Raw genomic sequence first — 55244 nt, 5'->3', positions numbered from 1 at the left:
TGGCCCTCGGCATCGTGCCGCTCGTCAACCGCGATCACTTCGCCCGGCTCGGCCTCGGCCAGCAGGTGGGCAAAGCGCGGGTTGGCAAAGGTCATCACCGGGCGGGCATCGCCGCAGATCCAGGCAATCTCTCCCGGGGCGAGGCGCCAGTTCAGGAGCACCGCGATCGCCCCAATCCGCGCTGCGGCGAGCAGCCCGGTGAGGAACGGCGCTCCATCGGTGAGCAGCAGCGCCACCCGATCGCCGGGGCTTATCCCTCGCGCGAGCAGCCAGCGGGCAAGGCTGGCAACGCGCGCGTCAAGCTCGGCATAGGTCAGGCGTTGGGATCCGTCGACGCTGGCAAGGCGGTGCCCGTGGCGCTGGGCGCAATTGGCAAGCAGGGTGTCGAGGCTGAAGTCACGCGGATGCATGGGCGCAAGGCTAATGCGCGCAAGGCCCTTGCTCCATCAGCGATTTTGGGGAGCGGGCGCGTCAAGATCGCTGCCGCAGCGTGTGCAGCGCCGGTTGGGCCAGGGCACCACCAGCACGCCGCGGAAGAAGGCGTTCTTGCCGCAGGTGGGGCAGTTGAAGCCAAGCATCGGCGCATTGGCGATGAGCAGCATCAGGATCGCCGCGGCAAAGGCGAGGGTGGAATGGCCGGCGAGCCGATCAACCAGCACCACCAGCACCACGCCGGCGGCGAGCACGCCCATCATCCGCCAGGCATGGCGCCGTGCGCGGGCGTAAAGGCTCATGGCAGGCGGGCGAGCAGCGCTTGGGCAAACTGCGTCAGCGTGTCATCGCGCGCGCCCATCACCACGATCCTGTCTCCCGGGCGCGCCAACGCGACGATCCTATCGGCGCAGGCGTTGCGCTCGGGGATGTGCTCGGCATGGCGGCCCGCGGCGGTGATCAGATCGACGATCCGCTCCGTGCCCTCGCTGCGATCAACCGTGCCGCCGAAATAGACCGGATCGCACATGATGGTGATGTCATCCGGCCCCAGCTCTCGCGCGAAGGTGGCGGCAAGTTCGTGCCCCATCTGGCGCAGCGGGCCATAGCCATGGGGCTGGAAGAAGGCGATCACCCGGCCTTCGCTGGCCTTGAGCGTGCGCAGCGTGGCGGCGCATTTTTCCGGGTTGTGGCCAAAATCATCGATCACCGTGATCCCCTGAGGCGAGGTGCCGATCACGTCGAACCGGCGCGCAAGGCCGGCAAAGCTGCGCAGGGCATAGACCGCCCGGTCGATCCCGATGCCCGCAGCGCTCGCCGCCGCGATCGCCGCCAGCGCATTGGCAAGGTTGTGCAGCCCCGGCATCGGCAGGATCAGCGGGAACACTTCGCGCCGGCGGTTGTCGAGCACCGCGGCGCGGATGCCGAGCGGGCTCTGGTCGATCGAATCCGGCTCCACCGCGATGTCGGCCTTCACCGCCCTGATCCCGAAGGTCACCTTGCGCCGCGCCTGGTTGGCGAGATGGGCCGCCTCCTCGCTGTCGAGATTGATCACCGCGGTCTGGCTTGCCGCCACAAAATTGCCAAACAGAACACGCAGTTCCTCGATGCTCTTGTGATCAAGACTGACATTGAGCAGCACCGCGATACTGGGCCGGTAAAGCGCGATCGAGCCGTCGCTTTCATCCACCTCGCTGACGAACAGGCCCGGCGCGCCGATCCGCGCGCTGGCATAGGGATTGTCCGGAGTGACGAAGTTCTTCATCACCGCCCCGTTCATCACCGTGGGATCAAGCCCGCTTTCCTTGAGGATCCAGGCGATCATCCCGGTCACGGTGGATTTGCCCGAGGTGCCGCCCACCGCGATGCGATGATCGGCGGCGTTGAACAGGCTGGCGAGCAATTCGGCCCGGCTCAGGCGCAGGCAGCCCAGGGCCTTGGCGCGGGCGACTTCGGGCACGCTCTCCTCGATCGCGGCCGAGGCGATCAGCACCTGCTCGGGCGAGGTGATCCCGCTGCCGTCCTGGGGATGGAGCGCAAAGCCATGGGCTTCGAGCCAGGCGAACTTGTCGGGCGTGCGCCCCTGGTCGCGGCTGCGATCGGACCCGGCCACGGGATGGCCGAGCCCGCGCGCGATCTGTGCCAGCGGCAGCATCCCCGATCCGCCGATACCGCAGAAAAACAGGGGCCGACCCGCAAGCGACCCGGCGGTGATCCCTTCGTCCATGCGCGCGATCCATATGGGCTTGCACCGGCACTGACAAGCGCCCTAGGCTTGAACCCATGACCAATATCGCAGTCTGCGCCCCTGCCACGCCGATCACGCCCGCCCACCGCGATGCATTGCTGGCGCTGGTCGCGGCCGAGTTTCCGGGGCTCACGGTGGCATTTCACGAGCAGTGCTTTGCCCGCGCCGGGCACTTTGCCGGGGACGACCTCTTGCGCCTCTCGGCGCTGCTCGACTGCGCCAATGATCCTGCCTTCGATGTCGTGTGGTTTGCCAAGGGCGGCTATGGCTCGAACCGCATTGCCGAGGCCGCAGTGGCGCAGATGAACGCAGCCGCGCGGGCCAAGACCTATGTCGGCTTTTCCGATTGCGGCTACCTGTTGGCCGCGCTCTATCGCGCCGGGATCGGCCAGAGCGTGCATGGCCACATGCCGGTAAGCGCCCTGTCCGAAGGCGGGCGCGAGGCGATCCGGCGCGTGCTGCGCTGGCTTGAAGGAGATACCAGCGGGGTCGAGCCGAGCCTCGATGGCACCACGCCCGCGGCGGCCTTCAACCTCATCACCCTCGCCATGCTCACCGGCACGCCGCTGATGCCCGATCTGGCCGGCCATGTGCTGATGGTCGAGGAGGTTTCCGAACACCTCTATGCGATCGATCGTCTGTTCTTCCACCTGGCCGCAACGCTCCCGCGGCTTGCTGGCCTCAGGCTCGGTGCGATCACCGATGTGCCTGAAAATTATGTGGAGTTTGGGCAGAGCGAGGAGGAGATCGCGCGCTTCTGGTGCGCCCGGGCGGGCATTGCCTATCTCGGCCGCGCGCTGATCGGGCACAATGCGGCCAATCACGTGGTGCCCTTCGGGCTTGCCAGCCCGCCCGTGCAGGCCTAACGGCGCGCGCCAAAATCACCTAAGCACGGGATCGGCACATGCGCGCGTTTCTCTTTCCGGGGCAGGGCAGCCAGAAGGTCGGCATGGGGGCGGAACTTGCCGCGGCGAGCCTCGCCGCGCGCGAGGTCTTCGAGGAGGTGGACGAGGCCCTCAAGCAAAAGCTTTCACAGCTGATGCGCGAAGGGCCGGAGGACGTGCTCACCCTCACCGCCAATGCCCAGCCGGCGATCATGGCCAATGCCATTGCCACGCTGCGGGTGCTCGAGCGCGATTTCGGCATTGCCCTTGCCGAGCACGGCGCTTGTGTCGCCGGCCATTCGCTCGGTGAATATGCGGCGCTCTGCGCGGTCGGGGCCTTCAGCCTTGCCGATACCGCGCGGCTGCTGCGCCTGCGCGGCGAGGCGATGCAGGAGGCCGTGCCGGTGGGCGAGGGGGCGATGGCGGTGCTGCTCGGCGCCGGTCTTGCCGAGGCCGAGGCGCTGGCCCAGGCCGCAGCCGAGGGCGAGGTGTGCGAGGTTGCCAATGACAATGATCCCACCCAGGTGGTGATCTCGGGCCACAAGGGCGCGATCGAGCGCGCGGTGGCGCTGGCCAAGGAGCACGGGATCAGGCGCGCGATGATGCTCAATGTCTCAGCGCCGTTCCATTGCTCGCTGATGGCCCCGGCGGCAGCGCGCATGGCCGAGGCGCTCGCTGCGACGCCGCCCGGAGCCTTCACCTTGCCGCTCTATGCCAATGTCACCGCTGCCGCGGTGAGCGATCCCGAGACCGAGGCGGGACTGCTGGTCACGCAGGTGACAGGCCGCGTGCGCTGGCGCGAAAGCGTGCTTGCCATGCGCGCCGATGGGGTGGAAAGCTTTGTCGAGCTGGGGGCAAAGGTGCTGGGGCCGATGGTCAGCCGGATCGATGGTGAGGCCGAAGTCAGAAGCCTTGTCACCATGGCCGACCTTGAGGCCTTTGCCAGGGAGATCGCCTGATGTTTTCATTGAAGGGCATGAACGCGCTGGTCACCGGCGCGAGCGGGGGCATCGGCTCGGCCATCGCCCATGCGCTCGCAGCGCAAGGGGCGCGCCTTGCGCTGTCCGGCTCGAACGCGGCCAAGCTGCGCGCCTTTCGCGACGAGCTCAACGAGGCCTATCCCCACCATGACCACGATGGCCATGTCGAGATCACCTGCGATCTTGGCGATCCCCAGCAGGTCGAGGAACTGGTGCCGGCCACGCTCGACACGCTGGGGTCGATCGAGATCCTCGTCAACAATGCCGGGATCACCCGCGACAACCTTGCCCTGAGGATGAAGGACGAGGAATGGGATCAGGTGATCCGCATCAATCTCGAAGCTGCCTTTCGGCTGATGCGCGCGGCGGCAAAGCCGATGATGAAGGCGCGCTTCGGTCGGATCGTCAACATCACCTCGGTGGTGGGGGCCACCGGCAATCCCGGGCAGATGAACTATTGCGCCGCCAAGGCCGGGCTGACCGGCATGACCAAGGCCTTTGCCCAGGAAGTGGCCAGCCGCGGAATCACCGCCAACTGCGTCGCCCCCGGCTTCATCCGCACCGCGATGACCGCCGCGCTTGACGAGAAACAGCAGGCCGCGATCAATGCCCGCATCCCGATGGGCCGGATGGGCGAGGCGGCCGAGATCGGCGCGGCGGTGGCCTATCTTGCCAGCCGCGAAGCGGCCTATGTCACCGGCGAGACTTTGCACGTCAACGGCGGCATGGCGATGGTGGGGTAGGCCTTCGAGGTCGCAGCGCCCCCCCTTATCCCCAGCCCAGTCGCCGCTTGCACAGCCGCCAACTTGCCCCTGTTGCCACCGGCGCTAAGGTTTTGCGGACTTTCCGGCGCTTGGGGGCGATTCCTTTGCCGCCTTGGCGTCTTGAGGACCGATAGGGACAAGCGATGAAGGCCACGATCGAACGCGCGACGCTGCTGAGGTGTCTCTCCCATGTTCAATCCGTGGTCGAGCGGCGCAACACCATCCCCATCCTTTCCAACGTGCTGATCGATGCCGATGCCGGCGGCAGCGTGCGGGTGATGGCGACCGATCTTGATCTCCAGGTGGTCGAGACGATGACCGCCTCTGCGGTTGCTGCGCCCGGGGCGATCACGGTTTCGGCCCACCTCCTGTTCGACATCGCGCGCAAGCTGCCCGAAGGCAGCCAGGTGAGCCTTGCCACCGTCGACAACCGGCTCGAGGTCAAGGCAGGCCGTTCAAACTTCAAGCTGCCAACCTTGCCGCGCGATGATTTTCCGGTGATCGTCGAGGGCGATCTGCCGACCAGCTTCGAACTGCCCGCGCGGCTGCTTGCCGAACTCATCGATCGCACCCGCTTTGCCATCTCGACCGAGGAAACGCGCTACTACCTCAATGGCATCTTCCTCCATGTGAGCGATGAGGCGGAGCCTTTGCTCAAGGCCGCGGCCACCGATGGCCACCGCCTTGCGCGCTTCACCCTGCCGCGGCCCGAGGGCGCTGCCGGAATGCCCGATGTGATCGTGCCGCGAAAGGCGGTGGGTGAACTCAGGAAGCTGCTCGAGGAAGCGATGGACGGCAATGTGCTTGTCGACCTTTCGGCCAGCAAGATCCGCTTCACCCTCGGCGGCGAGGGCGGGGTGGTGCTCACCTCCAAGCTGATCGATGGCACCTTCCCCGATTACAGCCGGGTGATCCCTACCGCCAATGACAAGCTGCTCAAGGTCGATCCCAAGCTGCTCTATGCCGGGGTCGATCGCGTCGCCACCATTGCCACGGAAAAGACCCGCGCCGTCAAGATCGCGCTGGACAATGACCGGGTGACGCTCTCGGTCACCTCGCCCGACAATGGCACTGCGGCGGAGGAACTGGCCGCCGAATACCGCGCGAGCGCCATGGAGATCGGCTTTAATGCCAATTACCTCAAGGACATTCTCGCCCAGATCGATGGCGAGAGCGTGGAAATCCACCTCGCCGACGCCGGGGCGCCGACGCTGATCCGCGAGGACGATCAGGCCCGCGCCCTCTATGTGCTGATGCCGATGCGGGTGTGACGCGGCGCGGAGCGGCCTATTCGGCCGCCTCGGCCAGCTGTGCACGCTGTGGCCCGCGGATGAGCCCGCCCGGCGTTGCGCCCGTCCACTTGCCTTCGCGGAAGGTCACCACCCCGCTCTTGATCGTGGCGACATAGCCTTCGGCCTTCTGCAGCAACCGCTTGCCGCCGGCGGGCAGATCGAAGGCGAGCCAGGGCTTGCCGAGCTTGAGGCGTTCGAGGTCGATCACGTTGCAATCGGCAAGATATCCCGGCGCGATCACCCCGCGGTCCTCGAGGCCATAGAGCCGCGCGGTGTCATGGCACTGGCGCTTGATCGCATGTTCGAGCGCGATGCGTGCCCCGCGCCTGCGCCCCTTGACCCAGTGCTCGAGCATGAAGGTGGGCGAGGCGGCATCGCAGATCGTGCCGCAATGGGCCCCGCCGTCCGAAAGCGAATTGACTGTGTCCTCGGCGTGCTGGAGCGGCACCAGAAAATCGAGATTGCCATCGGCATAGTTGAGTATCGGCAGATAGATGAAGCCCCGGCCCTCGTCGCGGCACAGAAGGTCGTAGGCATATTCCTGCGGGGCCACGCCGGCGGCCGCAGCGCGGGCATTGATGCTTGCCTCCGGCCCCGGCTCGTAATCGAAATCGGGATCCATCTCGTATTGCAGGCTCCAGCCCATGGCGATGGCCATCACCACGCCGCCAATATCAGCCGGTGCGCTGCTGAAATCATTGGGTTCGGCCAGAAGTTGTGCCTTGAAGGCGGGATCGAGCAGGTGGGCCTTCTGTTCCTCCCACGACAGATCGGCGATTTTCTGCCAGCTCGGGCGGAAGCGGAAGGGGTGGACGGTGCCCTGCCAGGCCATGATGATGCCATTGCCGCGCAGTGCGATCTGGGCGACGATATTGGCGCCCTTGGCATTTTCGGCGCGCATCGCCGCGATCTGTTCATCGAGCGGCATTTCCTTGGCGATCGATTGCAGCGCCGCAAAGGTGACGGGAATGCGCGCCTCGCGGCTCAAGCGGCCCATCCAGGCAAACTCGTTCCATTCGCGCTTGAGGTCGCTTGCCATCTCGAACACTGCATGGCCGCCCGCGGCGACGGCGCGGCCCATGGCCCGGCCGATCGCCATCAGCTCCTCGGGGGTGGCGGTGGTGCCGGGCACCAGCTCGCCATCGACCGACTTGTGCAGCACCGTGCGCGAGGTGGAAAAGCCGAGCGCCCCGGCGCGCACGCCTTCCTCGACGATGCGGCTCATCTCGGCGATGTCTTCCGCGGTGGGCACCGCGCCTGGACGCTCCCGATCACCCAGCACATAGGCGCGCACCGCCCCATGGGGCACATGGGTGGCGACATCGACCGTACGGGGGAGCTTTTCCAGCGCGTCGAGATATTCGGGGAAGGTCTCCCAATCCCAGGTGATCCCTTCGGCAAGCGCGGTGCCGGGGATGTCCTCCACTCCCTCCATCAGGCTGATGAGCCATTCGTGGCGATCGGGCCTCGCCGGGGCGAAGCCGACCCCGCAATTTCCCATGATGACGGTGGTGACCCCGTGCCAGCTCGATGGGGCCATCTCCTGGTCCCAGGTCGCCTGACCGTCGTAATGGGTGTGGATATCGACAAAGCCGGGGGTGACGATCTTGCCGGTGGCGTCGATCTCCTCGCGCGCGCTGCCGGAGACCGCGCCGACCGCGGCGATCAGCCCGTCGCGGATCGCCACATCGCCAGTGAAGGCTGGAGCGCCCGTGCCATCGACAATCGTGCCGCCGCGGATGATGAGATCATATTGCGCCATCTTCTCTCTCCCTCTCGGGCGCGAGAATGTCGAAATCCCGCCGGCCTGTCCAGCGCTGCGCGTTTAGGCCGCGGCCATGCCCTTGGCGTCGCGCGCGCTCTCGGGCGCATCGAGAAAGGCGCGGATCGCGGCGATGCTCTCATCGGCATGGGTGAGCAGAAACAGGTGCCCGCCGCCGGCAAAGGTGACGAGCTCGGAGCGCGGGATCATCGCCTTCAGGATTTTGCCGTTGATGAGCGGCACGATCTGGTCGTCCTCGCCCATCATGATCAGCGTTTCCTTGGCGAGGAAGGGCAGGGCGGGCAGGCTGGTCCAGCCGAGCATGCACAGGAGCTGGTAGAAATAGCCGCGCGGGCTGGGCGGCTTGAGCCGGCCGATATGGCGGTCCTTCTGATGCTCGGCCCCGTCCTTGTCGAGCCCGCCATAAAGCGTGGCGAAATGCTCGTTCATGAACTCGGGATCGATATAGCGGCGCGGATTGGCCATCTTGGTGAAGGCGGCCGGGTTGCCCGGCACCATCAGCATCCCCGGGGTGGTGGCGGCGAGGATCAGCCGCCGGGTGCGCCCGGGGTGCTGGAGCGCGAAGTGCTGCGCCATCGCCCCGCCCCAGGACACGCCCATCACGTCGACTTCATCCAGCCCGTATTTCGCCAGCAGTTGGGCCGCGGTCCAGCACATGGTGAAAGGGTTGTAGGGGATCACCGGATCGGGCGATTCGCCGGTGCCGGGCATGTCGAACATGATGAAGCCGCGCTCGGGCAGGGCCGCGGCGAGCGGGGCAACCGCCTCGATATTGGCGCCGATACCGTTGAAGAACAGGATCGGCAGGTGATCGGAGGGCATGTCGAGCCGCCATGCCGCAGTCCGTAGCGTCCGCCCGCCCACCTGTTCCATGGTGACGAGCGCATCGTCCATCGCATCGGCCATGCAAATTCCGTCCTTTCTGCCGCGCACGAGGGCACGGGGGTTGGGCGCGCGGGCCGATCCCATAGCGCGCGCGCCCCCAAGCTCTTGCGCGCCTCGGCCCTATCCCTCGCAGGCGGCGCGCACCGACGCCATATCAGACTTCTTCGACGACGTAGAGTCCCGGCGCGGCCTCGAGCGGCGGATATTGCGCATTGCCGAGGCTCTGCGGCGCCGGCCGCTTGGCGCCCGAGCGCGCCTGCACCCATTCCATCCACAGCGGCCACCAGCTGCCCTTGACCTCCTCGGCCCCGGCCAGCCACTCGTCCGCGGTCGGCGGCAGCTTGCCCTTTTTCTTCTGGATGAAATACTTGGCCTTGGGATTGGTGGGTGGGTTGAGGATCGCCTGCATGTGCCCGCTCTGCGAGAGCACGTAGGTCACGTCCTTCGATCCGAACAGCTGGGTGGAGCGATAGGTCGCCTTCCACGGGGTGATGTGATCGGTCACCCCGCCGAGGATGAACAGGTCAGCGGTGACCTTGGAAAGGTCGATCCTGTGCCCGGCCATCTCGACCTCACCCTTCTTGGTGAAGGCAAGGGTTTCAAACAGCGTGAGGAAATCGCCCATCAGGCTCGCAGAAAGGTTGGTGGCATCGGCGTTCCAGAACAGGACGTCAAAGGCCGGCGGGTCTTGCCCGAGCAGGTAGTTGTTGATGACATAGTTCCAGATGAGATCGTTGGGCCTGAGCCAGGCAAAGCCCCGGGCAAGGTCGTCGGCCTTGATCACCCCCTGCTTCATTGCCCGCTGGCGGGCGAGCTTCATGCCGTTCTCGCTCACCAGCGAGGCCGCCTCGATATCGGTCGGCATCGGGTGGAGCACGCAGACCATCAGCGTCAGCGTGCCGAGCACGGGGTTGCCGGTGGCGGCGAGCTTGGAGGCGAGCACCGAGGCAGTCTGCCCGCCCGAACACCCGGCCGAGACATTGACCTTGTCCGAGCCGGTGATCGCCTGCACCACCTCCAGCGCCTTCTCGCAAGCTGCGACATAATCGGCCATGCCCCAATGGCCCTGCTCCTTGCGCGGATTGCGCCACGAGATCACGAAGGTCTGGATGCCGTTGTCGACCTGCCACTTGACCACAGACTTTTCAGGGCTGAGGTCGTTGATATACATCTTGTTGATCTGCGGCGGGATGGTGAGCTGAGGAATTTCATAAACTTCCTCGGTGCTCGGCGCATATTGGATGAGCTCCATGATCTCGTCGCGATAGACCACGTTGCCCTTCGAGGTGGCGATGTTCACCCCCAGCTTGAAGGGGCGCTTGTCCACTTGGCTGACCATGCCTTTGTTGTGGACAAGATCGTTGTAGGCGTTCTGCAACCCCTTGATGAGGCTGAGCCCGCCCGAATTGATGATCTGCTTTTGCGCGGTGGGATTGCCGGCAAGGGTGTTGGTGGGGGCAAGCGCATCGAGGATGATGTTGGCGATGAAGTTGGCGCGGTTGCGCTCCAGCTCATCCAGCTCCAGCTCCTCGAGCCAGCTGCGCATCCCCTTTTGCACCGCGAGGTAATACTGCACCCCGGCGCGGAAGAAGGGGTTGTATTGCCATGCCGGATCCATGAAGCGCTTGTCCTTGGGATCGGGCGCCAGTTCGCTCTTGCCGGTCATGATCTTGACCATGTCCTCGGCCATAGCGGTGGTGTGGCGCACCAGCCGCGCCGGATCGCTCGCGGTCTCGCGCAGCAGCAAGGCCACCGCGCCGACGAAATCCTCGCGCGCGACCCCGATCAGCGGCCCCAGCGCCAGGGTGGACTGGGCGGCCTCGTTCTCGAGCCTGATCTTGCTGTCTGCCATTACGATCCCCTCTTGTTTGGTCGAGCCCGGTGCCGGTGGGCCGCTGGGCACGAGAATGCAGCCTGCCCGATCAAGTTGCAAGCGCGCCGCGTTGGCCCCGAGACCCGGGCAAGGCGGTGTCCGGCGCGGCCATAATGATTCTCGCAAGGGTGCTGCGCCATAGCCCCGGGGATACCCGGGGAACCTGTCCGCAAATTGGTCTCAGACGCGCCGCGCCCGCTCGCGTCGGGGCGCGATCTGCGCTCGGTGGTCAAGGCCCGCGCGCCTGAGAGCGAACAGCGCAGCCGCGCCGAGCGCCGCGCGCCTGAGCGCCTGCGGGCCGGCGCGGGCGGCACGCCCGAGGCCGATCCGGTTGCCGATCTCAACCACTTCCTGCCCCGCCATGCCAGCATGATGGCGGCCTTCGTGGCGGTGGCCTTTGCCATCGCCGCTCTCGTCACCGAAGGCCTGCCTTCGCAGGGCACCGGCCTTGTGGGCCTTGCCGCGCTCGGGCTGTTCGCCGCCGGATCGCTCTTTGCCGCGCTCGAGCGCCGGGCCGAGACCGGGCGGGCGATGCGGCTTCTGGTCCTGCTGGTGGGCGTGGTGACCCCGATGGCGCTGGCGGGCGTGGCGCTTGCCGGGTGGGTGGGCGAGGGCCTGCCCTGGCAATGGGCGGTGGCAACGCTGCTGTGCATCAACGCCGCCACCGCGGCGCTGTTGGAGGTGCGGATCATCTCGCTGTTCTGCGCCAAGATCGCCGCATGGTCGGGCTTTGCCCTGATCGGTCCGGGAATGCTCACGCTGGTTTCGCTGGTAGGCGTGGCAATCACCCTGGCGCTGATCGCCCGGCTCGAATGGAAGGCCGCCGAACGTCGCCGCCTCGAACGCGAGGCCCGTGAGCGGGTGGCCGCGCGCGCGGAGGATATCCTGCGCAGCTTCGAGGAGACCGGGCAGGGCTGGTTCTGGGAGACCGACCGGCGCGGGCTGATCACCTGTATCTCCCCCAAGGCCGCGCTGGTGCTGGGCAAAAGCGTCGAGGAGGTCTGCGGACAGCCGCTGAGCACGATTGTCGATGCCGGCGCCGGCGCCGTCGAGGCCGAGCGCACGCTGTCTTTCCACCTCCCGGCCCGCTCGGCCTTCCACGATGTCGAGGTGCGCGCCGCCACAGGCGAGGAGGAGCGCTGGTGGGCGTTCACCGGCGGCCCGGTGTATGACAGCTAAAAGAACTTCTGCGGCTTTCGCGGCCACGGCACCGATCTCACCGAGATGCGCTGCAGCGAGCAGCAGGTCTCGCGCCTCGCGCTCTATGATTCGCTCACCGGCCTTGCCAACCGCCGCAAGCTGGGTCAGCGGCTCTCCGCCATGCTCGCCGCCTTCCGGGTGAGCCAGCGCTCCTGCGCGTTGATGATGCTCGATCTCGATCGCTTCAAGCATGTTAACGACACACTCGGCCACCCGGCGGGCGATGCGCTGCTCAAGCAGGTGGCGCAGCGGCTCGAGCGCGCGATCGGCACGGCCGGGCGCTGCGGGCGCCTCGGGGGCGACGAGTTCCAAGTGATCGTCCCAGGCCACCAGAAGCGCGAGGTGCTCGGCCATCTTGCGCAGGAGATCATCACCCAGCTTTCGCAGCCCTACCATCGAAGGGCAGAGCGTGATGATCGGCGCCTCGGTCGGGATCGCGCTGGCGCCCGAGCACGGCGCAGCGAGCGACGAGCTGATCCGCAATGTCGACCTGGCGCTCTATGCCGCCAAGGATGCCGGGCGCCGGGCCTATCGCTTCTATGCCGAGGATCTCCACGCCGCGGCCGAGGAGCGCGTCGAGCTGGAGCAGGACCTGCGCGAGGCGATCGCCCGCGACGAGCTTGAGCTTTACTACCAGCCGGTGGTCTATGCCGCCAACGAGAAGATCGTCGGCTTCGAGGCGCTGATGCACTGGAACCACCCGAGGCGCGGGTGGATCAGCCCGGCCAAGTTCGTGCCGATTGCCGAGGATGCCGGGCTCATCGACCGCATCGGCCAATGGGCGCCGCGCAAGGCCTGCGAGGACCTCGCCCGCAGGCCGCGCGCGATCCGCTGCGCGGTCAACGTCTCGGCGCTGCAATTTGCCAATCCTGATCTTCCCACCATCGTTGCCAATGCCCTCGCGCACAGCGGGGTGGCGCCCTCGCGGCTCGAGCTGGAGATCACCGAGAGCGTGCTCCTCAACGACAGTGCCGGCACCGAGGCGATGTTCAAGGCGTTGAAGCGGGTGGGGGTGCGGCTGGCGCTCGATGATTTCGGCACTGGGGATTCCTCATTGGGCTTTCTCAACAAGGCGCCCTTCGACAAGATCAAGATCGACCGCAGCTTCGTCCAGGGCGCGACCGAGGAGGGCAGCCGCAACGGCGCGATCATCGCCTCGATCACCTCGCTGGCCGAGGCGCTGAACATGGACACCACCGCCGAGGGGGTGGAGACGCTCGATGAGCTGGAACTGGTGCGCCTGCTCGGTTGCAGCCATGTGCAGGGCTATATCTACTTCAAGCCGATGAGCGCCGCCGATGCCACCGCGCCGGTGGCGGGCGATCTTGTCGCCGAGGCTAATGACCCGCAATCGGCCCGCGCCGCGCGCCAGAACCTGCTGTGCCGGGTGGTGGTGGTGCACAATGGCAACCGCCTCAACGCCACGCTGCGCAACATCTCGGAGAGCGGGGCGATGATCTAGGGGCTGTGGAACATGCCCGCAGGCAGCACCCTCAGGGTCGAGTGCAGCGCCGACAAGTCGGTCACCGGGCAGGTGCGCTGGTCGCGCGAGAACCGCGTCGGGATCGCGTTTCACATGCCCCTGAGGCGCCGCGCCGATGGCAGCTTCGCGGTGCTCAAGGGCCAGCCTTCCTCGGCCCGGGGGTGGTGGGCCTGCCGGCCTTGGCCCGCCCTTTAGCGGAATAATAACCATCAGGGCTTACCCCAAGCGCATGATGGCCGCGCCGCCGCTGCGCAGGGCGAAGACGGCCACGATCTGGAGGATCCGCGCGTCAGATGTCCCTCAAGGGTCTCTTGTCATCCCGGGGCGGCGGGGGCGCCCGCCGCGGTTCTGCCGCCGGCGTCTCGGCCCTGTCCGATGACGAGCGGCTGGCGATGCTCGATGCGCTCGAGCAATCGGGGCTGGGCTGGTTCTGGGCGAGCGATGCCCAGGGGATGCTCACCTATCTGTCGCCCGCGATGGCGGCGCGGATCGGGGTGCCGCTCGGCGACCTCATCGGCAAGCCGCTGGCCCAGCTCTTGATCGCCGTCGATCATGAAGGGCGCGGGCGTTCGCTGCCGCTGCTGCTGGCCGCGCACAAGCCCTTTGCCAACCTCGCGGTGCGCGCCGCGCAGCAGGGCGCGGGCGCGGTGCTGCGGCTCTCGGGCCAGCCGGTGCTCGGGGGCGGCGGCTTTGCCGGCTTCCGCGGCACCGCCACCGACATCACCGAGGAATATGTCCGCGAGGCCGAAACCGCCCGGCTGGCGCGCTATGATTCGCTCACCGGCCTGTCCAACCGCTATCGCATGGCGCACCAGCTCGAGACCACGCTCACCGCCTTTCAGGCGGCGCGGCGCAATTGCGCGGTGATGATGCTCGATCTCGATCGCTTCAAGCATGTCAACGACACGCTCGGCCATGCCGCGGGGGACGAGCTGCTCAAGCAGGTGGCCGAGCGGCTGCGCCGCGCGATCGACCGCGAGTGCGAGATCGGGCGCCTGGGCGGCGATGAATTCCAGGTGATGCTTCCCGACATTGCCGACCGCGGGGTGCTGGGCGAGCTGGCGCTCAAGATCATTGCCATGCTCGGCCAGCCTTATAGCCTTGCCGAGGGGCGCTGCGTGATCGGCGCCTCGGTGGGAATCGCCATCGCGCCCCATGACGGGGTGACGCGCGAGGAGGTGGTGCGCGCGGCTGACATTGCGCTCTATGCCGCCAAGAACGGCGGGCGCGGGCAATACCGCTTCTTCTCGGGTGAGCTTGAGAACGAGACGATCTTCCGCCGCCGGCTCGAACAGGAACTGGGCAGCGCGCTCGCGCGCGAGGAGCTGTTCCTGCGCTTCGAGCCGATCGTCGCGGTGGCGAGCGAGACGGTCTGCGCGCTCGAGGCCCATGTGTGCTGGCTCCACGAGACCCGTGGGATCATCGACGAGGAGGAGTTCGCCGCCATCCTTGAAGGCTCGGCGCTGGTGGGCGAGGTCGGGCGCTGGGCGATCGGCGCGGCCTGCGCGCGGGCCGGGCAATGGCCCGAGACCATCCGCGTGGCGGTCAATGTGCCGGTGGCGCTGTTCCTCGCCGAAGGCTTTGTCGAACTGGTGGAAGAGGCCATCACCCGCGCTGGTATTGCTCCGGGGCGGCTCGAGCTCGAGATCAGCGAGGCGGTGTTCTTCGGCGATGCCAGCACCGTCGATCGCACCTTGGCTGCGCTGTTCAAGCTCGGGGTGCGGCTCACGCTCGACGAGTTCGGCTCGGGTTATTCCTCGCTCGCCTATCTGCGCCGCGCGCCCTTTGACAGCCTCAAGATCGACCAGCGCCTGCTCGCCGAGGCCGAGCGCCACGAGGGCCGCGGGCTCGAGCTGGTGCGCGCGATCGTGGCATTGGCCGGGGCGCTGCAGATGGACACCATCGCCAACGGGATCGAGAGCCCGGGTCTGCTGGCCGCGCTCAAGGATTGCGGGGTGCGCTATCTTGAGGGGCCGATCTTCAGCGAGCCGGTGGACGAAGACACGCTGGCGCAGGAGCTGGCCGGGGGCAGCTGGAAGATCGCCCCCGGCACCGATCGCACCCGCCGCGCCCGGCGCCGCACCGTGTTCCGCAAGATCCAGGTGATCCACGATGACTATGCCTACGAGGTGACGCTGCGCAACCTCTCGCGCACCGGGGCGCTGATCCAGGGGCTGGTCGATGTGCCCAAGGGCACGCAGTTCGTGGTCGACCTTGGCGGCGGGCAGCTGGCGGTGGCGACCGTCACCCGCTCGAACGGCGATGTCCAGGGGCTTGAGTTCGAGCAGGAGCTGGTCGAGGACGGCTCGGGCGGGCTGTGCACCCGCAACCGCGTCTCCCCTTATGCGCTCGCCGCCGCAGGCGCGCCGCTCGCGGCGCTGGCGCCGGGCCGCTTCGTCGGGATCGGGCAGGGCGGCGCGGTGCCCAAGTTCGGCTATGCTGCAAGCCCGCGCGCCGAGCCGGGCTGAGGGGTGAGGGGGTGTTGCGTTTTTGGCGCATGACTTTGCCGCGCCCCGGCGCTAATCCGCCCGGGGTATGACCGACCTCTCCAAGATCCGCAATTTCTCGATCATCGCACATATCGACCATGGCAAGTCGACCCTGGCCGACCGGCTGATCCAGTTCACCGGCGGGCTGTCCGAGCGCGAGATGTCCGAGCAAGTGCTTGATAACATGGACATCGAGAAGGAGCGCGGGATCACCATCAAGGCCCAGACCGTGCGCCTTTCCTACACCGCGCGCGACGGGGAGACCTATCAGCTCAACCTGATGGACACCCCCGGCCATGTCGACTTTGCCTACGAGGTCTCGCGCAGCCTCGCCGCCTGCGAGGGCGCGCTGCTGGTGGTCGATGCCGCGCAAGGGGTCGAGGCGCAGACCCTCGCCAATGTCTACCAGTCGATCGAGCATGACCACGAGATCGTGCCCGTCATCAACAAGATCGACCTGCCCGCCGCCGATCCCGAGAAGGTCAGGGCCGAGATCGAGGAGATCATCGGCCTCGATGCCTCCGAGGCGGTGCTCACCAGCGCCAAGAGCGGCATCGGCATCGAGGAAGTGCTCGAGGCGGTGGTGCGCCGCATCCCCCCGCCCAAGGGCGATCCCGCGGCCCCGCTCAAGGCGAGCCTCGTCGATTCCTGGTACGATCCCTATCTCGGCGTGGTCATCCTCGTGCGGGTGATCGATGGCAAGCTCACCAAGGGGCTCAACATCCGCTTCATGCAGGGCGGCACCCAGCACCTCATCGACCGGGTCGGCTGCTTCACCCCCAAGCGCACCGACCTTGCCGAGCTTGGCCCGGGCGAGATCGGCTTCATCACCGCGCAGATCAAGGAGGTGGAGCAGGCCCGCGTGGGCGATACCATCACCACGGTCAAGAACGGCGCGGCCGAACCGCTGCCCGGCTATCGCCCGGTGCAGCCGGTGGTGTTCTGCGGGCTGTTCCCCGTCGATGCGGCCGATTTCGAGAAACTGCGCGAGAGCATCGCCAAGCTCAGGCTCAACGATGCGAGCTTCTCCTACGAGATGGAATCGAGCGCGGCGCTCGGCTTCGGCTTTCGCTGCGGCTTTCTGGGCCTGCTGCACCTCGAGATCATCCAGGAGCGGCTCGCGCGCGAATATGATCTCGATCTCATCACCACCGCGCCCTCGGTGGTCTATCGCATCCACCTGTCGCACTCGAAGCACGAGGACGCCAAGGTCATCGACATCCACAACCCGGCCGATTGGCCCGATGTCAACCGCATCGAGCGGATCGAGGAGCCGTGGATCAAGGCGGTGATCTACACCCCCGATGAATATTTGGGCGCGATCCTCAAGCTATGCCAGGACCGCCGCGGCATCCAGACCGACCTTACCTATGTCGGCACCCGCGCGCAGGTGACCTACGAGCTGCCCTTGAATGAGGTGGTGTTCGATTTCTACGATCGGCTGAAGTCGATCTCGCGCGGCTATGCCAGCTTCGACTATGAGCAGATCGGCACGCGTGAGGGCGATCTCGTCAAGATGAACATCCTCGTCAATGGCGAGCCGGTTGATGCGCTGTCGATGATCGTCCACCGCGCCAATGCCGAGGAGCGCGGGCGCGGGCTGTGCGAGCGGCTCAAGGACCTGATCCCGCGCCACCTGTTCAAGATCCCGATCCAGGCGGCGATCGGCGGCAAGATCATCGCCCGCGAGACCATCCCCGCGCTGAGGAAGGACGTGACCGCCAAGTGCTATGGCGGCGACATCACCCGCAAGAAGAAGCTGCTCGAAAAGCAGAAGAAGGGCAAGGCGCGGATGCGCGAATACGGGAATGTGTCGATCCCGCAGGAAGCGTTCATCGCGGCACTGAGGATGGGGGAAGAATAAGGCCCGCGAACACGCCGCAGGCGCGTCCGCGAGAGGCCGCATTCCGGCCGGTGGATGGCCGCAGGCCAACCCGTTCGACGCAAGCCGCGGCTTTGCCGCGGCTCGTCCGCAACTTTGCCGTCAACTGGACGCAAGACCGCCGCAAGTTGCGGTGGGGCGGATAACGCTGCTGTTAACCTGCAACGGGTTTGCGCCTGACGGTCGGGGCACCAGGAGGATCGCATTGCTTTCCGAAGGCTCACCCCACGGCTTCGCCTGAGGCCGCGGCGATGTGCTCGCTCTGGCGCGCCCAGCTTAGCTTTGAGGCCGGGCCATCTGTGCTGCCCAGCGCACCGGAACCAGAGCCGTCTGCCGCTTGACTTGCGTGGCGTCGCGCTCGATCACATCCGCATGGGCTTTGGCGTCTTCATGCACAAGGACGGGTCGATCTACGACGACATCCCGGAGGTCCATTACCAGTTTCCCAAAATCTACCTGTCCCGCGCCAGGCACATGATAGGCGACTGGATCGTTTACCGCGAGCCGGTGAAGGTTCCGAACTCAAAAGGCTTCTTTGCCGTTGCCAAGGTCGCCAAGATCATTCCCGATCCCGACCGGGTGGATCACTTTCGCGCCCTTATCGAACCGGGCAGCTATTTGCCGTTCAACCCCACCGTGCCCCATATTGTTGATGGCCAACCCGTCGAGCGCGATCTTGCCAATGCGCAGGCCGCGGTGCGCCCACTTTCGCCATCTGATTTCGCCCGAATTGTCTCTCTGGGTTTGCCTGATGATGAGATGTTGCCGCGCATTGGCGAGCCCGAGCCGCCCCACGTCTTTCGCGAAGAACAGACGCCATTTGAAGTCGAGCGCCCACTCGTCCAGTCCCTTCTCAGCCGCCCCTTTCGCGATCGCGCGTTCCGGCGCGCGGTGCTCCACGCCTATGACGGCCGCTGTGCGGTAACCGGATGGCGCCTTGTTAACGGGGGCGGTCGACTCGAAGCCGAAGCCGCGCATATTCGTCCTGTCGAACATGGTGGGCCAGATTCGATCAGGAACGGGCTTGCCTTGTCAGGCACGGCACATTGGATGTTTGATCGTGGCCTGATCGGCATTGCCGACAATTACGAAATCATGATCCACCGGAAGGTCAATGACCGGAGCGGTGTTGAGGCTATCATCAATCCCACCGGCAAACTCTTTTTGCCAGCCCGTGAAGCCGATCACCCCCACCCGCAATTCCTGTCATGGCATCGCAGCTTTCACGCCTTTTCGGCCTGAGGCTTCGCCCCCTCAAACCCTGCTGAGCAAAAAATCCAGCGATCCGACCACGCCCGCGCTCACCCCGCGCCGCGGCCCTCCGGCGCATCTGCCGCCCCCGCACCCGGCGCCGTCCCGCCCGCCGAAAAGGTCTCCGCACGGGCGTTCCATTCCACCGCGATCAGCTTGCGCCCTTCGGCGTTGGCCTTGATTGCGGCAAGATCGCGCTCGCGCAGCTCGACGAAGCGCGCCCAGGCGGTCTTGGTCTCATCGCTCATCTGCGCCCAGAGCGCGGCGCGCTCGGCCTCGACCTCCTTGCGGATCTGCGCGATCTTGCGCTCGATGCTGGCGCGGACCTCGGCCTGGGTCACCTTCGGCCGCTCGGCCTCCCATTCCTTGCGCCACTTCTCCTTGAGCTGTTCAAGCTGCATCCGGCCGATCGCGTTGAGCGCCTTGGAGCGCCCGTCGGCAAAGCGCTCGGGCGCGCGGTTCCTGAGGATGAACATCAGCAGCCGGTCGTTGTAGCGCCGGCGCGTACCGATCAGCTTGCCATAGGAATAGACCGGCTCCTCAACCCCGTTGAGCGCGCGGTCCATCACCACATCCTCGATCCGCGCCACGCCGAGCTGGAGCGCGGCCTCCCAGGCGGCGCGGAAGCTCTCGGCCCCACTCTGGCGGCGCAGGTGATAGGCGCCGCGCGCACTCATCCCCACCGCCCGGCTCGCCGCCTCGACCGAGCCGGTGTCGGCCAGCGCCTCGATGAAGGCGATCTGGCGCTCGGGCGTCCAGCCATCGTGGCGCGGCGATTGGCGCGGGACGGGGGTGAAGGGGGGGAGTTCCCCGGCGGGCACGGGGGGCTGGGCGGTGCGGGGCGGCTTGCGACGGGTCATGGCGGGCGAGGAAATCACAGGGCGCGCAAGTAGGAAACCGTGGGCCATGGGGATGGAGCTTGCAGCTTCACTTGGCGTTCAGCCCGGCGGCCGTTATAGAGCCGGGCCATGGCCAAGATCATCTCCCCCCGCCTTGCCCGCGCCGCGCTGCTTGCCGCGGCGGCCGCCAGCCTTTCCGCCTGCGCCGGCAACAAGGCCGGGCGCGATGTCGCCTATGTCGCGCGCGATGTCGAAACGCTCTATGCCGCCGCGCAGGAGCGGCTCGACAAGGGCAACACGCTCCAGGCCGCGGCGCTGTTCGATGAGGTCGAGCGCCAGCACCCCTATTCGCCCTGGGCCCGCCGCGCCCAGCTGATGAGCGCCTTCAGCTATTATGTCGCGCGCGATTACAACAAGGCAATCCAGAACGCCCAGCGCTTCCTCTCGATCCATCCGGGCAACAAGGATGCGCCCTATGCCTACTATCTGATCGCGCTCAGCTACTACGAGCAGATCAGCGATGTGAACCGCGACCAGAAGATCACCGAACAGGCGCAGACCGCGCTGCGCGAGGTCAACCGCCGTTTTCCCCAGAGCGAATATGCCGCCGATGCGCGGCTCAAGCTTGATCTCGTCGCCGATCACCTGGCCGGCAAGGAGATGGAGATCGGCCGCCACTACCAGCGCCGCGGGCTGTGGCTGGCCGCCGATTTGCGCTTTCGCAACGTGATCGACAAGTTCCAGACCACCAGCCACACGCCCGAGGCGCTCTACCGCCTGTGCGAGAGCAGCCTTGCCCTTGGCCTGCCGGCCGAGGCGGTGAAATATGCCGCGGTGCTGGGGGCCAATTACCCCGGCTCGAAGTGGTACGAACGCGCTTACCAACTGGTGCAGAAGCACGCCAGCGGCGTCACCCCGTCCTGACCGGGAGCGCGCCCCGCGAGCGGGGGCGGGGCAGGGGGCGCTCAGCCCACGGTGAAGCCGAACTTGCCGCGCACCAGCTTGCCATCGGCCCCGGCGGCCTGCCAGCGCACCTCATAGGTGCCCGCGGGCAGCGCCTGGCGCAGCCTGAGCTCGAGGGTTTTGCCATCCTTTGACCAGCTGGGGGTGAAATTGCGGATCGGCATTTCGCCGTGATTGGCCACGCCCGGCATCGCCGTCATCACGATCGCCGCGACGCTGCGCGCCGGATCGACCTTCTCGCTGAAAGCGAGCCGCACCACCCGGGGGGACTTGGCGCTGGCCTTGTCGGCCGGGGTGGAGGCAACGAGCTGAACCTCGGCGGCAAGCGGCGTGGGCACGGCAAGGCCAAGACCAAGGCCAAGGGCAAGGGCGGCAAGGGCAGGCGTCAAACGCATCGGGTGAACTCCTTGGGGCTTGCGATCAGAACCAGAAACGGATGCCGGCAACGAGGCTGGTGACGGAAGGGTCCTCGCCCCGGGCGCGGGCGAAATCGGCGCCGCGCCCGCCGCGCCAGGATTGCTCGATACCCACATAGGGGGCAAATTCGCGTGCGAATTCATAGCGCAGCCTTGCGCCGAGCGCGAGTTCATCGAGCCCCGCGCCAATGCCGAGCCGGGGGATGTCCTGTGCTGAAAGGTTGGCTTCCACGCGCGGCTGGAGGATCAGGCGCTGGGTGATGCGCTGGTCGATCTCGGCCTCGATCCGCGCGGTAACGTCGCCGCGGGTGCTCAGGAACAGCGCCGCATCGATCTCGAACATGTAGGGCGCAAGGCCCTGCACCCCGATCACCGCATGGGTGGTCTCCGGCCCGGCGAGATCCTGGCGCAGGCCGGCCTGCACGTCCCAGAAGGGGGCAATCGCCTCGGCATAGAGCGCCTGAAGCTCGGCCTCCTCCACCCCATCGCCCCAAGCGCCTTCGCCCTCGCTCTTGAACCACAGCCGCCGCGTCGGCCCGCCATAATAGCCCTGGATATCCCAGAGGAAGCCATCGGCCCCCTCGCGCAGCTGCGTCTCCAGCCGATCCCCCTGAAACCAGAACAGGGGAAAATCACCATGGCTGCGGCGCAGCGCCGCGCGCGCGGCGGCCATGGCCTTAGCGCCCCAGATCGCATCGGCGGCGCGCGGCGGGCCGCTGCCGGCCTCGGGCGGGGGCGGGGTCTCGAACGCGGGGCCGGGGGACAGCGAGTCACTCGCCGCTTCGTCCGGCGCCTCACCCGCTCCCGCATCCGCGCCCGCATGCCCGGCATGGGGATCGGGCGCCGGTGCCGGGTCTGGCGTGGGGGCTGGCGCGGGCGCTGGCGCGGGCGCGGGCATTTCTGCCCCGTGGTGATGGTGCTGCGCGGCGAGCGGCGCCGGCGCGGCGAGCCCCAGCAGCGCGGCAACAAGCGCGGCGCGCCTCACGCCGCCGGCCCCATCACCGTCACCGTCTGCATCATCCCTCCGTGCATGTGATAGAGCAGGTGGCAGTGAAACGCCCAGTCGCCCGGCTCGTTGGCGGTGAGATCGAACTGCGCGCTCGCCCCGGGCTGGACGATCACCACGTTCTTGCGCGGCTGGCGCGCCGGCTCCTTGCCGTTGACCAGCTCGAAGAACATGCCGTGCAGGTGAATGGGGTGGGCCATCATGGTGTTGTTGACGAGCTTGACCCGTACCCGCTCGTTGAAGGCGAAGCGGATCGGCTTGTCGGCAACGGCCGAATACATCTCGCCGTCGAACGACCACATGTAGCGCTCCATGTTGCCAGTGAGGTGCAGCTCGATGAGGCGCGAGGGTGGGCGGGTGTCGCGGTTGGGCTCGCGCGCTTCGAGCATCCGGTAGGTGAGCACCCGGTGCGGCACATCGCGAAGGCCGATCCCCGGATCGCCGAGCTTGTCCACCGGCGCCATCGATACCATGTCGATGCCCGGCCCCACCTTGACATCGGGCGGCAGCAGCAGCGTGTCGCGCATCTTCATGCCCGCCATGGAATGGCCCGCGTGGCCCTTGGCGCCGCTATCGCCATGGTTCATCTCGCCATGGTTCATGCCCATATCGCCCATGTCGAGCAGGGGTGCGGGGCGCAGCGGCGGCACTGGGGCGCGCGCGCCTTCGCGGCTTGCCAGCATCGCCAGCGCCATGCCGGAACGGTCCATGCTCTCGGCCACGATCGCATGGGCCTCGGCCGTGGGGGTGACGATCACGTCATAGGTCTCGGCGGTGCCGATCTGGAACTCATCGACTTCGACCGGCGCGACATTCTGCCCATCCGCGGCGATCACCGTCATCGGCAGGCCGGGGATGCGGACATTGAAGAAGGTCATGGCAGAGCCGTTGATGATCCTGAGGCGCACCCGCTCGCCGGGGGTGAAGCGGAAGCTGGGCGCTTCCTCTGGTCCCAGGCCATTGACGAGATAGGTATAGGTCGCGCCCGTCACATCGGCGATATCGGTGGGGGGCATGCGCATCTTGGCCCACATCCGCCGCTCCCGGCCCGAAAGCGGGTAGGCATCGCTCCAGCTGGTCTGCTGGTAGTTGAAATAGCCCTCGCCGGTGCGCAGGCGGGCCATGATCTGGTGCGGATCGCGCGGCGTGAACTCGCTCAAGAGGATGATGTAGTCGCGCTCGTATTCCGCCGGCTCGCTCCCGGCCGGATCGATCACCAGCGGGCCATAATGGCCCTGCTGTTCCTGCAGGCCCGAATGCGAATGATACCAGTAGGTGCCGGCCTGGCGCACGGGGAATTCATAGGTGAAGGTCTCGCCCGGCCTGATCCCGGGAAAGCTGATCCCCGGCACCCCGTCCATGTGGAAGGGGACGAGCAGGCCATGCCAGTGGATCGAGGTGTCCTCGGGCAGGTGGTTGGTGACGGCAAGGCGCACCTTCTGGCCTTCCCGCAGGCGGATGAGTGGCCCGGGTACCGAGCCATTGACCGCGATCCCGAGCCCGCGCCGCCCCTGCACCCGGCGCACGCCGGCGGCGACGCTCAGCGCGATCGCCTCGCCCGAGGCCATGTCGAACCCGGCGCGGATCGGGGCGCCGCCCTTCATCCGGTGGAGCGAATGGCCCTGCGCCCAGGCCGGCAAAGGCCCGAGCGCCGCGAGCGAGGCGGCAGAGCCAGACAGGAAGCGGCGGCGGGAGAGCGACATGGGCGGTCAAGAAAGGTCTTTGGTTGGGGCTGGCGGTCTTCTATATACCCCCCCACGGGTATGGCAAGGGCTTGGGGCAAGGAGGCGGCGATGAAGGAGAACACCAAGGCCAAGGTGCAGCGGCTCAACCGCATCGCCGGGCAGGTGCGCGGCGTTGCACAGATGATCGCCGATGAGCGCTACTGCATCGAGATTCTCCAGCAGATCGCCGCGATCCGCGCCGCGCTCGCCAAGGTCGAAAGCCAGGTGCTCAAATCATGTCGCCTGCTGCGTCAACGAGGCGATAGCGAGCGGCAGCGCCGAAGAACAAAGGGCCAAGTTCGAGGAGCTGGTCGATCTGATCGAGCGCGCCCGGCGCTGAGGCGTCATTGCCGCCGGCGCCCCGGCGCTGGGGATGGTGCTGCGATCGGCTGGTGACGCGCGCGGCTGCCTGCGCTATCGCTCGGCCCCGGCCATGCTCACCCGCCTTGCGATCCGCAACATCGTCCTCATCGAAGCGCTCGACCTTGCCTTTGCGCGCGGCCTCGGGGTGCTCACGGGGGAGACGGGGGCGGGCAAGTCGATCCTGCTCGATGCGCTCGGGCTGGTGCTGGGCGACCGGGCCGACAGCGCGCTGGTGCGCGCCGGCACCGAGCAGGCCAGCGTGACGGCGGCGTTTGAATTTGCCGCCCTGCCCGAGGGGGTTGCGGCGGCGCTCGATGAGGCGGGGATCGCGATCGATCCGGGCGAGCCGCTGCTGATCCGCCGCGTGCTGCGCGCCGATGGCGGCTCCAAGGCCTTTGTCAACGACCAGCCGGTGAGCGTGGCGCTGCTGCGCGCGCTCGCCCCGGCGCTGGTCGAGCTTCACGGCCAGCATGACGAGCGCGGGCTCGTCAACCCGCGCGGCCACCGCGCGCTGCTCGACCGCTTTGCCGGGGTCGATACCGCAGGGCTGGAGCGCGCCTGGGCCGAATGGGCGCGGGCCGAGGCGCAACTGGCCGAGGCGCGTGCCGCGGTCGAGGCGGCCAAGGCCGATCAGGAGCTGCTGATCGCGCACCTTGCCGAGCTTGCCGCGCTCGATCCGGTGGCGGGCGAGGAGGAGCGCCTCGCCCTTGCGCGCGCCGAGATGCAGAAGGGCGAGCGGCTGGCGGGCGATCTGGCGGCACTGAGGCACCTTTGGGAAGGCTCGGATTCGCCGCTTGCGGCGCTGCGGGTGGCGGCGCGCCGGCTCGATCGCATCGCCGGGGAACATCCGCTGCTGGGCGAGGCGCTCGCCGCGCTCGACCGGGCGGTGATCGAGGCGAGCGAGGCCGAGGAGCGGCTCGCCCGCGCGGCCGAGGCGCTGGCGCACGATCCGCTCGAGCTTGAACGGGCCGAGGCGCGGCTCTTCGATCTGCGCGCCGCCGCGCGCAAGCACCGCTGCGAGGTCGACGATCTGCCCGAACTCGCGCGCAGCCTGCGCGCGCGGCTCGATGCGATCGAGGGGGGCGAGGCGCGGCTCGATGCGCTCGAGGCCGCGGCGCGCGAGGCCCGCGCCGCCTATGTCGCCAGGGCCGAGGCGGCGCGCGCGGCGCGGCGCGCGGGCGCGGCGCGGCTCGATGCCGCGGTGGCAGGTGAGCTTGCGCCGCTCAAGCTCGATGCCGCGCGCTTCCGCACCGCGCTCAGCCCGTTGCCCGAGGACAAGTGGGGCCCGGCGGGGATGGACGCGGTAGAGTTCCTGATCGCCACCAATCCCGGCGCCGATTTTGCCCCGCTCGGCAAGATCGCGAGCGGCGGGGAGCTTTCGCGCTTCATCCTCGCATTGAAGGTGGCGCTGGCCGAGCAGGGCGGGGCGGCGACGATCATCTTCGACGAGATCGACCGCGGGGTGGGCGGCGCGGTCGCCTCGGCGATCGGCGAGCGGCTGGCGCGGCTGGCGGCGGGCGGGCAATTGCTCGCGGTCACCCACAGCCCCCAGGTGGCCGCGCGCGGCACCCGCCATTATCTCATCGCCAAGTCCTCGAGCGGCACGGTGACCAAGACCAGCGTGGTGCTGCTCGATGCCGAAGGGCGGCGGCAGGAGATCGCCCGGATGCTCTCGGGCGCCGAGGTCACGCCCGAGGCCCGCGCCCAGGCCGAGCGGCTGCTGGAGGGGGTGTGAGGCGCGCGCCCCTGGCCGCGGCCGTGCTGATTGCGGTCGCCTGCGCCCCGGCGATGTCCGCGCCCGAGGAGGCCCCGCCCGCCGTGCAGCCCAACCATGCCAGCTTCGGCACCGATGCCAACCTCGCCGCCTCGGCGCCGGATGCCATCTTGCGCTATGCCGATCACCCGCGCGGCTTTGCCGAGCTGCGCCTGCCGCAAGGGCAAGGCCCCTTTCCGCTCGCGGTGATCTTCCACGGCGGGTGCTGGAAGACCGGGATCGCAAGCCAGGCCTACATGGCGCCGCTTGCCACCCGCTGGCAGCAACTTGGCATCGCCACGCTCAATGTTGATTACCGTGAGGTCGGCGATGGCGGGGGCTGGCCGGGTTCGTTCGCGGATTGGGCCGCCGCGGCGAGGCTGATTGACGAGGTTGCGGCCAAGCACCCGATCGACACGGCGCGCATCACCCTGGTGGGCCATTCGGCGGGCGCGCTCCCGGCGATCTGGCTGGCCCGGGGCGATGGGGCAGACGGCCCGCTGGGGGCGCGCGCCCCGCTGGCCGCGCGCGCCGCGATCGTGCTCGACGGGCCGGGCGATGTCGGGGCCGAGCAGGGCGCCTTTGATGCCCTGTGCCAGTTTTCCGCCGTGACGCCCTTCATGGGCGCTGCGCCCGCCGCCGCGCCTGCACGATACGAGGCCATTTCCCCCGCCACCCATGCACCGCAGCTCGCGCACATCCTGTTTGTGCAGGCACGCCTGCCCGCGCCCGCCTCCGCAACCCAGGCCGCGCTGGCAGCGGGCGGCGCGGCCCTGACCATCCGCGCCAACCCGGGCGCGAGCCACTTTGCGATTCTGACCCCCGCAAGCCCGGCCTATATCGCCAACGAACCGGCGATGCTCGCCGTGCTCAAGGGCGAGATGTGATCCGATGAAAGACCCCGCCACGCTCAGCGAAGCCGAAGCCGCCAACGAGCTGATGCGCCTCGCGCGCGCGATCGCCCGGCACGACCGGCTCTATCACCTCGAGGATGCGCCCGAGATTTCGGACGCCGAATATGATGCGCTGGTGCGCCGCAATGCCGAGATCGAGGCAGCCTTCCCGCATCTGGTGCGCCCCGACAGCCCTTCGCGGAAAGTGGGCCATGGCGTCGCTGCCTCGCCGCTCGGCAAGGTCACGCACGAGGTGCGGATGATGAGCCTCGACAACGCCTTTTCGGCCGAGGAGGTGGCCGAGTGGTTGGCGCGGATGCGGCGCTTCCTTGCCCTGCCCGAGGATGCCCCGCTTGCGCTCACCGCCGAGGACAAGATCGATGGCCTCTCGTGCAGCCTGCGCTACGAGCAGGGCCGGCTGGTGCGCGCGGCCACCCGCGGCGATGGCCAGGTGGGCGAGGATGTGACGGCCAATGTCGCCCACATCCCCGATATCCCGCAGACCCTGCCCCGAGGCGTGCCCGAAGTGTTCGAGGTGCGCGGCGAGGTCTACATGGAAAAACAGGCCTTTGCTGCGCTCAATGCGGCGCAGCATGAAGCCGGGGGCAAGCTCTTTGCCAACCCCCGCAACGCCGCCGCGGGGAGCCTGAGGCAAAAGGATCCGCGCATCACCGCGCAGCGCCCCTTGCGCTTCTGGGCCCATGGCTGGGGCGCCCATTCGGCCCTGCCGGGCACGACGCAAGCCGAGGTGATGGCGGCGATCCGGGGCTGGGGCTTTCCGGTCTCGCCGCTCTTTTCCCGCGTCGAGGGCGGGGTGGAGGCGCTGATGGCGCGCTTCGAGGAGATCGGCCGCGCCCGCCCTAATCTCGCCTACGAGATCGACGGGGTGGTCTATAAGCTCGACCGGCTCGACTGGCAGGAGCGTTTGGGCTTTGTCGCCAAGGCGCCGCGCTGGGCGCTCGCGCACAAGTTCCCGGCCGAGCGGGCCGAGACCACCCTCGAGGCGATCGACATCCAGGTCGGGCGCACCGGCAAGCTCACCCCCGTCGGTCGGCTGGCCCCGGTGCTGGTGGGGGGCGTGACGGTGACCAATGTCACGCTCCACAACCGCGACGAGATCGCCCGGCTTGGCCTGCGCGTGGGCGACCGCGTGGTGATCCAGCGCGCGGGCGATGTGATCCCGCAGGTGGTGGAAAATCTCACCCGCGAGGAGCCGCGCGCGCCCTTCGTCTTTCCCGATCACTGCCCCGAATGTGGCAGCGAGGCGGTGGCCGAGGAGGGCGAGGTCGATGTGCGCTGCACCGGCGGCCTCATCTGCCCGGCCCAGCGCATCCAGCGGCTCGAGCACTTCGTCAGCCGCAAGGCGCTCGATATCGAGGGGCTGGGGGAAAAGACCATCGCCCAGTTCTTTGCCCTGGGCTGGCTCGAAAGCCCGGTGGATATCTTCCGCTTGAAGCGCCGCCGCGCCGAGATCCTCGCGCTCGAGGGCTGGCAGGAAAAATCGGTCGACAACCTGCTCGCCGCGATCGAGGCGCGCCGCCAGCCCGATGCCGCGCGGCTGCTGTTCGCGCTCGGCATCCGCCATGTCGGCGAGGTGACCGCGCGCGACCTGATGAAGCATCTCCATGAATTGCCGGTGCTGCGCGATCTGGCTACCCGCGCCCATGCCGGCGATGCCGAGGCGCTCGCTGAGCTGACCGCGATTGACGGCATCGGCCCGGTGGTGGTGCGCGCGCTCGGCGATTTCTTTCACGAGCCGCACAATGTCGCGGTGTGGGAGGATCTGCTCAGCGAAGTCTCCCCGCCGCGCTACGAGGTGGAAACCCTCGCCAGCCGGGTCGCGGGCAAGACCGTCGTGTTCACCGGCAAGCTAGAGACCATGAGCCGCGAGGAAGCCAAGGCCCAGGCCGAAAGGCTGGGCGCCAAGGCGGCCGGATCGGTGAGCGCCAAGACCGATCTGGTGGTGGCCGGGCCGGGGGCCGGCTCCAAGCTCAAGAAGGCAGCCGAACTCGGGATCGAGGTGATCGACGAGGCCGCCTGGGCGGCGATCGTCGCCGAGGCGCTTGGCGGCGGCTGATGGATCTCTTGCGCGAGCTTCACCCCCAGGCCCTGCGCATTGCCGGCCTCTTGCGCAAGCGCGGGGAGAAGCTGGCGGTGGCGGACGGGGCCACCGGCGGGCTCATCGCCGCGAGCCTGCTCACCGTTCCCGGGGCGCTCGATTTTCTCGTCGGCGGCGGGGTCATTTATTCGCTGCGCGCGCGCGACGTGCTGCTTGCCCTGCCGCGCGCGGCCTATCGCGGGATGCGCGGGGCGAGCGCGGACTATGCGCTGCTCCAGGCCCGCGCCATCGCTGCCCATTTCGGCGCTGAGTGGGGCCTTGCCGAGAGCGGATCGGCCGGGGGATCGGCGCATCCCTCGGGCGCGCCGGCGGGCCGCTCGGTCGCGGCGCTCGTCGGCCCGGGCCTTGCCGAGACCCGGCTGATCGAAACCGGCAGCGATGATCGCATCGCCAACATGGGTGCCTTCACCCGCAACGCGCTCGATCTGCTGGCCGAGGGGCTGGCGCGCTAGGCCGGCCTTGCTGCGCGGCGTCGGCGCAGCCACAGGATCGCCCAGTCGCCGCGCTGGAGCCGCGCCACCGGACGAAACCCGGCGCGCCGCATCGCGCGGCAGACCGCGTCCTCCTGCGCCCCGGCGAGCAGCCCGGCAAGGAGCAGGCTCCCCCCCGGGCGCACCGCCTTGCCGAAATCTTCGGCCATCTCCACCAGCGGCCCGGCAAGGATATTGGCGATGAGAAGATCGAAGGGCGCGCGCAAGGCAATGAGCGGATCGGCCATGCCATCGGCCACGATCATCAGCGCCGCGCCCGGCCCGGGGCCGAGCGGCACGGCGTTCATCTCGGCGTTGGCCGCCACCACTCCGGCGCAGACCGGGTCGATATCGGTGAGCGTCAGCTGCGCTGTGGGCCACAGCGCGCGCGCGGCAAAGGCCAGCAGGCCCGTGCCGGTGCCGATATCGGCGATGCGCCGCGCGATGAGCCCGCTTGCCCTGATGTGCCCGAGCATCTCGAGACACCCGGCGGTGGTGTGGTGGTGGCCGGTGCCAAAGGCCTGCGCGGCCGGGATGACGAGATCGATCAGCCCCGGATCGGGCGGAAAATCGGGGGTGTGGACATGAAAGCGCCCGGCGCGGATCGGCGGGGTGGTGTGCTGGCTCAGCGTCACCCAATCGGCCGGGGGCAGCTCCTCGATGGCGAGCGGCGGGGCGCCGCCGGCAAACAGGCGCTCGATCGCCGCGATCACCTCTGGCCCGGGCTTGCGCGGATACCAGGCCTCGAGCACCCAGTCACCGGGCCGGTCCTCGGCCAGCTCGCGCCCGGCGATCACCAGCTCGGCGTCCCAGTCGGCAACCAGCTCATGCGCGAGCAGCGCCGCCTCGATCACCGGCCTTGGGGCGTGGGCCGAAAGTTTCCACGTGCTCTCAGCGGACAAAGCTGGCTCCATTGGCATCGATCACCGCGCCGGTCATGCTTTCGGGCGCATCGAGCGCGCAAAAGGCGATGATGCGGGCGATCTCCTCAGGGCTCGCAACACGGCCCAGGGGAATGTCGGCCAGCAGCCCGGGGCCGCCGCGGCTGGCAAGATAATCGCCCGCCATGCTGGTATCGGTAAAGCCGGGGGCAATGGCAAAGCTCAAGATCCCCTGGCCGGCATAGGCGCGGGCGATGGTCTTGTGCATCGCCACCATTCCGCCCTTGGCCGCGGCATAGTGCCAGTGCGCGGGGGAATCGCCGCGATAGGCCGCGCGGCTTGCCACATGCACCAGCCGCCCGCCGCACCCCTCGGCCTGCCAGTGCAGCACCGCCAGGCGCGACAATTGCGCCGCGGCGGTGAGATTGACGCGCAGCGTATCCTCCCAGGCATCGAGCCATTCGATGTCCGAACGCTCGAGCCGGTTGGCCTCGAAGCGCCCGGCATTGTTGACCACCGCGTCGATCTTGCCCCCGGCGATCTCGAGCGCGGCGTGCCACAGGCGATCGACGCTCAAGGGATCGGCAAGATCGGCGGCGATGAAGGCAAGGCCGCTGGCATCTTGAGGCTGCGGGCGCGAGCCATGGCCGATCACCCTGGCCCCGCGCTGCGCAAGGAGCGCAAGCGCGGCCCTGCCAATTCCGCGGCTTGATCCGGTGACGAGAATGTATCCCATGCAAGCGCCTATCCGAAACTTTGCAAGCCCTGTCCACCGCCTCGCCGCTTGCCAGAAGCAACAGGGGCGCTAAGGGGAAGGGGCAGTCAACAGGGACATATCGGGATCACCATGAACCAAAGACCGCTTTCTCCGCATTTGCAGGTGTGGCGCTGGGGGCCGCACATGCTGGTGTCGATCCTGCACCGTATCACCGGCGATGGCATGGCGCTTGTCGGCCTTGCGGTGCTGGTATGGTGGCTTGGCGCGCTGGCGAGCGGGCCCGAGGCCTATGCCGCCTTCCAGGCGGTGATGGGCTCGCCCGTGGGCATGGTGGTGCTGGTCGGCCTTTCCTGGGCCTTCTTCACCCATTTCATGAGCGGACTGAGGCACTTCGTGCTTGATATTGGCGCGGGTTATGAGCTTGGGATCAACCGTTTCTGGTCGATCGCCTCCCTGCTCATCGCGCTGGGTTTGACCGCTGCCTTCTGGGCCGCGGTGCTGCTGCGCTGAAGGAGCAAGGGCGATGGGTAACGGAACCTCGATCGGCAAGGTGCGTGGGCTGGGCGCGGCGCATCACGGTGCGCATCACTGGCTGGTGCAGCGCTTCACCGCAGCGGGCAATGTGGTGCTGATGAGCTGGTTCGTGATCAGCCTCGCGCTGCTGGGTGATTTCAGCCATGCGAGCATCGTCAAGTGGCTCTCGCAACCCATTCCGGCCACGGCGATGATCCTCCTCGTCATCAGCCTGTTCTGGCACGCGCGGCTGGGTCTGCAGGTGCTGATCGAGGATTACATCCACGATGCCGGTTCGAAATTCGCGCTGATCGCAGCGCTCAATCTTGCCACCATCGGCGGCGGCGCCTTTGCCATTTTCAGCGTCGCCAGCCTCGCTTTCGGAAGGACTGTCTGATGGCCGATGCAGTATTCGGCAACGGCGGCGCCCCGCATCTTCAGGGCGCCTATACCATCATCGATCACACCTATGATGTGGTGGTGGTGGGCGCGGGCGGCTCGGGCCTGCGCGCCACCATGGGCGCGGCCGAGGCGGGGCTGAAGACCGCCAATATCTCCAAGGTCTTCCCCACCCGCTCGCACACCGTGGCGGCGCAGGGCGGGATCGCCGCGTCGCTCGGCAACAATTCGCCCGATCACTGGACCTGGCACATGTACGACACCGTCAAGGGGTCGGACTGGCTGGGCGATCAGGACGCGATCGAATATCTTGCGCGTGAGGCCCCGGCGGCGGTCTATGAGCTTGAGCACGCCGGCGTGCCCTTCAGCCGCAATCCCGATGGCACGATCTACCAGCGCCCCTTTGGCGGGCACATGCAGAACATGGGCGCCGGCCCGCCGGTGCAGCGCACCTGCGCCGCGGCCGACCGCACCGGCCACGCCATGCTCCATGCGCTCTACCAGCAGAGCCTGAAGTATGACGCCGACTTCTTCATCGAATATTTCGCGCTCGATCTCATCATGTCCGAGCGCGACGGGGAGCGGCGCTGCGTCGGGGTGATGGCGATGTGCCTCGATGACGGCACCATCCACCGCTTCCGCGCCCAGGCGGTGGTGCTCGCCACCGGGGGCTATGGCCGCTGCTACTACACCGCCACCTCGGCCCACACCTGCACCGGCGATGGCGGCGGCATGGTGCTGCGCGCCGGCCTGCCGCTGCAGGACATGGAATTCGTGCAGTTCCACCCCACCGGCATCTATGGCGCCGGCGTGCTCATCACCGAGGGCGCGCGGGGTGAGGGCGGCTATCTCACCAATTCGGAAGGCGAGCGCTTCATGGAGCGCTATGCCCCCTCGGCCAAGGATCTGGCCAGCCGCGATGTGGTGAGCCGCTCGATGGCGCTCGAGATCCGCGAGGGCCGCGGGGTCGGGCCGGAGAAGGACCACATCTATCTCCACCTCGACCACATCGATCCCAAGGTGCTGGCCGAGCGCCTGCCGGGGATCACCGAGAGCGGCAAGATCTTCGCCGGGGTTGACCTCACCAAGCAGCCGCTGCCCGTCACCCCGACGGTGCATTACAACATGGGCGGCATCCCGTGTAACTATCACGGCCAGGTGGTCACCATCGGGCCGGACGGCAACCCCGATCACGTGGTGCCGGGCCTCTACGCCGTGGGCGAGGCGGCCTGTGTCTCGGTGCACGGGGCCAACCGCCTCGGTTCCAACTCGCTGATCGACCTCGTGGTGTTTGGCCGCGCGACCGGGCATCACCTGCGCGACAATTTGAAGCCGGGGGCCAAGCAGCCCGAGCTTCCCGCCGACAGCGCCGATTTCGCGCTCACCCGGCTCGATCACTTCCGCTTTGCCAAGGGCGGCTCGCCCACCGCGCAGATCCGCGCCGAGATGCAAAAAGCGATGCAGAAGCACTGCGCGGTGTTCCGCGACCAGAAGCTGATGGACGAGGGCGTGGCCAAGCTTGCTGAGCAGAACAAGCGGATGGAGGACATCCACGTCACCGACCGGTCGCTGATCTGGAACAGCGACCTCATCGAGACGCTGGAGCTTGATAACCTCATGGCCCAGGCCAATGTGACGATGGCAAGCGCCGCCAACCGCAAGGAAAGCCGCGGCGCTCATGCACACGAGGACTATCCGCAGCGCGACGATGTCAACTGGATGAAGCACACCGTCGCGTGGTTTGAGGGCTGGGGCGGCAATGGCGGCGCGGTGCGGATCGATTATCGCCCGGTGCACACCTACACGCTGACCGACGACATCGCCTATATCGAGCCCAAGGCGCGGGTCTATTGATGCGGCTTGCGCCCGGCTGCGGGGCCTGCTGATGGCAGGCGGCGGGCGGGTTGCGCGGCGGCTGGCGTGGTATTGGCAGGTCGAGCTTGCCAATGCCGCGCTGGTGCCGCTGTTCCTCGTCGTGATTGGCGTTCACCTGGGCGGCGCGGTCGGCTGGCCGAGCCTTTTGGCGATGATGCCGATGTCCGGGCTGCTGATCGTCGGCGGGCTCTACTGGCGCGGCAAGCTGCGCGCGCTCCAAGGACAAGGCGCGGCGCTCGACAAGGCGCTGCGGCTGGCCGACCGCTGGGATCGCCCCTTGCTGGTGCTGACCATCATCGCTTGCGCGCTCGCCGTGGCAGGCTTCATCCTGCCGCTGCCCGGCAGCGCTGCGGGTGATCGCTGGGCAGCAAGCGGCGCGGCCGGGCTCGCGCTGGCGGAATACGTGAACTACTATCACCGCCAGCTCCAGCATTTCGACAACCGGGCCGATTTCTCGCGGCTCATCACCGGGCGGGGGCTGCGCCGGGCCTGGCTCGCGCGCGATCTTGCCGCCTGGCGCACCGCGCGCGCGAATCCCGGAGCGGCTTGACGCTGCGGCGCGCCAAGGTCACCTTCCCTGCCGCATGAACAGGGGCAGGATCATCGCAGGGGCCGTGGCGGCTTTGCTGGCGGTGCCGGCGCTGTCGCAATCGGCCGCGCCTGCGCCGCCGGCCAATCCCTATCAGCCGCCGGCCCACACCCAGCCCTTCCCCGATCTTGGCAGCGGGGAAAGCCGCGAGGCCTGGCGGCGCTCCTTCGATCTCAACCCGGAGCTGCACCGCGGCCTTTCCCCCGCGGCCCGGCGCGCGCAGGCAGTCCGGCTTGCCGCCGCGCTCGATGCGCTCGCGCCGCAGCAGCCGGGCCGGGCCGATGCCTTCGTGGTTGCAATCGCGCTTGACAGCGATCCCGTCTTTGCCCGCGAGGCGCGCGAGGCCGGGCGGGTGCTGGCCGCGCGCTACAATGCCCAAGAGCGAACGCTGGTGCTCGCCGGGCCGGATGGCGCGCGCGATGATGCCCCGCATGGTTCGGTGAGCGCGCTGATGGAGGCGCTCGATCACATCGGGCGGATGATCGATCCGGCCGAGGACGTGCTGGTGCTCTACACCACCAGCCACGGCACCGAGCTTGGCCTTGCCTATCACTGGGGCGACAGCGGCTATGGCGTGGTCTCGCCCGCAGGGCTCAAGCGCGCGCTCGACGAGGCCGGGATCAGGCGCCGGGTGCTGATCCTTTCGGCCTGCTATTCGGGCGTCTTCGTGCCGGTGCTCTCCGGGCCGGACACCGCGATCCTCACCGCCGCGGCGAGCACGCGCAGCTCCTTTGGCTGCGTGGCCGAGAATGACTGGACCTTCTTCGGCGATGCGCTGATCAACCACGCGTTGCGCCAGCCGGTGGGGCTGGAGGAGGCGGCGCGCACGGCGGGGCGGATGGTGGCGGAGTGGGAGGCGCGCGCGCGCCTTCTCGCCTCGCTGCCGCAGGTCAATATCGGCGCCGGGGCGCGCGCATGGCTCGCCGAGATCGAGGCCGCCATGCCCGAGATCGCCAGTGCCCCGGTGGGCCGGCCCGCCTTCGACGAGACGGCGCTCAACGCGCGGGCGGGGAAGGGGCCGCGCGCCGCGCCCTGATGATCGTCACCGGGGCAGCGAGCATCTGCCCCTTCATCACCCCTTCGCCCACTTGCTGGCCGCGCGCGGCCGCTTCGGCAGGATCGCCGGCGTCCCAGCCTAGACCGGGGCGCGGGGCGGTTCCGCTGCCAGGGGGGATACCGATCGCGACCATACCGAGCGGTCCCCGCAGCCGAGATGGTCGGCGAGAGTGAACCGGTCGAGGTGGGCGAGGAACGCCTCCAGCGCCCCTGCCAGAGCCGGTTTGAGCTGGCAGTTTCCGGAAATCGCGCAGTCGCTGTTCGTGCCCATGCACGAGACGAACCCGTCGAACCGCTCCAGCCGGCGCACGACCTGCCCGATCACGATCTCCTCCGGTGGGCGTGCCAGGCGCAGGCCTCCACCGCGTCCGCGCTGCGTTTCAACCAGCCCTTCCGCCTGCAGCGTCTGCGCCACCTTGGCGAGGTGATTGCGCGAGATTGCGTACCAGGCGGCAATCTCGTCGATCGTCCACTGGGCCCCTGTGCCGCCCAGCAGCATCAGCACGCGCAGGGCATAGTCGGTATGAAGGCTCAACTGCATAAAAGAAGTATATTAGATATTGCTTTTGGGCGCAAGCGATGTAAACAGGCATTCAATCTACCTGTTATGAGTCGCAGCCATGGCAAACGAGCAACTCCACCAGCCTGACCACCGCAGCGCCGTGCTCGCAATTCGCGAGCGCAAGCGTGCCGAAGCCGAAGCTATCGGGCTGGACGCGGAGGTAATCGGCCGGGTGGTTGAACGATTCTACGGCAGGGTCAGGGCCGATGCGCTGCTCGGCCCGATCTTCGACGCCCGGATTGATGACTGGCCCGCGCATCTGGCGAAAATGAAGGGCTTCTGGCGTTCGGTCCTGCTGGGCACGGCCGAATTCTCGGGCAATCCTATGGTTCGCCACCAGCAGATCCCCGGCCTCGAGGAGCGCCATTTCAGGCACTGGCTGGAACTGTTTTACCGCACCGTCCAGGAAGAATGTTCGCAGGCCGAGGGCGCCGAGCAGTTTTCGGCGCGGGCACGGATGATTGCCGAGAGCCTCCTTACCGGTATCGAGTTGCAACGCCACGGGCTGCGCCCGGCCACCACCAGCAGGAGACTACCCCATGCTTGAACAACTGCGCGATTTCCCGGCCGAGTTCGCCGAGCTCGGCATCGACCTCGATCATGAGCCGGTGGCGAACCAGGCTGCTGCGCAGACCCAGCCGGAAGCCCGCCGGTTTGAGCTGCCCGGCACTGTGTGGGGGGCAATGATCGCCTGCTACGCGGTGTTCTTCGTCAGCATTACCGTTGCCACGGGGGGAAGCGGTCACGCGCTGTTCGCCATCATGATCAGCGTGCTCTACACCGCGATGTTCTTCGCCACCGCGCGGATCGTTGCCCTGCAAGGACAGGCGCAGGAGGCTTCGCCCCTGAGCCGTGGCCAGGCCCTGCCGACCTGGACCGGGCCGATGGGCGCAGGCGCAGTCTATGGCCAGGTTCTCGTCGTACCCGCCTGCATCGCGCTGTTCGGCGTGGGCATCGCGGTGATCTGCGCTGCCGTTCTGTGACCAGCTCCGAAATCCCCGAAGGATTCTCGCTGGTTCGCCGCATCGGCCCGTTCGATGCGGCGAGCCTGCCCGCCGGCTTGCTCTCCAGCCACAGCCTCAAGGCAGGACGCTGGGGCTGGGTGCAGATCACCGAAGGCGCGGTGCGCATGGTGTGGGAAGACGAGCCGCTGCGATCCGAAGAGCTGGTTGCCCCCGCCAGCGTGCTCATCCCCCCCGAGACCGTGCACCATCTCGAAGTGGCCGGGCCGTTCAAATTGCAGATCGCCTTCCTGGAGCGCGAAAGTGCCGATTAGGGCTGTGGTGGGTCGAGCCGCCGCGCGCGCAAGATCCTGACCGGTTCTGCCAGCATCTTCCCCTTTATCACCCTTTCGCCCGCTTGCGGGTCGCGCACGGCGCGGCCGGGGCGAGGAATGCCGCGCCGAGCGCGGCGAGCACGGCCAGCCCGCGCGCGGCGAGGGGCAGGCGGGCGCGGCGCTTTGCGGACAGGGGGCGGGGGCACGTCATTCGTCAGAGCCTATCGCCGCTTCGTCGAAGCGCAAGCGCGGCGCGGCGCCGTTCAGCCGCGGGCAAGGTTTACACCTGTAGCCGTCACGATTACAGGCGTAATCATTAAGGAGGGAAATGGTGGTCTCCCCATCCGATGACAGCCCCGGCGAGCGCATCACCGAGGCCGAGCACGCGGTGATGGAAGTGCTGTGGGAGCGCCCGCGGCTCACCGCTGCCGAGGTGTGCGAGGCGCTGTGCGCCGTGCGCGGCTGGAGCCTGCCCACGGTCAAGACCCTGCTTGCGCGGCTGGTGAGCAAGGGCGCGCTCGCCGCCGAGCCTGATGGCCGGCGCTATCTCTACACGCCCCTGATCGCCCGCGCCGCCTATGTCGAGGGCGAATCGCGCCGGCTGCTCGATCGCCTGTTCGGCGGGCGCGCGGCCTCGCTGGTGGCGCATCTGGCCGAAAGCGAGGCGCTGAGCGCGGAGGACCTCGCCGAGATCGAGGCGCTGCTCAAGGAGCTGCGGCCATGAGCGCGGTGCTGCTCGAAACCCTGGTGTGGACCGGGGTGCTGATCGCGCTGGTGCTTGTGCTGCGCCGGGCGGTGGCGCGCAGTTTCGGGCCGGAGGCGGCCTATGCGCTCTGGGCGCTGCCGGTGCTGCGGCTGGTGCTGCCGCCGATCACGCTGCCGGCCTGGATGGCGCCGGCCGCGCTGCTGCCAGTGGCGCCCGCTCCCGCTTCTCGGGCCATGCCGCTTGCGCTGGCGCCAGAGGCTCAGGGCGTTTCGGGCGAGGCGGTGCTGTGGGCCGCCTCGGCCAGCGCGCCTGTGGCCGAACCGGGTGCGCCTGCGGGCTTTGATCTGTTCGCGCTGCTTGACGCGCTGCCGCTGGGCGAGGTGCTGCTCGCCTTGTGGCTCGGCGGGGCGGGGGTGTTCCTGTGGCGCCGCTTTGCCGCCTATTTCGCCCTGCGCGCGGCGCTGCTCGCCGAGGGGCGCGAGGTTGGCCGGGTGCGCGGACGGCTCGCCGGACGGCTCCCCGGGCGCATGGGCGCGGTGCGGCTGGTCGAGACCCCGGCGACCAGCGCTCCGCTGGCCTTTGGCGTGCTCGACCGCGTGATCGCGCTGCCCTGCGGCTTTCTCGCCTTGCCCGATCGCCAGGAGCGCGACCTCGCGCTGGCGCACGAGCTTGCCCATCACCGCGGCGGCGATCTCCTCGTCAACTTCCTGGTGCAGCCGCTGTTCGCGCTGCACTGGTTCAACCCGCTTGCCCATTATGGCTGGCTGGCGCTGCGGCGCGATCAGGAGGCGGCCTGCGATGCCCGGGTGGTGGCGCGCTGCTCGCCGAGCGAGCGGGCCGCCTACGCTGCGCTCATCGCCCGCTTTGCCGGGGCCGCGCGCAGCGCCTCGCCGGTGGCGCTGAGCGCGCCGATGGCCTGCCCGGTGCTGGGCGAAAGCTCGATCCTTCATCGCTTGAGGAGTATGTCCATGTCCCATATCACCGAGCGCCGGCGCCTCGCCGGGCGCGCACTTGTCGGCGCCGGGCTGCTGGCCCTGCCGCTTACCGCCACGTTCGGCTATGCCGCGGCCGCGCCGCGCACTGCCGACGCGGGGCCGCCCGCACCCCCGGCAGCGCCCGCAGCCCCGGCTGCGCCGCAAGCGCCCGAGGCACCCCAGGCCCCTGAAGCTCCCGCAGCGCCCGAAGCGCCCGAAGCGCCCGAGGCGCCCGAGGCGGGCGTCAAGGATCGCATCATCATCCTTGGGCAAGGTACGCACCGGGTGATCACCGAGGGCGGGGAGATGGTGCGCGAGCACACCATCACCGACAAGGACGGCAAGGTCACCACCATGCGCCTGGTGCTGCGCGACCGCCCTGATGCGCCGCGCGGCGCCGAGGGCAGCGCGAACGACGAGACCACCGAGGAGATCATCGAGCTGTCGCTGCGCGAGGGCATGGCCGAGCTTGATCGGGTGCGCAAGGACATGCCGCGCATCCTCGAGGAAGCCCGCCGCGCCGCAGAGGAGGCCCGCGGCGCTTCGGCCGCGGCGCGCGGTGCCATGCCGCGCATCGTCATGCGCCGGCACTGCAAGCCTGGCGAGAGCGCAGCGGGCGAGAGCAGCACCAGCGCCGATGGCAAGAAAATCATCACCATCTGCGAGGCGCGCGCCTTTGCCTCGGCCCGTTCGGGGCTGGAGCGCGCCCGGGCCGAGATCGCCCGCGATCCTGCCATCCCCGAGGCGATGCGCAAGCGCCTGATCGAGCAGCTCGACCGCGAGATCGCCCGCTGGCGCGAAGGCGAGGGCTGAGGCCGCAGCGCCGGGCGCGGGGTGGGTTAGCGGTCCGCCTTGCGCTTCGGACGGGCGGGGTAGGCGCAGCCGCGCTGAAGGCCGAGGCCCTTCAAGAAGCCGCGCCGCACCATCCCGGCGGTATAGGCGGCGCGCAGCGCCCGGTCATTGCTCGCCGCCCCCGTCACCTCGCGCACGATCCCGCGGAAGGGGATCAGCGAACCGATCAGGCTCTGTCCGATCCGCCCCTCGCTGATGCGGTCGCGCTGCTTGCCGCTGGCAATGTCGTAATCGGCGCCCAGCACCTCGTCGAGCGCGGCGATTTCGCGGATCAGCGCAGTGCAGCGGCCAAGACCCTTGGTGGCATAGGGATCGGCCTCGGCAGAGAGCAGCACCTCGGGAATGTCGCGCGCATCGATGTTGAGATCGCGCAGCGGGGTCTTGGCCACTTCCTCGACATCGGGCTCGGGCATGGATTGGGCCGCGGCGCTGCCGAGCGGGGCAAGCGCCAGCCCCAGCCACAGTGCGGCGGCACACTGCATCGGGCGGATCATCACGCTCTCCCTCATTCAAAGAACACATCGCACGCGGCATCATCGCGCGCCTCAAGCCCGCGGCGCAATGCCTCCATGCGCTGGCGGCTGGTGCCGTGGGTAAAGCTTTCCGGATTGATGCGCTGCCCGGCGTTGCGCATCAGCGTGTCATCGCCGATCGCGCTTGCGGCCTTGAGACCTTCCTCGAGATCGCCTGGCTCGATGAGGTTGCGGTTCTTGCCCGCCCACATCCCGGCATAGCAATCGGCCTGCAATTCCATCGCCACCTGCAAGCGGTTGGCGGCGGCAGGATTGCGCTGCTGGGCCGCGCGCACCTGCGCGGCAAGGCCGGTGAGGTTCTGGATGTGGTGGCCATATTCATGGGCGATCACATAGAGCCGGGCGAAATCGCCCCCGGTGCCTGCCATCTGCGCGAGCTGATCGTAAAAGCCGGTGTCGATATAGATGCCCTTGTCCGCCGGGCAATAGAACGGCCCCGCGGCCGAAGTGGCGCTGCCGCAGCCATCGGTCGTCACCCGCCCGCCGCGGTAAAGGTCGAGCACCGGCTCTTCAAAGGCGAGGCGATTGCGCGCAAAGGTTGCCGCCCAGGTGGCGTTGAGGCTGGTGAGCGCGTTGCAGGCCTCCTCGGCATAGGCGCTGCTGGCGCAGATCTCCTCCTCGCTCAGCCGCGCCCCGCTGCTGCTTGCGGCATCGGCACGAGCGGGGGCCATCTGCTGCTGCACCCCTTCGACCATGCCGATGGTCTGCATCGGATCGATCCCGAAGACCAGCGCGCCGATGAGCGCGATCACCAGGGTGCCGCAGCCGATCCCCCCGGCGCGACCCATGCCGCCGCCCCCGCCGCCCTCGGACGAGCGCACGGTGATGCGCGATGTATCGAATGGCCCGAGCCGCATTGCCGCCCCCTCCTTCTGCCGCGCGCTGCGCGCAAATCGCTGGACAGCCGCGCTGATGGCGGCAAAAGCGTGGCGCAACAAGCCCGAAGGTGCAGGAGAAGCAAGCAATGCTCAAGGCCAGGCGCGCGTTGGTGACCGGCTCGACCTCGGGGATTGGCCTTGCCATCGCCCGGGCGCTGGCGGCCGAGGGCGCCGAGGTGATCCTCAACGGCTTTGGCGATCCTGAGGAGATCGCGCGGCTCTGCGCCGAACTCGGCGCGCGCCACCACGGCGCCAACCTCATGGATCCGGCCGCAATCGCGGCGATGATGGACGAGATCGGCCCTGTTGATATCCTTGTGAACAACGCCGGGATGCAGCATGTCGCCCCGGTCGAGGAGTTTCCGCCGGAAAAGTGGGACGCGATCCTCGCGCTCAATCTCACCGCCGCCTTCCACACCACGCGCCTCGCGGTGCCGGCGATGAAGGCCAAGGGCTGGGGCCGCATCATCTCCACCGCCAGCGCCCATTCGCTTGCCGCCTCGCCGTTCAAGAGCGCCTATGTCGCCGCCAAGCACGGCCTTGCCGGCTTTACCAAGGTGATCGCGCTCGAACTCGCCACCCACGGCATCACCGCCAATTGCATCTCTCCGGGCTATGTCTGGACCCCGCTGGTCGAACAGCAGATCCCCGACACCATGGCCGCGCGCGGGCTTTCGCGCGAGGAGGTGATCCGTGACGTGCTGCTGGCCAAGCAGCCGACCAAGCGCTTCGTCGCGCCCGAGGAAGTCGCCGCGCTGGCGGTGTTCCTGTGCAGCGATGCCGCGGCCAGCATCACCGGGGCCAATTACAGCATCGACGGGGGCTGGACCGCCGAATGAGACCGGAAAGGCGCGGCTGGCTGTGGGCGCTCTTGGCAAGCCTTGCGCTTGCCGCCTGCGCAGCCCCGCCGCCGCGCCCCGGCCCACCGGTGGACGAGCGCGAGGCGATCGCCGCGCGGCTGAGGGCGGATATTGCCGTGCTGGCGAGCGACGAGTTTGCCGGGCGCAAGCCGGGCACGCCGGGCGGGCGGGCCACCTGGGCCTATCTGGAACGGCGCATGGCCGAGATCGGTCTGGTCTCGGGCACCGGCGATCCGGGCAGCTATTGGCGCTTGCCGGTGGAACTGGTGGCCAGCGCGCCCGAGACCGCGCGCCTCGTGCTCACCCACAGGAGTCGCAGCCTTGCCGTGCCCGAGGAAGCGGCGGCAGTCTTCACCCCGCGCCGCCGGGCGCTGGCGGTGGGCGGGCCGGGCACCGGGGTGCCGGTGGTGTTCGTCGGCTATGGCGATGGCTCGGTGCTCGGCGATGCGCTCGCCGGGGCGATCGCGGTGATGCTGGCCGATCCGCCGCGCGATGCGGCGCGGCGCGAGGCGCTGCTGCGCCAGCGCGCCACCGCGGTGGTGACGGTGCTGCCCGATGCGGCGGCGCTCGCCGCGGTCAGGCGCCGCGAGGGCCGAGCCCGGCTTGAGCTGGCGAGCGAGGAGGCCGACCGGCTCACCGCCTATCTCACCGAGGACGCGCTCGCCGAGGTGCTGGGGCCCAAGCGCTGGGCGCGGCTGCGCGCCGAGGCGCAAACCAGCGCCTTCGAGCCGCTCGAGCTCAACCTCGCCATGACGCTCGAGGCCACCTCCGACCGGCGCGAATTCGTCAGCTATAACGTGATTGGCCGCATTCCCGGCACCGCGCCGGGATCGGGAGCGGTGCTGCTGCTGGCCCATTGGGATCACCTCGGCGAATGTGCGCCGCCCGAGGCCACCGACCGGATCTGCAACGGCGCGGCCGACAATGCCAGCGGCCTTGCGGTGCTGCTTGAACTTGCCCGGCGCCTCAGGGCCGGCCCACCGCTCGGGCGCGATATCTATGTGCTTGCCGTCACCGCCGAGGAGGACGGGCTGCTCGGCACCCGCGCCTTCATCAAGGCGCCGCCGCTACCGCTTGAAAGCATCCTTGCCGCCTTCAATTTCGACATGGTCGCGCTCGCCCCGGCAGGCGCGCCGCTCGGCTTTGTCGGGCGCGGGCAGACCAAGCTCGATGGCCTCATCCTCGAGACCATCGCGGCAAGCGGCAGGCGGCTTGGCGACCAGGCGCTCGCCGACAGCTTCCTCCAGCGTCAGGATGGCTGGGCGCTCAATCAGCACGGTGTGCCTGCGGTGCTGCTTTCGAGCACCTATGGCAGCGAGGCGGTGCTGCGCCCTTTCCTTGACAGTCACTATCACCGCCCTTCGGACGAGGCCCGGCGCATCGAGCTTGGCGGGGCGATCGATGACCTTTTGCTGCACGAGCGGCTTATCCGCCTGATCGCCGATCCGGCTCGCTATCAGCCGCCGCCCGCGGCGCGGCCCTAGCGCTTGGCTCCAAGCGCGGTTACATGGGCCGCCACGATTCTCCCTTGCCGGAGCCTTGCTCTCTCGATCACGCGGAAAGTGGCAGCCATGGATATCCCCCTCGGCCTTACCTTTGATGACGTGCTGCTGCGCCCGCGCGAATCGGGCGTGCTGCCGAGCATGGCCGACACCTCGACGCGGCTGACCCGCGAGATCGGCCTCAACATCCCGGTGCTCTCGGCGGCGATGGACACCGTGACCGAGGCCGACATGGCGATCGCCATGGCGCAATTGGGCGGGATCGGGGTGCTCCACCGCAACCTCGATATCGAGGCGCAATGCGCCGCGGTGCGCGCGGTCAAGCGCTATGAGAGCGGGATGGTGGTCAACCCCATCACCATTGGCCCCGATGCCACGCTGGGCGAGGCCCAGGCGCTGATGCAGGCCAACCGCATCAGCGGCATCCCGGTGGTTGATGGCACCGGCAAGCTGGTGGGCATTCTCACCAACCGCGATGTGCGCTTTGCCGAGAACCCGGCGCAGCCGGTGCGCGAGCTGATGACCACCGAGAACCTTGCCACCGTGCCGCTCGGCACCAGCCAGGACGAGGCCCGCCGCCTGCTGCATGCGCGCCGGATCGAGAAGCTGCTGGTGGTCGATGAGGATTATCGCTGCATCGGCCTCATCACCGTCAAGGACATCGAGAAGGCGGTGACCTACCCGGCCGCCACCAAGGATGCCGCCGGGCGCCTGCGCGTCGCCGCGGCGACGACCGTGGGCGATCTCGGCTTTGCCCGCACCGAGGCGCTGATCGACGCGGAGGTCGATGTGATCGTGATCGACACCGCCCATGGCCACAATGTCGAGGTCGCCCGCGCGGTCGAGCGGGTGAAGAAGCATTCCAATGCGGTGCAGGTGATCGCCGGCAATGTCGCCACCGCCGAGGCCACCCGCGCGCTGATCGATGCCGGGGCCGATGCGGTCAAGGTCGGGATCGGGCCGGGCTCGATCTGCACCACCCGGGTGGTGGCGGGCGTGGGCGTGCCGCAATTGACCGCGATCATGGAAAGCGCTGCGGAAGCCGCCAAGGCGGGCGTGCCGGTGATCGCCGATGGGGGCCTCAGAACCTCGGGCGATGCCGCCAAGGCGCTCGCCGCGGGGGCCTCGAGCGTGATGATCGGCTCGATGCTCGCCGGCACCAGCGAAAGCCCGGGCGAGGTGTTCCTCTATCAGGGCCGTTCCTACAAGGCCTATCGCGGCATGGGCAGCGTGGGGGCGATGGCGCGCGGCTCGGCGGATCGCTATTTCCAGCAGGATGTCAGCGCGATGAAGCTGGTGCCCGAGGGGATCGAGGGCCAGGTGCCCTTCAAGGGCCCGGCGGCCGATGTGATCCACCAGCTCGTCGGCGGGATCAAGGCGGCGATGGGCTATACCGGCGCTGCCACGATCCCCGAGCTTCAGGCGCGCGCGCAATTCGTGCGCATCACCAATGCCGGGTTGTCGGAAAGCCACGTCCACGATGTCGCCATCACCCGTGAGGCGCCCAATTATCCCACCCGCTAGGGGCGGGCGATGACCCCGGCGGCGCGCGTCCAGGCGGCGATCGAGCTGCTCGACCAGATCATTGCCTCAGCGCGCGCCAAGGGTGCCCCGGCAGACCGCCTTATCGCCGACTATTTCCGCGCCCGCCGCTATGCCGGGGCGAAGGACCGGCGCGCGGTGCGCGAGCTGGCCTATCGCGCCATCCGCCTGTGCGGCCCCGTGCCTGCCAGCGGGCGCGCGGCGATGCTGGCGCTCTCCGAGACCGATCCGGCGCTCGCGGGCTGTTTCGATGGCTCCCCTCATGGCCCCGCGCCGCGCGGCAAGGGCGAGAAGGCCGCCGCGACCGGCCTTGCCCCGAAGTGGCTTGCCGCTGCCTTGCGCGGCTCGGGCCTTGGCACGCCCGAGATCGCCGCGCTGCTGGAGCGCGCCCCGCTCGATGTGCGGGTCAATGCCCTCAAGGCCGACCGCGGCCGCATCGACCTGCCCGAACCGGGCGAAGCGCTCGCCAGCGCGCAGGGCCTGCGCTTTGCTGCGGGCACCCCGGTCGAACAATGGGAGGCCTATGCCCAAGGCCTGATCGAAGTGCAGGACCTGGGCAGCCAGCTCATCGTCGAGGCGCTTCCCGTGGCGCGCGGGGATACCATCATCGATCTGTGCGCGGGCGCCGGGGGCAAGACGCTCGCGCTGGCCGCGCGGCTGGGCAATGGCGCAAGCCTGATCGCCGCCGACACCGACAAGCGCCGCCTCGGCAATCTTGCTCCGCGTGCCGACCGCGCGGGCGCGGCGATCGCGCAGATCGTGCTGCTCGATCCCGGCCGCGAGATTGAGGCCCTTGCCCCCTGGGCGGGCAAGGCCGATCATGTGCTGGTTGATGCGCCGTGCTCGGGCAGCGGCACCTGGCGGCGCAATCCCGAAGGGCGCTGGCGGCTCGATCGGGCGGAACTGGCGCGGCTCACGGCGCTCCAGGACCATGTGCTCGATCTCGCGGTGCAATTGGTGCGTCCCGGGGGCAGCATCGCCTTTGTCACCTGTTCGCTGCTTGATGCCGAAGGGGCAGAGCGGATCGCCACCTTCCTCGCGCGCCATCCGGGCTGGCGCAGCGAGGCCGTGCCCCTTCCCCTTGGCACGCCGCGGGGCGAAGGAATGCGGCTCGATCCGCTTCATCACGGCACTGATGGTTTTTTCATCGCGGCCTTGCGTTCACCATGATAGCTTCGCATGATATGCCCCCAGCCGGTTCCCGGATCGATGCCATCAAGGAGCTTGTGATGCGTTTTGCGCCCGCTGCCGCTGCCCTTGCGCTGTGCCTTGCGATCAGTGCCAGCGTCACCACCGCGGGCGGGCGCGCCGCCCCCGATCCGCGCGCCGCGGCGCTGCTGGCCGAGGGCCGCGCGGCGCTGGCCGCGGGCGATGCCGAAGCGGCGACCGATGCCTTCGAGGCGGCGCTGGCTCTCGATCCCGGCTTCACCCCGATCTTCATCGATCTCGCTGAGGCGGCGCGCCAGCAGGGCCTGCAGGGCAAGGCGATCCGCTATTACCGTGAGGCGCTGGCGCGCGAGCCGGGCAATCTTGCCGCGATCTCGGGCGAGGGCGCCGCGCTGGCCGAAAAGGGCGCGGTGGAGAAGGCCAAGCGCAACCTTGCCACGCTGCAATCGCTTTGCGGGGCCGATTGCCCCGAGGCCCGGGCGCTGCAATCCTCGATCGCGCGTGGGGGAGCGCCGCGGCTTGCCGCCGAGAGCAGCGCCGAGCCGGCCTCAGCCGCCAATTGAGGCGCGGATCAGCGGGGCGAACTCGGCCACCACCGCTTCATAGACCGCGCGCTTGAAGGGGATGATGAGCCGCGGCAGCTCCTCCGGCTCCACCCAGCGCCAGGCCTTGAACTCGGGCGGGTGGTGTGCGGCAAGATCGATGTCGCTGTCCTCACCAAGGAAGCGGCCGAGGAACCAGTGCTGTTCCTGCCCGCGATAGCGCCCCTTCCACACCTTGCCCAGAAGTTCGGGCGGCAGATCATAGAGATGGGGCCGCGCGCTGCGGGCGATCACCTCGACGAGATCGGGGGCAATGCCGGTCTCCTCGGCAAGCTCGCGCAGCGCCGCGGCGGCGACATCCTCGCCCGGGTCGATCCCGCCCTGCGGCATCTGCCAGAAGCCATGGGCGCTGGCATCGATCCGCTCGCCGACGAAGACGCGGCCTTCCCGGTTGACCAGCATGAAGCCAGCGCAGGGGCGATAGGGCAGGCTGGCAGGATCGCTCATGCGGGGTTTGCCAGCATGAACTGCATCGCCGCGATGACGCGTTCGAGGTCGGCCTGCGTGCTCGGCACCATCTGGCGCAGGTTGGTGAAGGAGTGCGTGACCCCGCGCATCTCGAGGAACACGCAGTCGCGCCCGGCATCGATAAGCGCCTTGGCATAGGCGCGGCCCGAATCGCGGATCGGATCGAGGCTGGCGGTCACCACGATGGTGGGGGGCGCGTTGTCGTGCCGCCCGAGGATCGGAAAGCCGCGGGGGTCAGAGCGATCGGCACCATAGGCGGCATCGAAGAAGGCCATGGTCTCGGCGGTGAGAAGATAGCCCTCGGAAAAGGCGGCCATGCTCTCCGAGCTGACCGCATCGGCCACCAGCGGGAAGATCGGCACCTGCAGCACCACCGGAACGGCAGCCGGGCTGGCGGCGAGCAATTGGCCGACCACCACCGTGGCATTGCCCCCGGCCGAATCACCGATGGTGATGATGCCGCTCGCGGTAAGGCCCAGCTCGGCGGGGCTGGAAGCGATCCAGCGCGTTGCCGCCTCGCAATCGAGGATTGCGGCGGGGAAGGGCGCCTCGGGCGCGCGGGCATAGTGGACCGCGACCAGCGGCAGATCCATGAGCGCAGCGATCTCGGTGCACAGCGCATGGTGGGTATCGAGATCGCCGATGACAAAGCCGCCGCCGTGGAAGAAGGTGATGACGGGCGTTGGCCCCTCGCGGCTCTCGCGCGGGTCGTAGAGACGTAAGGCAATCTCGCCCTTGGGGCCGGGGCAGGAAAGATCGCGGATCACCGGCAGCGCGCGCGCCGGGCGGTCGGCAAGGTTGTGCATGGCAAGGTAGGAGGCGCGCGCCTCATCGAGGCTCATTTCGCTGAGCTTGGGCCCGTTCACCTGCGCCATCATCTCGAGGAAGGCCTTCATGTCGGGGCGGATATAGGGGGTGTCGGTCATGCTCTCTCCCGTGTCTTTGGCGCTGCGATAGGCGAGGGCGGGCAGCTTCGCCAAGCGCATTTGCGCTCGCGCGCGCGCACGCGCCGCGCTAGCGCTGCAAAGCGATGGACAATCTGACCCATAGCCTTGTCGGTGCGGTGCTGGGGCAGGCGGGGCTGAAGCGCACCACGGGGCTTGCCATGCCGGCCCTCATCATCGGGGCGAACCTGCCCGATGTGGACGTGGGCTGCTTCTTCTGGCTCGAGGGCACCGAGCACCTCGCCTTCCGCCGCGGCATTACCCACGGCCCTCCCGCGCTGGTGCTGCTGCCGCTGGTGCTGGCGGGGCTGCTGTGGGGCTTTGATCGCTGGCAGGAGCGGCGCGGCACGCGGCCCGAGGCGCGGGCGCCGGTGCGGTTTGGCTGGCTTTACGCGATGGCCTTCATCGGCTGCCTCAGCCATCCGGCGCTCGACTGGCTCAACGTCTATGGCATTCGCCTGCTCGAGCCGTTCTCCTCGCGGTGGTTCTACGGCGATACGCTGTTCATCATTGATGTGTGGCTGTGGGCGATCTTGATCGGCAGCGTGTGGTGGTCGCGGCGGCGGGAGAAGGCTGGGGCGGAGTGGATGCGGCCTGCGCGGGTGGGGCTGGCGGCGATGCTGGCCTATATCGGGGTGAATGCGGGATCGACGTGGGCCGCGAAGAATTACTACGACTTTAGCCCTGTCGGCGGATCGCCTGTGATTGCCAGCCCCTTACCCATCCGAGGCCCCTTCGGCAGAGAGTTGATCAGCGGGGAGAATGGCCGTTATGCGATCGACAGCGATGTGGTTGGTGACTGCAAGCTGCCGGACTTCACCGAGATCCGCCGCAGCAATTCCCAACTCGACGCCTTCCTGTTCTGGTCGCGCGCGCCCTTCGCGGTGCGGGCCGAGGACGGCTCGGTGATCCTCTACGACGCCCGCTTCTACGATCCGCGCGCGCGGGACCGGTTCTCGGTCGCGCTGCCGGATGTGACATGCGAGGAACTTCCCAAGGGGTAGGCGCATTACCGTCCCACACCCGTTCGGGCTGAGCTTGGCGAAGCCCTGCTTTTCACTTTCTCGCTTAGAGCCGGAAGAAGGACAGCCCTTCGACAAGCTTAGGGCGAACGGAGGTTGCTCTTGAGTTCCCCCCAAATCGTATGGCTGCGGCGCGATCTGCGCCTCGCCGATAACCCCGCGCTCTACCACGCCGCCAAGGCTGGCCCGGTCGTGGCTGTCTATGTGCTCGACGACGCAAGCCCCAGGCACCACGCCTATGGCGGGGCCTCGCGCTGGTGGTTGCATCATTCGCTGGCGAGCCTTGCTCGGAGCCTAGAAGCCAAGGGCAGCCGCCTGATCCTCCGGCGCGGCGAGGCGGTGGCGGAGCTGACCAAGCTGGCGCAGGAGGTCGGCGCGGCCACGATCCACGCCAATTGCCATTACGAGCCGTGGTGGCTCAATGCCGAGCGCAAGCTCGCCAAGTCGCTCGATCTCAAGCTCTATCACGGCAATTACCTGATGCCCCCGGGCAGCATCACCACCGGCACCGGCGGGCCATACAAGATCTACACCCCCTTTGCCCGCGCGCTGCGCGCCGCCTTGCCGCCGCGTGCCGAACTCCCCGCGCCCGAAAGGCTGGAAGCGCCCGCCGCATGGCCTGAGAGCGATGATCTTGCCTCGTGGCAGCTCCTGCCCACCCGGCCCGATTGGGCGGGGGGCCTGCGCGACTTCTGGCAGGTGGGCGAGGAGGCCGCGCACAGGCGCCTCGAGGCCTGGGCGGCCGATCTTGATGACTATGACGACAAGCGCAATTTCCCCAGCGAAGACAAGGTCTCGCACCTCTCCCCGCACCTCCATTTTGGCGAGATCTCGCCGATCCAGATCTGGCACCGTTTCAGCGACAGGCGCTCGAAAGGCTGGGAAACCTTCGAGGGCGAACTGATCTGGCGCGACTATGCGCAAAACGCGATCCTGCAATATCCCGCCTATGCGACGCGCAATTACAATGCCGCCTTTGACCGCTTTCCCTGGCGCGATCCTGCCACCGACGAGGCCGCCGCGCGCGATCTTGAAGCCTGGCAGCAGGGCCGCACCGGCTATCCCATCGTCGATGCCGGGATGCGCCAGCTGTGGCACACCGGCTGGATGCACAACCGCGTGCGGATGATCACCGCGAGCTTTCTCATCAAGCACCTGCTGATCGACTGGCGCGAGGGCGAGAAGTGGTTCTGGGATTGCCTCGTCGATGCCGACTATGCCTCCAACGCCACCAACTGGCAGTGGACCGCGGGCACCGGGGTCGATGCCAACATGTTCGGCCGCATCATGGCCCCGCTCAGCCAGTCGGAGAAGTTCGACGCGGCGCGCTATATCCGCACCTATGTGCCGGAACTGAAGGGGCTGGAGGAGCCTTACGTCCACGATCCCGAGGAATATGGGCGCAGGCCCGCCGCCTATCCGCGCAAGATCATCGCCCACCGCGCCGCGCGCGAGCGGGCGCTCGCGGCACTCAAGACGCTCAAAACCGCCTGAGGCGCTTGCCCTTTCCCGCCGCATCCGCCTATGGCGGGGCCACAAGGGGAGAAAGGACAGCATATGGGCATGATCGCGCGCGCCGCCTCGGGGATTGTTGGTGCCGCCTTGGTGGCACTGGCGCCGCTGCCCGCGCTGGCCGGGCCAGAGGCAGGTACGGTGACGCTGCACCAGCCGCCGCCGCGCGCGCCAGAGGATTTGCAGGTGCTGTTCTGGAGCGATGCCGAGCGCAGCGCGCGGTTCCGGGCGATGGAACAGTGGTTTGCCGGGCACGAGGTGCCGCCCGCTCCGGCGCCGCGCGCGCTGCCTGAGGGCGCGCAGCTCGCGCCCGAGCTTCGCGCCGAACTCGAAGCGGTCATGGCCGAAACCAACACCGCCGGGCTAATGGTGGTGCAGGACGGGAAGGTGCGCTTTCAATCCTATCGCCTTGGCCTTGGCCCCGATGACCGCTGGACCAGCTTCTCGGTGGCCAAGAGCTTCACCTCCACCCTGCTCGGCGCGGCGGTGAAGGATGGCTTCATCACCAGCCTCGACGATCCGGTGACCAAATATATTCCCGGCCTTGCGGGCAGCGCCTACGAGGGTGTGAGCGTCAAGCAGCTTGCCACCATGACGAGCGGGGTGAAGTGGAACGAGGATTACACCGATCCGGCAAGCGATGTGGCGCAGATGAACCGCTTTGTCGTCGCATATGGCCCCGATGCCATTGTCGAGCAGATGAAGCGCCTCCCGCGCGAGGCCGAGCCGGGCACCAAGTGGGTTTACAAGACCGGCGAGACCAATCTCATCGGCGTCCTGGTGGAAAATGCGGTGGGAAGGCCGCTTGCCGAATATGCCAAGGCCAAGATCGTCGATCCGGCGGGCTTTGCCGGCCCGATGTTCTGGATGGTCGATCCGCGCGGGGGCAATATCGGCGGGTGCTGCCTTTCGCTCAGGCTTGCCGATTATGCCCGCATGGGCCTTTTCGCGCTCGAAGGGGGCAAGGGGGTGGTGCCCGAGGGCTGGTTTGCCGAGGCGGGCGCGGCCAAGGTGAGCTTTGCCCCGCAGCGGCCGGGCTTTGGCTATGGCTATCAGTGGTGGGCCTATCCCGATGGGGCCTATGGCGCGCAAGGCATCTTCGGCCAGGCGATCACCATCGTGCCGGCCAAGCGGCTGGTGATCGCCTATGTCGGCAATTGGGCGCAGGCCAGCGGCGGACCGGAGCGCGCGCGCCTGCTTGCGCTCAGCCAGAAGATCGCCGCAAGCCTTGACTAGCGCCGCCCGCGCCGCGAGCGGCTCAGATCATCTGGCGATAGACCCCGACATTGCTGTAGCGCTGGAGGATATTGTCGTGCACGATCGGGCTTAACAGCTCGGCAAAGGCGCAGCCGACGATGCAATTGTCCCACCACACCACCTCGGCCTGGAGCGCCTCCAGCCCCGGCAGGGTGAGCCAACAGATCTGCCCTTCGTGCATCCGGTTGATCGCCGCGGCGGAAAAGCCCGAGATCGAAAGATCGTGCACCACGCTCTGGAACGCCCGCCCGCCCGAGGCGCGCAGGGTGGCCGGGATGGTGAGCTTGGTGCGCGGGGCGCAGCGGTCTTCCTGCGCTGCCCTGCTGTAGGGATCAAGGTCGCGTCGCATCGCTGTGTGCCCTGACTGGTCTGGCTGCGGGATGGCCCTGTTGCGGGCCACTTGCGCGTGTGCGCCGCCAATCCCTAAGGCCATCTTTCCAAACGGGGTTAACCCGCGGGCAATCAGGCGCCCTGTTCGATGCGTTCGCGGTGGAGGCCATCAAAGCCCGCCGCGATCAGCGCCACCAGGCGATCGGCCACCACCTCGGGCGGCTTGACGCTCGCCGGATCCTCGCCCGGATAGGCGCGCGCGCGCATCTGCGTGCGGGTCGCGCCGGGATCGATGATCGCGACGCGCAGCGGCGCAAGGCGTTCTACCTCGGCGGCATAGGTGGCAAGCAGGTTTTCAAACGCCGCCTTGGTCGCGCCATAGGCCCCCCAATAGGCCCGCGGCGCGGCGGCAACGCTGCTGGTAAGGCCGATGAGCTTGCCCGCCGCGGCGCGGCGCAGGAGCGGATCGAAGCCCGCGATCAGCGCCTGGGTGGCCACCACATTGGTGAGCAGCGCCTGGTTGAACTGCTTGGGATCGATCTGCGCGGTCGGGGTCAGCTCGGGCAGATAGGCCGCAGCCAGCACGAGAATGTCGAGCGCCTGCCAGCGCCCCGCCACCGCCGCGGCGAGGCGGGCCACCGCATCGGGCTCGGCCAGATCGAGCGGGGCGATGGTCGAACTGCCGCCCGCGGCGTGGATCGCATCCTCGACCTCCTCGAGCGCCTTGACCTTGCGCGCCACGAGGATGACATGCGCGCCGGCCGCGGCCAGAGCCTTGGCAGTGGCAGCGCCGATGCCGCGGCTGGCTCCGGTGACGAGCGCGGTCTGCCCGGCGAGCGGTTTGTCGGTTTGGGTCATGCTGTCTCAGGCGGCCTTGGGATCGGCAAAGGGAAGCTCGGCGCTGCGCGCCTCGGCGATGGCAAGATCGGTGAGGCTGGTGGGATAGTCGCCGGTGAAGCAGGCATCGCAGAATTGCGGGCAGGCCGGATCGCGCCCCTCCTTGCCCACCGCGCGATAAAGCCCCTCGATCGAGATGAAGGCGAGGCTGTCGGCCTTGATGAAGGCGCGCATCGCCTCAAGCTCCATCCGCGCGGCGAGCAGCTTGGAGCGCTCCGGCGTATCGACCCCATAGAAGCAGGAATGGGCCGTGGGCGGGCTGGCGACGCGGAAATGCACCTCGCGCGCCCCGGCATCGCGCATCATCTCGACGATCTTGAGCGAGGTGGTGCCGCGCACGATCGAATCGTCGATGAGGACGATGCGCTTGCCTTCCACCAGCGCGCGGTTGGCATTGTGCTTGCGCTTGACGCTCGAATGGCGCGCGCCGTCGCCAGGCTGGATGAAGGTGCGCCCGACATAGTGCGAGCGGATGATGCCAAGCTCGAAGGGCAGGCCCGATTCCTGGGCAAAGCCGATCGCGGCGGGCACCCCGCTGTCGGGCACGGGCACCACCACATCGGCGCTGCAGGGGGCCTCGCGCGCCAACTGGATGCCGATTGCCTTCCTCGCCTCATAGACGCTGCGCCCGGCGAACACCGAATCGGGACGGCTGAAATAGACATGCTCGAAGATGCAGGGGCGCGGCGGCAGGCTGCCGAAGGGGCGCACCGAGCGGATCTCGCCGGCGAAGTTGACCAGCACCAGCTCGCCCGGCTCGACCTCGCGGATGAGCTCGGCCCCGACGACATCGAAAGCGACCGTTTCCGAAGCAAAGACGATCGCCTCGCCGATGCGGCCCATCACCAGCGGGCGAATGCCGAGCGGATCGCGGCAGGCGATCATGCCTTCGGGCGTCATCACGATGAGGGCATAGGCGCCTTCGACCAGCCGCAGCGCATCGACCAGCCGGTCGGCGATGGTGGGATAGCGGCTGGTGGCAACCAGGTGGATGATCACCTCGGTGTCCGAGGTCGACTGGAAGATCGAACCCTTGCTGACGAGGTCGCCGCGCAGCACCATCGCGTTGGAGATGTTGCCATTATGCGCCACGGCAAAGCCGCCGCTGGCAAGATCGGCATAGAGCGGCTGGACGTTCCTGAGGCCCGATCCGCCGGTGGTGGAATAGCGCACGTGGCCTGCCGCCATGTGCCCGGGAAGCGCGGCGATCGCCTCGGCGTTGGAGAAGTTCTCGGCCACATGGCCAAGCCCGCGGCGGGCATAGAACTCCTGCCCGTCATAGCTCACGATCCCGGCGGCTTCCTGCCCGCGGTGCTGGAGCGCGTGGAGCCCGAGCGCGGTGATCGCCGCGGCATCGGCGGCGTTGATCGCGCCGAAGATGCCGCATTCCTCGCCGAGCTTGTCGCCCTCGGCATCGCGCCAGGGATGGGTCAGATTGCAGGGTGTCATCGGCATCACCAACCTGTGCGTCTCGCCCGGCGCCGTCGCGCTCCGCCCCAATGGCGATGTGACCGATCAATTACAAGTGCCCGCACCGCTGCAACCCCCGCATTTTTGGCGACCGTGATGTGACCACCCCGCCCGGGGACAGGCCCGGGGACAGGCCCGGGGACAGGGATGCGGGCGGGATTGCCGAGCGCGCGCGCGCGCCCTAGATGCATCCCGCACCGCAGCTTTCCGGGCCTCATCGTTCCTCTCATGCTTTCCCCCTTCGAATGGATGATCGCCAAGCGCTACCTCTGGCCCGGCCGGGGCGAGGCCTTCATCGCGCTGGTGGCCGGCATCTCGGTGGGGGTGGTGGCGCTTTCTGTGGCGCTGCTGGTAGTGGTGATGAGCGT

55 protein-coding genes and 1 pseudogene (2 of these 56 only partly in view) are annotated in these 55244 nt (G+C 68.3%); 36 read left to right on the top strand and 20 right to left on the bottom strand.

Features of this window, described 5'->3' with window-relative positions; all coding sequences use genetic code 11:
- The 3 genes in view from G524_RS0101860 to G524_RS0101850 are tightly spaced (at most 36 nt apart) and all read right to left on the bottom strand, a layout consistent with a single transcriptional unit that may run on beyond the window.
- Positions 1-410: the beginning of a class I adenylate-forming enzyme family protein gene (locus G524_RS0101860; RefSeq protein ID WP_027442181.1), read on the bottom strand. It extends 1132 nt beyond the left edge of the window; the window shows 410 of its 1542 coding nt (coding positions 1-410); the start codon lies at positions 408-410; its stop codon lies off the left edge, out of view.
- A gap of 36 nt (positions 411-446) precedes the next feature.
- Positions 447-734: a hypothetical protein gene (locus G524_RS0101855; RefSeq protein ID WP_027442180.1), complete on the bottom strand. Its 288-nt coding sequence runs from the start codon at positions 732-734 to the stop codon at positions 447-449.
- Positions 731-2158, bottom strand: a complete 1428-nt coding sequence (locus G524_RS0101850) for a glutamate ligase domain-containing protein (protein WP_051220831.1) — start codon at positions 2156-2158, stop codon at positions 731-733. The genes G524_RS0101855 and G524_RS0101850 overlap by 4 nt, the downstream gene beginning before the upstream one ends.
- A 56-nt stretch (positions 2159-2214) precedes the next feature.
- Here G524_RS0101850 and G524_RS0101845 point away from each other — a divergent pair, with 56 nt between their 5' ends.
- From G524_RS0101845 to dnaN, 4 genes are all read left to right on the top strand, one after another.
- The gene (locus G524_RS0101845) at positions 2215-3045 is read left to right on the top strand and encodes an LD-carboxypeptidase (RefSeq protein WP_027442178.1); all 831 of its coding nucleotides are present in this window, start codon (positions 2215-2217) and stop codon (positions 3043-3045) included.
- Positions 3046-3083: 38 nt separating this feature from the next.
- The gene (gene fabD / locus G524_RS0101840) at positions 3084-4022 is read left to right on the top strand and encodes an ACP S-malonyltransferase (protein ID WP_027442177.1); all 939 of its coding nucleotides are present in this window, start codon (positions 3084-3086) and stop codon (positions 4020-4022) included.
- A complete protein-coding gene (gene fabG / locus G524_RS0101835) occupies positions 4022-4786 on the top strand; it encodes a 3-oxoacyl-[acyl-carrier-protein] reductase (protein WP_027442176.1) in 765 nt (254 codons plus the stop codon). Before fabD ends, fabG begins: the two co-directional genes overlap by 1 nt.
- Positions 4787-4950: 164 nt before the next feature.
- A complete protein-coding gene (gene dnaN, locus G524_RS0101830; RefSeq protein WP_027442175.1) occupies positions 4951-6078 on the top strand; it encodes a DNA polymerase III subunit beta in 1128 nt (375 codons plus the stop codon).
- A 16-nt stretch (positions 6079-6094) separates the two neighbouring features.
- Here the strand turns inward: dnaN and G524_RS0101825 are convergent, their stop codons facing one another.
- The 3 genes from G524_RS0101825 to G524_RS0101815 all read right to left on the bottom strand — a co-directional run bounded on the left by G524_RS0101825 (position 6095) and on the right by G524_RS0101815 (position 10619).
- Positions 6095-7861 (bottom strand): N-acyl-D-amino-acid deacylase family protein, encoded by a 1767-nt coding sequence (locus tag G524_RS0101825; protein ID WP_027442174.1) that lies wholly within the window; start codon positions 7859-7861, stop codon positions 6095-6097.
- A gap of 63 nt (positions 7862-7924) precedes the next feature.
- Positions 7925-8788 carry an alpha/beta fold hydrolase gene (locus G524_RS0101820; protein ID WP_027442173.1) on the bottom strand — a complete coding sequence of 288 codons (864 nt, stop codon included), beginning with the start codon at positions 8786-8788 and terminating at the stop codon, positions 7925-7927.
- Positions 8789-8921: 133 nt separating this feature from the next.
- Positions 8922-10619 (bottom strand): PHA/PHB synthase family protein, encoded by a 1698-nt coding sequence (locus G524_RS0101815; protein WP_027442172.1) that lies wholly within the window; start codon positions 10617-10619, stop codon positions 8922-8924.
- 195 nt (positions 10620-10814) lie between these two features.
- Here G524_RS0101815 and G524_RS16205 point away from each other — a divergent pair, with 195 nt between their 5' ends.
- From G524_RS16205 to G524_RS0101795, 7 genes and pseudogenes are all read left to right on the top strand, one after another.
- Positions 10815-11819, top strand: coding sequence for a PAS domain-containing protein (locus tag G524_RS16205; RefSeq protein WP_051220830.1), 1005 nt, complete (start codon positions 10815-10817; stop codon positions 11817-11819).
- Between the two features lie 45 nt (positions 11820-11864).
- Positions 11865-12306 (top strand): annotated as a pseudogene (locus G524_RS17400) (diguanylate cyclase domain-containing protein); the annotation flags it as partial.
- Positions 12307-12480: 174 nt separating this feature from the next.
- Entirely contained in the window at positions 12481-13302 is an 822-nt protein-coding gene (locus tag G524_RS16200) for an EAL domain-containing protein (protein WP_425387196.1), read from the top strand.
- A gap of 12 nt (positions 13303-13314) precedes the next feature.
- Complete coding sequence (locus G524_RS16195; protein ID WP_051220828.1) at positions 13315-13518, top strand: hypothetical protein; 204 nt, start codon at positions 13315-13317, stop codon at positions 13516-13518.
- Positions 13519-13616: 98 nt separating this feature from the next.
- Positions 13617-15791 carry a putative bifunctional diguanylate cyclase/phosphodiesterase gene (locus G524_RS0101805; RefSeq protein WP_245561261.1) on the top strand — a complete coding sequence of 725 codons (2175 nt, stop codon included), beginning with the start codon at positions 13617-13619 and terminating at the stop codon, positions 15789-15791.
- A 67-nt stretch (positions 15792-15858) separates the two neighbouring features.
- Complete coding sequence (gene lepA, locus G524_RS0101800) at positions 15859-17676, top strand: translation elongation factor 4 (protein ID WP_027442170.1); 1818 nt, start codon at positions 15859-15861, stop codon at positions 17674-17676.
- A gap of 360 nt (positions 17677-18036) precedes the next feature.
- Positions 18037-18936 carry an HNH endonuclease gene (locus G524_RS0101795; RefSeq protein ID WP_245561260.1) on the top strand — a complete coding sequence of 300 codons (900 nt, stop codon included), beginning with the start codon at positions 18037-18039 and terminating at the stop codon, positions 18934-18936.
- 59 nt (positions 18937-18995) lie between these two features.
- On the opposite strand, the gene G524_RS17030 is transcribed toward G524_RS0101795, so the two are convergent.
- A complete protein-coding gene (locus G524_RS17030) occupies positions 18996-19805 on the bottom strand; it encodes a hypothetical protein (RefSeq protein WP_051220827.1) in 810 nt (269 codons plus the stop codon).
- Between the two features lie 108 nt (positions 19806-19913).
- Here G524_RS17030 and G524_RS0101785 point away from each other — a divergent pair, with 108 nt between their 5' ends.
- Complete coding sequence (locus G524_RS0101785) at positions 19914-20708, top strand: outer membrane protein assembly factor BamD (protein WP_027442168.1); 795 nt, start codon at positions 19914-19916, stop codon at positions 20706-20708.
- 41 nt (positions 20709-20749) lie between these two features.
- Here G524_RS0101785 and G524_RS0101780 read toward each other — a convergent pair whose 3' ends face one another.
- From G524_RS0101780 to G524_RS0101770, 3 genes are read right to left on the bottom strand one after another with little or no spacing between them, the layout of a single operon-like run.
- The gene (locus G524_RS0101780; protein ID WP_027442167.1) at positions 20750-21142 is read right to left on the bottom strand and encodes a copper resistance protein CopC; all 393 of its coding nucleotides are present in this window, start codon (positions 21140-21142) and stop codon (positions 20750-20752) included.
- Positions 21143-21167: 25 nt separating this feature from the next.
- The gene (locus tag G524_RS0101775; protein ID WP_027442166.1) at positions 21168-22148 is read right to left on the bottom strand and encodes a copper resistance protein B; all 981 of its coding nucleotides are present in this window, start codon (positions 22146-22148) and stop codon (positions 21168-21170) included.
- Positions 22145-23872 (bottom strand): copper resistance system multicopper oxidase, encoded by a 1728-nt coding sequence (locus tag G524_RS0101770; RefSeq protein WP_051220826.1) that lies wholly within the window; start codon positions 23870-23872, stop codon positions 22145-22147. The genes G524_RS0101775 and G524_RS0101770 overlap by 4 nt, the downstream gene beginning before the upstream one ends.
- Positions 23873-23962: 90 nt before the next feature.
- Between G524_RS0101770 and G524_RS14680 the strand changes: the two genes are divergently transcribed.
- From G524_RS14680 to G524_RS0101745, 5 genes are read left to right on the top strand one after another with little or no spacing between them, the layout of a single operon-like run.
- Positions 23963-24289, top strand: a complete 327-nt coding sequence (locus G524_RS14680; RefSeq protein WP_342662438.1) for a metal-sensitive transcriptional regulator — start codon at positions 23963-23965, stop codon at positions 24287-24289.
- Positions 24290-24326: 37 nt separating this feature from the next.
- Entirely contained in the window at positions 24327-25991 is a 1665-nt protein-coding gene (gene recN, locus G524_RS0101760; RefSeq protein ID WP_027442164.1) for a DNA repair protein RecN, read from the top strand.
- Positions 25988-26896, top strand: coding sequence for an alpha/beta hydrolase family protein (locus G524_RS14675; protein WP_051220825.1), 909 nt, complete (start codon positions 25988-25990; stop codon positions 26894-26896). Before recN ends, G524_RS14675 begins: the two co-directional genes overlap by 4 nt.
- A gap of 4 nt (positions 26897-26900) precedes the next feature.
- Positions 26901-28979 carry an NAD-dependent DNA ligase LigA gene (ligA, locus tag G524_RS0101750; RefSeq protein ID WP_027442163.1) on the top strand — a complete coding sequence of 693 codons (2079 nt, stop codon included), beginning with the start codon at positions 26901-26903 and terminating at the stop codon, positions 28977-28979.
- Entirely contained in the window at positions 28979-29473 is a 495-nt protein-coding gene (locus tag G524_RS0101745) for a CinA family protein (RefSeq protein ID WP_051220824.1), read from the top strand. Before ligA ends, G524_RS0101745 begins: the two co-directional genes overlap by 1 nt.
- On the opposite strand, the gene G524_RS0101740 is transcribed toward G524_RS0101745, so the two are convergent.
- Positions 29470-30393, bottom strand: coding sequence for a 50S ribosomal protein L11 methyltransferase (locus G524_RS0101740; RefSeq protein WP_245561259.1), 924 nt, complete (start codon positions 30391-30393; stop codon positions 29470-29472). The genes G524_RS0101745 and G524_RS0101740 overlap by 4 nt on opposite strands.
- Positions 30383-31108: an SDR family NAD(P)-dependent oxidoreductase gene (locus G524_RS0101735; RefSeq protein WP_027442160.1), complete on the bottom strand. Its 726-nt coding sequence runs from the start codon at positions 31106-31108 to the stop codon at positions 30383-30385. Before G524_RS0101735 ends, G524_RS0101740 begins: the two co-directional genes overlap by 11 nt.
- 111 nt (positions 31109-31219) lie before the next feature.
- Here G524_RS0101735 and sdhC point away from each other — a divergent pair, with 111 nt between their 5' ends.
- Genes sdhC through G524_RS14665 form a run of 5 tightly spaced genes read left to right on the top strand, consistent with a single transcriptional unit; the run spans position 31220 to position 35502 of the window.
- Positions 31220-31600 carry a succinate dehydrogenase, cytochrome b556 subunit gene (sdhC, locus tag G524_RS0101730; RefSeq protein ID WP_027442159.1) on the top strand — a complete coding sequence of 127 codons (381 nt, stop codon included), beginning with the start codon at positions 31220-31222 and terminating at the stop codon, positions 31598-31600.
- Between the two features lie 13 nt (positions 31601-31613).
- Positions 31614-32000 carry a succinate dehydrogenase, hydrophobic membrane anchor protein gene (sdhD, locus tag G524_RS0101725; protein WP_027442158.1) on the top strand — a complete coding sequence of 129 codons (387 nt, stop codon included), beginning with the start codon at positions 31614-31616 and terminating at the stop codon, positions 31998-32000.
- Positions 32000-33856: a succinate dehydrogenase flavoprotein subunit gene (gene sdhA / locus G524_RS0101720; protein WP_051220823.1), complete on the top strand. Its 1857-nt coding sequence runs from the start codon at positions 32000-32002 to the stop codon at positions 33854-33856. Before sdhD ends, sdhA begins: the two co-directional genes overlap by 1 nt.
- Before the next feature lie 31 nt (positions 33857-33887).
- The gene (locus G524_RS16190) at positions 33888-34427 is read left to right on the top strand and encodes a hypothetical protein (protein WP_051220822.1); all 540 of its coding nucleotides are present in this window, start codon (positions 33888-33890) and stop codon (positions 34425-34427) included.
- Positions 34428-34461: 34 nt separating this feature from the next.
- Positions 34462-35502, top strand: coding sequence for a C13 family peptidase (locus G524_RS14665; protein ID WP_051220821.1), 1041 nt, complete (start codon positions 34462-34464; stop codon positions 35500-35502).
- A gap of 99 nt (positions 35503-35601) precedes the next feature.
- On the opposite strand, the gene G524_RS0101705 is transcribed toward G524_RS14665, so the two are convergent.
- Complete coding sequence (locus G524_RS0101705) at positions 35602-36063, bottom strand: RrF2 family transcriptional regulator (RefSeq protein ID WP_027442156.1); 462 nt, start codon at positions 36061-36063, stop codon at positions 35602-35604.
- A gap of 79 nt (positions 36064-36142) precedes the next feature.
- Between G524_RS0101705 and G524_RS0101700 the strand changes: the two genes are divergently transcribed.
- From G524_RS0101700 to G524_RS0101675, 5 genes are all read left to right on the top strand, one after another.
- The gene (locus G524_RS0101700) at positions 36143-36631 is read left to right on the top strand and encodes a group III truncated hemoglobin (protein WP_051220820.1); all 489 of its coding nucleotides are present in this window, start codon (positions 36143-36145) and stop codon (positions 36629-36631) included.
- The gene (locus tag G524_RS16955; protein ID WP_027442154.1) at positions 36624-37067 is read left to right on the top strand and encodes a hypothetical protein; all 444 of its coding nucleotides are present in this window, start codon (positions 36624-36626) and stop codon (positions 37065-37067) included. The genes G524_RS0101700 and G524_RS16955 overlap by 8 nt, the downstream gene beginning before the upstream one ends.
- The gene (locus G524_RS16950) at positions 37064-37360 is read left to right on the top strand and encodes a TehB-like domain-containing protein (protein ID WP_051220819.1); all 297 of its coding nucleotides are present in this window, start codon (positions 37064-37066) and stop codon (positions 37358-37360) included. The genes G524_RS16955 and G524_RS16950 overlap by 4 nt, the downstream gene beginning before the upstream one ends.
- Positions 37361-37688: 328 nt before the next feature.
- A complete protein-coding gene (locus G524_RS0101680; RefSeq protein WP_027442152.1) occupies positions 37689-38084 on the top strand; it encodes a BlaI/MecI/CopY family transcriptional regulator in 396 nt (131 codons plus the stop codon).
- Positions 38081-39853: a M56 family metallopeptidase gene (locus tag G524_RS0101675; protein WP_027442151.1), complete on the top strand. Its 1773-nt coding sequence runs from the start codon at positions 38081-38083 to the stop codon at positions 39851-39853. Before G524_RS0101680 ends, G524_RS0101675 begins: the two co-directional genes overlap by 4 nt.
- A 26-nt stretch (positions 39854-39879) precedes the next feature.
- Here the strand turns inward: G524_RS0101675 and G524_RS14660 are convergent, their stop codons facing one another.
- Entirely contained in the window at positions 39880-40386 is a 507-nt protein-coding gene (locus G524_RS14660; protein ID WP_036857081.1) for a hypothetical protein, read from the bottom strand.
- 11 nt (positions 40387-40397) lie between these two features.
- Positions 40398-41282 (bottom strand): KPN_02809 family neutral zinc metallopeptidase, encoded by an 885-nt coding sequence (gene ypfJ, locus G524_RS0101665; protein ID WP_027442150.1) that lies wholly within the window; start codon positions 41280-41282, stop codon positions 40398-40400.
- Between the two features lie 107 nt (positions 41283-41389).
- Between ypfJ and G524_RS0101660 the strand changes: the two genes are divergently transcribed.
- From G524_RS0101660 to G524_RS0101640, 5 genes are all read left to right on the top strand, one after another.
- Positions 41390-42142 carry a 3-hydroxybutyrate dehydrogenase gene (locus G524_RS0101660; RefSeq protein ID WP_027442149.1) on the top strand — a complete coding sequence of 251 codons (753 nt, stop codon included), beginning with the start codon at positions 41390-41392 and terminating at the stop codon, positions 42140-42142.
- On the top strand, positions 42139-43647 hold the full coding sequence (locus tag G524_RS0101655) for a M28 family peptidase (protein WP_027442148.1): 1509 nt from the start codon (positions 42139-42141) through the stop codon (positions 43645-43647). The genes G524_RS0101660 and G524_RS0101655 overlap by 4 nt, the downstream gene beginning before the upstream one ends.
- An 87-nt stretch (positions 43648-43734) precedes the next feature.
- Entirely contained in the window at positions 43735-45189 is a 1455-nt protein-coding gene (gene guaB, locus G524_RS0101650; RefSeq protein WP_027442147.1) for an IMP dehydrogenase, read from the top strand.
- Between the two features lie 9 nt (positions 45190-45198).
- A complete protein-coding gene (locus G524_RS0101645; RefSeq protein WP_027442146.1) occupies positions 45199-46377 on the top strand; it encodes an RsmB/NOP family class I SAM-dependent RNA methyltransferase in 1179 nt (392 codons plus the stop codon).
- A gap of 59 nt (positions 46378-46436) precedes the next feature.
- Positions 46437-46937 carry a hypothetical protein gene (locus G524_RS0101640; protein WP_156893974.1) on the top strand — a complete coding sequence of 167 codons (501 nt, stop codon included), beginning with the start codon at positions 46437-46439 and terminating at the stop codon, positions 46935-46937.
- On the opposite strand, the gene G524_RS0101635 is transcribed toward G524_RS0101640, so the two are convergent.
- Entirely contained in the window at positions 46923-47423 is a 501-nt protein-coding gene (locus tag G524_RS0101635) for an RNA pyrophosphohydrolase (protein WP_027442144.1), read from the bottom strand. The two genes, G524_RS0101640 and G524_RS0101635, sit on opposite strands and share 15 nt — an antisense overlap.
- Positions 47420-48370 (bottom strand): alpha/beta hydrolase, encoded by a 951-nt coding sequence (locus G524_RS0101630; protein ID WP_027442143.1) that lies wholly within the window; start codon positions 48368-48370, stop codon positions 47420-47422. The genes G524_RS0101635 and G524_RS0101630 overlap by 4 nt, the downstream gene beginning before the upstream one ends.
- A 104-nt stretch (positions 48371-48474) precedes the next feature.
- On the opposite strand from G524_RS0101630, the gene G524_RS14655 reads away from it, so the two are divergent.
- From G524_RS14655 to G524_RS14650, 3 genes are all read left to right on the top strand, one after another.
- Complete coding sequence (locus G524_RS14655) at positions 48475-49392, top strand: metal-dependent hydrolase (RefSeq protein ID WP_036857077.1); 918 nt, start codon at positions 48475-48477, stop codon at positions 49390-49392.
- Positions 49393-49512: 120 nt separating this feature from the next.
- The gene (locus tag G524_RS0101620; protein ID WP_027442142.1) at positions 49513-50904 is read left to right on the top strand and encodes a cryptochrome/photolyase family protein; all 1392 of its coding nucleotides are present in this window, start codon (positions 49513-49515) and stop codon (positions 50902-50904) included.
- A 69-nt stretch (positions 50905-50973) separates the two neighbouring features.
- Positions 50974-52158 carry a serine hydrolase domain-containing protein gene (locus G524_RS14650; RefSeq protein ID WP_036857206.1) on the top strand — a complete coding sequence of 395 codons (1185 nt, stop codon included), beginning with the start codon at positions 50974-50976 and terminating at the stop codon, positions 52156-52158.
- Positions 52159-52180: 22 nt separating this feature from the next.
- Here the strand turns inward: G524_RS14650 and G524_RS0101610 are convergent, their stop codons facing one another.
- The 3 genes from G524_RS0101610 to purF all read right to left on the bottom strand — a co-directional run bounded on the left by G524_RS0101610 (position 52181) and on the right by purF (position 54861).
- On the bottom strand, positions 52181-52528 hold the full coding sequence (locus G524_RS0101610; RefSeq protein ID WP_027442141.1) for a PilZ domain-containing protein: 348 nt from the start codon (positions 52526-52528) through the stop codon (positions 52181-52183).
- Between the two features lie 113 nt (positions 52529-52641).
- The gene (locus G524_RS0101605) at positions 52642-53367 is read right to left on the bottom strand and encodes an SDR family NAD(P)-dependent oxidoreductase (RefSeq protein WP_027442140.1); all 726 of its coding nucleotides are present in this window, start codon (positions 53365-53367) and stop codon (positions 52642-52644) included.
- Between the two features lie 6 nt (positions 53368-53373).
- A complete protein-coding gene (purF, locus tag G524_RS0101600) occupies positions 53374-54861 on the bottom strand; it encodes an amidophosphoribosyltransferase (RefSeq protein WP_027442139.1) in 1488 nt (495 codons plus the stop codon).
- A gap of 243 nt (positions 54862-55104) precedes the next feature.
- Between purF and G524_RS0101595 the strand changes: the two genes are divergently transcribed.
- On the top strand, positions 55105-55244 hold the 5' end (the start) of the coding sequence (locus tag G524_RS0101595) for a lipoprotein-releasing ABC transporter permease subunit (protein WP_027442138.1). 1099 nt of this gene lie beyond the right edge of the window; only the first 140 of its 1239 coding nucleotides appear in the window; it begins with the start codon at positions 55105-55107; its stop codon lies off the right edge, out of view.

The organism is Erythrobacter cryptus DSM 12079 (assembly GCF_000422985.1).
GTDB lineage: Bacteria > Pseudomonadota > Alphaproteobacteria > Sphingomonadales > Sphingomonadaceae > Erythrobacter > Erythrobacter cryptus.
This window is presented reverse-complemented; position numbering and strand designations above follow the sequence as displayed.

Excerpts from the sequence above, each read along its gene's own strand:
- purF (WP_027442139.1), bottom strand. The coding sequence starts at position 54,861 with ATGCCGATGACACCCTGCAATCTGACCCATCCCTGGCGCGATGCCGAG.
- G524_RS16190 (WP_051220822.1), top strand. The coding sequence starts at position 33,888 with ATGGCAGGCGGCGGGCGGGTTGCGCGGCGGCTGGCGTGGTATTGGCAG.
- G524_RS0101825 (WP_027442174.1), bottom strand. The coding sequence starts at position 7,861 with ATGGCGCAATATGATCTCATCATCCGCGGCGGCACGATTGTCGATGGC.
- lepA (WP_027442170.1), top strand. The coding sequence starts at position 15,859 with ATGACCGACCTCTCCAAGATCCGCAATTTCTCGATCATCGCACATATC.
- G524_RS0101855 (WP_027442180.1), bottom strand. The coding sequence starts at position 734 with ATGAGCCTTTACGCCCGCGCACGGCGCCATGCCTGGCGGATGATGGGC.
- G524_RS0101820 (WP_027442173.1), bottom strand. The coding sequence starts at position 8,788 with ATGGCCGATGCGATGGACGATGCGCTCGTCACCATGGAACAGGTGGGC.
- G524_RS0101850 (WP_051220831.1), bottom strand. The coding sequence starts at position 2,158 with ATGGACGAAGGGATCACCGCCGGGTCGCTTGCGGGTCGGCCCCTGTTT.
- G524_RS0101705 (WP_027442156.1), bottom strand. The coding sequence starts at position 36,063 with ATGCAGTTGAGCCTTCATACCGACTATGCCCTGCGCGTGCTGATGCTG.
- G524_RS0101635 (WP_027442144.1), bottom strand. The coding sequence starts at position 47,423 with ATGAGCGATCCTGCCAGCCTGCCCTATCGCCCCTGCGCTGGCTTCATG.
- G524_RS17030 (WP_051220827.1), bottom strand. The coding sequence starts at position 19,805 with ATGACCCGTCGCAAGCCGCCCCGCACCGCCCAGCCCCCCGTGCCCGCC.
- G524_RS0101845 (WP_027442178.1), top strand. The coding sequence starts at position 2,215 with ATGACCAATATCGCAGTCTGCGCCCCTGCCACGCCGATCACGCCCGCC.
- G524_RS0101660 (WP_027442149.1), top strand. The coding sequence starts at position 41,390 with ATGCTCAAGGCCAGGCGCGCGTTGGTGACCGGCTCGACCTCGGGGATT.
- G524_RS0101785 (WP_027442168.1), top strand. The coding sequence starts at position 19,914 with ATGGCCAAGATCATCTCCCCCCGCCTTGCCCGCGCCGCGCTGCTTGCC.
- sdhC (WP_027442159.1), top strand. The coding sequence starts at position 31,220 with ATGAACCAAAGACCGCTTTCTCCGCATTTGCAGGTGTGGCGCTGGGGG.
- G524_RS0101630 (WP_027442143.1), bottom strand. The coding sequence starts at position 48,370 with ATGACCGACACCCCCTATATCCGCCCCGACATGAAGGCCTTCCTCGAG.
- G524_RS0101645 (WP_027442146.1), top strand. The coding sequence starts at position 45,199 with ATGACCCCGGCGGCGCGCGTCCAGGCGGCGATCGAGCTGCTCGACCAG.
- G524_RS14655 (WP_036857077.1), top strand. The coding sequence starts at position 48,475 with ATGGACAATCTGACCCATAGCCTTGTCGGTGCGGTGCTGGGGCAGGCG.
- G524_RS0101680 (WP_027442152.1), top strand. The coding sequence starts at position 37,689 with ATGGTGGTCTCCCCATCCGATGACAGCCCCGGCGAGCGCATCACCGAG.
- G524_RS0101655 (WP_027442148.1), top strand. The coding sequence starts at position 42,139 with ATGAGACCGGAAAGGCGCGGCTGGCTGTGGGCGCTCTTGGCAAGCCTT.
- G524_RS0101780 (WP_027442167.1), bottom strand. The coding sequence starts at position 21,142 with ATGCGTTTGACGCCTGCCCTTGCCGCCCTTGCCCTTGGCCTTGGTCTT.
- dnaN (WP_027442175.1), top strand. The coding sequence starts at position 4,951 with ATGAAGGCCACGATCGAACGCGCGACGCTGCTGAGGTGTCTCTCCCAT.
- G524_RS14660 (WP_036857081.1), bottom strand. The coding sequence starts at position 40,386 with ATGATCCGCCCGATGCAGTGTGCCGCCGCACTGTGGCTGGGGCTGGCG.
- recN (WP_027442164.1), top strand. The coding sequence starts at position 24,327 with ATGCTCACCCGCCTTGCGATCCGCAACATCGTCCTCATCGAAGCGCTC.
- G524_RS16195 (WP_051220828.1), top strand. The coding sequence starts at position 13,315 with ATGCCCGCAGGCAGCACCCTCAGGGTCGAGTGCAGCGCCGACAAGTCG.
- guaB (WP_027442147.1), top strand. The coding sequence starts at position 43,735 with ATGGATATCCCCCTCGGCCTTACCTTTGATGACGTGCTGCTGCGCCCG.
- G524_RS0101605 (WP_027442140.1), bottom strand. The coding sequence starts at position 53,367 with ATGACCCAAACCGACAAACCGCTCGCCGGGCAGACCGCGCTCGTCACC.
- G524_RS0101745 (WP_051220824.1), top strand. The coding sequence starts at position 28,979 with ATGGATCTCTTGCGCGAGCTTCACCCCCAGGCCCTGCGCATTGCCGGC.
- G524_RS14650 (WP_036857206.1), top strand. The coding sequence starts at position 50,974 with ATGATCGCGCGCGCCGCCTCGGGGATTGTTGGTGCCGCCTTGGTGGCA.
- fabG (WP_027442176.1), top strand. The coding sequence starts at position 4,022 with ATGTTTTCATTGAAGGGCATGAACGCGCTGGTCACCGGCGCGAGCGGG.
- G524_RS0101815 (WP_027442172.1), bottom strand. The coding sequence starts at position 10,619 with ATGGCAGACAGCAAGATCAGGCTCGAGAACGAGGCCGCCCAGTCCACC.
- G524_RS0101770 (WP_051220826.1), bottom strand. The coding sequence starts at position 23,872 with ATGTCGCTCTCCCGCCGCCGCTTCCTGTCTGGCTCTGCCGCCTCGCTC.
- G524_RS14665 (WP_051220821.1), top strand. The coding sequence starts at position 34,462 with ATGAACAGGGGCAGGATCATCGCAGGGGCCGTGGCGGCTTTGCTGGCG.
- sdhD (WP_027442158.1), top strand. The coding sequence starts at position 31,614 with ATGGGTAACGGAACCTCGATCGGCAAGGTGCGTGGGCTGGGCGCGGCG.
- G524_RS0101735 (WP_027442160.1), bottom strand. The coding sequence starts at position 31,108 with ATGGGATACATTCTCGTCACCGGATCAAGCCGCGGAATTGGCAGGGCC.
- G524_RS14680 (WP_342662438.1), top strand. The coding sequence starts at position 23,963 with ATGAAGGAGAACACCAAGGCCAAGGTGCAGCGGCTCAACCGCATCGCC.
- ypfJ (WP_027442150.1), bottom strand. The coding sequence starts at position 41,282 with ATGCGGCTCGGGCCATTCGATACATCGCGCATCACCGTGCGCTCGTCC.
- G524_RS0101805 (WP_245561261.1), top strand. The coding sequence starts at position 13,617 with ATGTCCCTCAAGGGTCTCTTGTCATCCCGGGGCGGCGGGGGCGCCCGC.
- fabD (WP_027442177.1), top strand. The coding sequence starts at position 3,084 with ATGCGCGCGTTTCTCTTTCCGGGGCAGGGCAGCCAGAAGGTCGGCATG.
- ligA (WP_027442163.1), top strand. The coding sequence starts at position 26,901 with ATGAAAGACCCCGCCACGCTCAGCGAAGCCGAAGCCGCCAACGAGCTG.
- G524_RS0101640 (WP_156893974.1), top strand. The coding sequence starts at position 46,437 with ATGCGTTTTGCGCCCGCTGCCGCTGCCCTTGCGCTGTGCCTTGCGATC.
- G524_RS0101610 (WP_027442141.1), bottom strand. The coding sequence starts at position 52,528 with ATGCGACGCGACCTTGATCCCTACAGCAGGGCAGCGCAGGAAGACCGC.
- G524_RS16955 (WP_027442154.1), top strand. The coding sequence starts at position 36,624 with ATGCTTGAACAACTGCGCGATTTCCCGGCCGAGTTCGCCGAGCTCGGC.
- G524_RS0101700 (WP_051220820.1), top strand. The coding sequence starts at position 36,143 with ATGGCAAACGAGCAACTCCACCAGCCTGACCACCGCAGCGCCGTGCTC.
- G524_RS0101675 (WP_027442151.1), top strand. The coding sequence starts at position 38,081 with ATGAGCGCGGTGCTGCTCGAAACCCTGGTGTGGACCGGGGTGCTGATC.
- sdhA (WP_051220823.1), top strand. The coding sequence starts at position 32,000 with ATGGCCGATGCAGTATTCGGCAACGGCGGCGCCCCGCATCTTCAGGGC.